Annotated in this window: 52 protein-coding genes and 2 pseudogenes (1 of these 54 cut by a window edge); 14 read left to right on the forward strand and 40 right to left on the reverse strand. The window is 34.6% G+C overall.

Annotated features, from left to right (window positions below):
- From ASE40_RS21110 to ASE40_RS21235, 26 genes are all read right to left on the reverse strand, one after another.
- Positions 1-427 carry the 5' portion of a TMEM175 family protein gene (locus tag ASE40_RS21110; protein ID WP_057119559.1) on the reverse strand. It extends 140 nt beyond the left edge of the window, so the window shows 427 of its 567 coding nt (coding positions 1-427); its start codon is at positions 425-427; the stop codon falls past the left edge of the window.
- Complete coding sequence (locus ASE40_RS21115; RefSeq protein ID WP_057119894.1) at positions 414-641, reverse strand: (4Fe-4S)-binding protein; 228 nt, start codon at positions 639-641, stop codon at positions 414-416. The genes ASE40_RS21110 and ASE40_RS21115 overlap by 14 nt, the downstream gene beginning before the upstream one ends.
- Before the next feature lie 33 nt (positions 642-674).
- Positions 675-1,439 (reverse strand): type I methionyl aminopeptidase, encoded by a 765-nt coding sequence (map, locus tag ASE40_RS21120; RefSeq protein WP_057119562.1) that lies wholly within the window; start codon positions 1,437-1,439, stop codon positions 675-677.
- Between the two features lie 26 nt (positions 1,440-1,465).
- Positions 1,466-1,747: a GNAT family N-acetyltransferase gene (locus tag ASE40_RS21125; RefSeq protein WP_057119564.1), complete on the reverse strand. Its 282-nt coding sequence runs from the start codon at positions 1,745-1,747 to the stop codon at positions 1,466-1,468.
- Between the two features lie 445 nt (positions 1,748-2,192).
- Complete coding sequence (locus ASE40_RS21135; protein ID WP_128415008.1) at positions 2,193-2,384, reverse strand: hypothetical protein; 192 nt, start codon at positions 2,382-2,384, stop codon at positions 2,193-2,195.
- Positions 2,385-2,505: 121 nt separating this feature from the next.
- Entirely contained in the window at positions 2,506-3,093 is a 588-nt protein-coding gene (locus tag ASE40_RS21140) for an alginate export family protein (RefSeq protein ID WP_057119570.1), read from the reverse strand.
- A gap of 44 nt (positions 3,094-3,137) precedes the next feature.
- Positions 3,138-3,662, reverse strand: a complete 525-nt coding sequence (locus ASE40_RS21145) for a YceI family protein (protein ID WP_057119572.1) — start codon at positions 3,660-3,662, stop codon at positions 3,138-3,140.
- A gap of 31 nt (positions 3,663-3,693) precedes the next feature.
- Positions 3,694-5,493 carry an amidohydrolase gene (locus ASE40_RS21150; protein WP_241774400.1) on the reverse strand — a complete coding sequence of 600 codons (1,800 nt, stop codon included), beginning with the start codon at positions 5,491-5,493 and terminating at the stop codon, positions 3,694-3,696.
- A 66-nt stretch (positions 5,494-5,559) separates the two neighbouring features.
- A complete protein-coding gene (locus ASE40_RS21155) occupies positions 5,560-6,246 on the reverse strand; it encodes a hydrolase (protein WP_057119576.1) in 687 nt (228 codons plus the stop codon).
- A 59-nt stretch (positions 6,247-6,305) separates the two neighbouring features.
- Complete coding sequence (locus ASE40_RS21160) at positions 6,306-7,019, reverse strand: pirin family protein (RefSeq protein ID WP_198530135.1); 714 nt, start codon at positions 7,017-7,019, stop codon at positions 6,306-6,308.
- A 596-nt stretch (positions 7,020-7,615) separates the two neighbouring features.
- On the reverse strand, positions 7,616-8,479 hold the full coding sequence (locus tag ASE40_RS21165; RefSeq protein WP_057119580.1) for an SDR family oxidoreductase: 864 nt from the start codon (positions 8,477-8,479) through the stop codon (positions 7,616-7,618).
- A gap of 449 nt (positions 8,480-8,928) precedes the next feature.
- Positions 8,929-9,360, reverse strand: a complete 432-nt coding sequence (locus ASE40_RS21170) for a nuclear transport factor 2 family protein (RefSeq protein WP_057119581.1) — start codon at positions 9,358-9,360, stop codon at positions 8,929-8,931.
- A gap of 359 nt (positions 9,361-9,719) precedes the next feature.
- Positions 9,720-10,253, reverse strand: a complete 534-nt coding sequence (locus tag ASE40_RS21175; RefSeq protein ID WP_057119582.1) for an SDR family oxidoreductase — start codon at positions 10,251-10,253, stop codon at positions 9,720-9,722.
- A gap of 4 nt (positions 10,254-10,257) precedes the next feature.
- A complete protein-coding gene (locus ASE40_RS21180; RefSeq protein WP_057119584.1) occupies positions 10,258-10,557 on the reverse strand; it encodes an NAD(P)H-binding protein in 300 nt (99 codons plus the stop codon).
- An 11-nt stretch (positions 10,558-10,568) separates the two neighbouring features.
- On the reverse strand, positions 10,569-11,198 hold the full coding sequence (locus tag ASE40_RS21185; RefSeq protein ID WP_057119587.1) for an NAD(P)H-dependent oxidoreductase: 630 nt from the start codon (positions 11,196-11,198) through the stop codon (positions 10,569-10,571).
- Between the two features lie 73 nt (positions 11,199-11,271).
- Positions 11,272-11,790, reverse strand: coding sequence for a Crp/Fnr family transcriptional regulator (locus ASE40_RS21190; protein WP_317039123.1), 519 nt, complete (start codon positions 11,788-11,790; stop codon positions 11,272-11,274).
- A gap of 264 nt (positions 11,791-12,054) precedes the next feature.
- Positions 12,055-12,858 carry an SDR family oxidoreductase gene (locus ASE40_RS21195; protein ID WP_057119592.1) on the reverse strand — a complete coding sequence of 268 codons (804 nt, stop codon included), beginning with the start codon at positions 12,856-12,858 and terminating at the stop codon, positions 12,055-12,057.
- Positions 12,859-13,177: 319 nt separating this feature from the next.
- Positions 13,178-13,609 (reverse strand): nuclear transport factor 2 family protein, encoded by a 432-nt coding sequence (locus tag ASE40_RS21200; protein WP_057119595.1) that lies wholly within the window; start codon positions 13,607-13,609, stop codon positions 13,178-13,180.
- A gap of 84 nt (positions 13,610-13,693) precedes the next feature.
- Complete coding sequence (locus ASE40_RS21205; RefSeq protein ID WP_057119597.1) at positions 13,694-14,263, reverse strand: Crp/Fnr family transcriptional regulator; 570 nt, start codon at positions 14,261-14,263, stop codon at positions 13,694-13,696.
- Between the two features lie 205 nt (positions 14,264-14,468).
- A complete protein-coding gene (locus ASE40_RS21210) occupies positions 14,469-15,491 on the reverse strand; it encodes an LLM class flavin-dependent oxidoreductase (protein ID WP_057119599.1) in 1,023 nt (340 codons plus the stop codon).
- A gap of 104 nt (positions 15,492-15,595) precedes the next feature.
- Positions 15,596-15,916 (reverse strand): pirin-like C-terminal cupin domain-containing protein, encoded by a 321-nt coding sequence (locus tag ASE40_RS22430; protein WP_241774402.1) that lies wholly within the window; start codon positions 15,914-15,916, stop codon positions 15,596-15,598.
- Positions 15,917-16,023: 107 nt separating this feature from the next.
- Entirely contained in the window at positions 16,024-16,494 is a 471-nt protein-coding gene (locus ASE40_RS22435; RefSeq protein WP_241774403.1) for a pirin family protein, read from the reverse strand.
- 223 nt (positions 16,495-16,717) lie between these two features.
- The gene (locus ASE40_RS21220; protein ID WP_057119602.1) at positions 16,718-18,082 is read right to left on the reverse strand and encodes an alginate export family protein; all 1,365 of its coding nucleotides are present in this window, start codon (positions 18,080-18,082) and stop codon (positions 16,718-16,720) included.
- 133 nt (positions 18,083-18,215) lie between these two features.
- Complete coding sequence (locus ASE40_RS21225; RefSeq protein ID WP_057119605.1) at positions 18,216-20,018, reverse strand: amidohydrolase; 1,803 nt, start codon at positions 20,016-20,018, stop codon at positions 18,216-18,218.
- A gap of 197 nt (positions 20,019-20,215) precedes the next feature.
- Positions 20,216-20,509 (reverse strand): hypothetical protein, encoded by a 294-nt coding sequence (locus ASE40_RS22160; RefSeq protein WP_198530129.1) that lies wholly within the window; start codon positions 20,507-20,509, stop codon positions 20,216-20,218.
- A gap of 469 nt (positions 20,510-20,978) precedes the next feature.
- Positions 20,979-21,608 carry an NAD(P)H-dependent oxidoreductase gene (locus ASE40_RS21235; RefSeq protein ID WP_057119607.1) on the reverse strand — a complete coding sequence of 210 codons (630 nt, stop codon included), beginning with the start codon at positions 21,606-21,608 and terminating at the stop codon, positions 20,979-20,981.
- Positions 21,609-21,731: 123 nt separating this feature from the next.
- On the opposite strand from ASE40_RS21235, the gene ASE40_RS21240 reads away from it, so the two are divergent.
- Positions 21,732-22,085: a winged helix-turn-helix transcriptional regulator gene (locus tag ASE40_RS21240; RefSeq protein WP_057119609.1), complete on the forward strand. Its 354-nt coding sequence runs from the start codon at positions 21,732-21,734 to the stop codon at positions 22,083-22,085.
- A 134-nt stretch (positions 22,086-22,219) separates the two neighbouring features.
- Here the strand turns inward: ASE40_RS21240 and ASE40_RS21245 are convergent, their stop codons facing one another.
- The 9 genes and pseudogenes from ASE40_RS21245 to ASE40_RS21285 form a co-directional block, all read right to left on the reverse strand.
- On the reverse strand, positions 22,220-23,170 hold the full coding sequence (locus ASE40_RS21245) for a hypothetical protein (RefSeq protein WP_057119611.1): 951 nt from the start codon (positions 23,168-23,170) through the stop codon (positions 22,220-22,222).
- A gap of 98 nt (positions 23,171-23,268) precedes the next feature.
- Positions 23,269-23,838, reverse strand: coding sequence for a Crp/Fnr family transcriptional regulator (locus ASE40_RS21250; protein WP_057119612.1), 570 nt, complete (start codon positions 23,836-23,838; stop codon positions 23,269-23,271).
- 627 nt (positions 23,839-24,465) lie between these two features.
- Positions 24,466-24,780: a MoaF-related domain-containing protein gene (locus ASE40_RS21255; RefSeq protein WP_057119614.1), complete on the reverse strand. Its 315-nt coding sequence runs from the start codon at positions 24,778-24,780 to the stop codon at positions 24,466-24,468.
- The gene (locus ASE40_RS21260) at positions 24,770-25,171 is read right to left on the reverse strand and encodes a nuclear transport factor 2 family protein (RefSeq protein WP_057119617.1); all 402 of its coding nucleotides are present in this window, start codon (positions 25,169-25,171) and stop codon (positions 24,770-24,772) included. The genes ASE40_RS21255 and ASE40_RS21260 overlap by 11 nt, the downstream gene beginning before the upstream one ends.
- A 39-nt stretch (positions 25,172-25,210) precedes the next feature.
- Complete coding sequence (locus tag ASE40_RS21265) at positions 25,211-26,086, reverse strand: pirin family protein (RefSeq protein WP_057119620.1); 876 nt, start codon at positions 26,084-26,086, stop codon at positions 25,211-25,213.
- A 15-nt stretch (positions 26,087-26,101) separates the two neighbouring features.
- Entirely contained in the window at positions 26,102-26,458 is a 357-nt protein-coding gene (locus ASE40_RS21270) for a hypothetical protein (protein WP_057119623.1), read from the reverse strand.
- Between the two features lie 89 nt (positions 26,459-26,547).
- Positions 26,548-27,201, reverse strand: a complete 654-nt coding sequence (locus tag ASE40_RS21275; RefSeq protein ID WP_057119626.1) for a hydrolase — start codon at positions 27,199-27,201, stop codon at positions 26,548-26,550.
- Between the two features lie 107 nt (positions 27,202-27,308).
- Positions 27,309-27,847: pseudogene (locus ASE40_RS21280) on the reverse strand (Crp/Fnr family transcriptional regulator); the annotation flags it as partial.
- Positions 27,848-28,329: 482 nt separating this feature from the next.
- On the reverse strand, positions 28,330-29,505 hold the full coding sequence (locus tag ASE40_RS21285) for an amino acid ABC transporter substrate-binding protein (RefSeq protein ID WP_057119631.1): 1,176 nt from the start codon (positions 29,503-29,505) through the stop codon (positions 28,330-28,332).
- Between the two features lie 253 nt (positions 29,506-29,758).
- Here ASE40_RS21285 and ASE40_RS21290 point away from each other — a divergent pair, with 253 nt between their 5' ends.
- From ASE40_RS21290 to ASE40_RS21350, 13 genes are all read left to right on the forward strand, one after another.
- Complete coding sequence (locus ASE40_RS21290; protein WP_057119633.1) at positions 29,759-31,873, forward strand: sigma 54-interacting transcriptional regulator; 2,115 nt, start codon at positions 29,759-29,761, stop codon at positions 31,871-31,873.
- Positions 31,874-32,860: 987 nt separating this feature from the next.
- On the forward strand, positions 32,861-35,080 hold the full coding sequence (locus tag ASE40_RS21295) for a sensor histidine kinase (protein ID WP_057119636.1): 2,220 nt from the start codon (positions 32,861-32,863) through the stop codon (positions 35,078-35,080).
- Between the two features lie 11 nt (positions 35,081-35,091).
- Complete coding sequence (locus ASE40_RS21300) at positions 35,092-36,462, forward strand: sigma-54-dependent transcriptional regulator (protein ID WP_057119895.1); 1,371 nt, start codon at positions 35,092-35,094, stop codon at positions 36,460-36,462.
- A gap of 347 nt (positions 36,463-36,809) precedes the next feature.
- A complete protein-coding gene (locus ASE40_RS22440; RefSeq protein ID WP_241774404.1) occupies positions 36,810-37,784 on the forward strand; it encodes a sigma 54-interacting transcriptional regulator in 975 nt (324 codons plus the stop codon).
- 864 nt (positions 37,785-38,648) lie between these two features.
- Positions 38,649-39,173 carry a nuclear transport factor 2 family protein gene (locus tag ASE40_RS21310; RefSeq protein WP_057119640.1) on the forward strand — a complete coding sequence of 175 codons (525 nt, stop codon included), beginning with the start codon at positions 38,649-38,651 and terminating at the stop codon, positions 39,171-39,173.
- A gap of 99 nt (positions 39,174-39,272) precedes the next feature.
- A complete protein-coding gene (locus ASE40_RS21315) occupies positions 39,273-39,851 on the forward strand; it encodes a TetR/AcrR family transcriptional regulator (RefSeq protein ID WP_057119642.1) in 579 nt (192 codons plus the stop codon).
- Between the two features lie 60 nt (positions 39,852-39,911).
- Complete coding sequence (locus ASE40_RS21320; protein ID WP_057119897.1) at positions 39,912-40,652, forward strand: SDR family NAD(P)-dependent oxidoreductase; 741 nt, start codon at positions 39,912-39,914, stop codon at positions 40,650-40,652.
- Between the two features lie 95 nt (positions 40,653-40,747).
- Positions 40,748-41,818, forward strand: coding sequence for a Gfo/Idh/MocA family protein (locus ASE40_RS21325; RefSeq protein WP_057119644.1), 1,071 nt, complete (start codon positions 40,748-40,750; stop codon positions 41,816-41,818).
- Positions 41,819-41,912: 94 nt separating this feature from the next.
- Positions 41,913-43,073, forward strand: a complete 1,161-nt coding sequence (locus ASE40_RS21330; protein WP_057119646.1) for an MFS transporter — start codon at positions 41,913-41,915, stop codon at positions 43,071-43,073.
- An 87-nt stretch (positions 43,074-43,160) separates the two neighbouring features.
- The gene (locus ASE40_RS21335) at positions 43,161-43,916 is read left to right on the forward strand and encodes an SDR family NAD(P)-dependent oxidoreductase (protein WP_057119647.1); all 756 of its coding nucleotides are present in this window, start codon (positions 43,161-43,163) and stop codon (positions 43,914-43,916) included.
- A 122-nt stretch (positions 43,917-44,038) separates the two neighbouring features.
- A complete protein-coding gene (locus ASE40_RS21340) occupies positions 44,039-45,034 on the forward strand; it encodes an SDR family NAD(P)-dependent oxidoreductase (protein WP_057119648.1) in 996 nt (331 codons plus the stop codon).
- Positions 45,035-45,062: 28 nt separating this feature from the next.
- On the forward strand, positions 45,063-45,599 hold the full coding sequence (locus tag ASE40_RS21345) for an ester cyclase (protein ID WP_057119652.1): 537 nt from the start codon (positions 45,063-45,065) through the stop codon (positions 45,597-45,599).
- 1,914 nt (positions 45,600-47,513) lie between these two features.
- The gene (locus ASE40_RS21350; RefSeq protein ID WP_057119654.1) at positions 47,514-49,334 is read left to right on the forward strand and encodes an ATP-binding protein; all 1,821 of its coding nucleotides are present in this window, start codon (positions 47,514-47,516) and stop codon (positions 49,332-49,334) included.
- A 481-nt stretch (positions 49,335-49,815) separates the two neighbouring features.
- Here the strand turns inward: ASE40_RS21350 and ASE40_RS22445 are convergent.
- From ASE40_RS22445 to ASE40_RS21375, 5 genes and pseudogenes are all read right to left on the reverse strand, one after another.
- A pseudogene (locus ASE40_RS22445) lies at positions 49,816-49,979 on the reverse strand (YqaE/Pmp3 family membrane protein); the annotation flags it as partial.
- A 549-nt stretch (positions 49,980-50,528) separates the two neighbouring features.
- Positions 50,529-51,428 (reverse strand): ROK family protein, encoded by a 900-nt coding sequence (locus ASE40_RS21360; protein ID WP_057119656.1) that lies wholly within the window; start codon positions 51,426-51,428, stop codon positions 50,529-50,531.
- Between the two features lie 22 nt (positions 51,429-51,450).
- Entirely contained in the window at positions 51,451-52,914 is a 1,464-nt protein-coding gene (locus tag ASE40_RS21365) for a glycoside hydrolase family 125 protein (RefSeq protein WP_057119659.1), read from the reverse strand.
- Between the two features lie 6 nt (positions 52,915-52,920).
- Positions 52,921-55,203, reverse strand: coding sequence for a GH92 family glycosyl hydrolase (locus tag ASE40_RS21370; protein WP_057119661.1), 2,283 nt, complete (start codon positions 55,201-55,203; stop codon positions 52,921-52,923).
- Between the two features lie 128 nt (positions 55,204-55,331).
- On the reverse strand, positions 55,332-57,593 hold the full coding sequence (locus ASE40_RS21375) for a GH92 family glycosyl hydrolase (RefSeq protein ID WP_057119663.1): 2,262 nt from the start codon (positions 57,591-57,593) through the stop codon (positions 55,332-55,334).
- Positions 57,594-57,671 lie beyond the last annotated feature (78 nt).

Raw genomic sequence — 57,671 nt, forward strand, 5'->3', positions numbered from 1 at the left:
TACTAGCATACATCTTTTGAATTGGAGCGTCTATAGTGTAATTTTTTCGTAAAGAATAGATCAAAATTTGCCACGCGTTGCTTGACATAAAAAGAACGAACCCATAAAGAGCTGTCGGCAATTTCTCAAAATGATTTTCACCCATATATCCAGTTGCAAAAGGCAATAGGGACAACCAAAATAAAAGGTACAAATTCGCCCATAATACTTTTCCACTAACCGCAGTAGAAGTTTGCATCAAGTGATGATGATTATTCCAGTAAATACCAATATATATAAAACTTAATATGTATGTGGTAAAGGTCGTAACCAGAGGTTTTAAACTCTCTACGTTATTCCCTTCAGGAACTTTAAGTTCCAGCACCATAATTGTAATGATTATGGCAAGTACTCCATCACTAAAAGCTTCTAATCTATTTGGCTTCATTTACAGTTTCTTTATAACTTAGAGCACCAGATGGGCACGCATTGATTTGACTCTTTAAAGCCTCTAACGAGGCATTTTCTGGTGTAATCCAAGGTTTTGCTTTAGGATTGTAGACCTTTGGTAAAGTTTTTACGCATATTCCTGCATGAGTGCACTTTCTCGGATTCCATAGCACTGTTAACCCGTCTCTTTGGTATTTTTTTGTAGTTTCCATCATTAATTTTATTCGATTGTTATAGCCAGCTATTTAATTCCAAATTTCATTAGAACTTGTTAAAATGATTGGATAGTCATCGGTTACTAGTATTGTATGTTCGTGTTGGGTTACATAACCGCCTTTGTTTCCTACTAAGGTCCAACCATCATTCAATTCTACAGCAACAGTTGAATTTGTCGAAATGAAAGTTTCTATTGCTACTGTGGTGTTTTTTTTAAAACGTTCTCTATTACTCCTAACTCTATAGTTTAAAATATTTTGAGGTTCTTCGTGTAAACTTCTACCCACACCATGACCAGCCAAATTTTTAATGACTTTGAAGCCTGACTTTTTAGCCTCTGTTTCTATTAAATATCCAATTTCAGAAATTTTTACACCTCCTTTGATGTTGCTTATTGCTTTGCGTAAAATGTTTTTAGAAGCATCTACAAGAGGTTGATGATAATGAATGTCTTTTCCAAGCACAAAAGAACCTCCGTTATCTGACCAAAAACCATCTAGTTCAGCAGAAACATCAATATTTATTAAATCACCTTCTTTAAGTATTTTATTTTCAGATGGAATTCCGTGTGCAGCTTCTTCATTTACACTTATACAAGTAAAACCAGGAAATCCGTAGGTTTCGTAGGGTGCTGACTTAGCACCGTAGCTTTGTAAAATTTTGCCACCATATGCATCTAACTCTTTCGTTGATATACCAACTTTAGCGTATTCCCTCATCAATTTCAGCGTAGTTGCGACAACTTCACTGACTTTTTTCATTCCGATTAATTCTGATTCTTTTGTAATTGACATTTTGTTTTTTTTTAAATTAGCTACGACTACTTTAATACATCTTTGATATCGTCTAGTTTTTTGAACATAGAGGCAGCAAAAGGACAAAGTGGAATTATCTTTACATTTTTATCTCTGGCCATTTCGACGATTTTATAGAGCATTTGTTTTCCTACACCTTTACCATTGAACTCCTGCTCAACTTCTGTATGGTCTATAATAATCAATGTGTCTCCTGCGATGGAATAACTCATCATACCTGCACGTTTATTATTCTCTCTTGCGATTGAGAAGCCTTTATTGCTTTCTTCCTTTAATAGTATTTCCATGATTTTTAGTTTTAAAATTTTATTTCAGACGTAAATACAATATGATATAATGTGTCACCTTTATCACTGCTTTCGAGAAAATCCCCAGGAAAAATCACATTAGATTCAAGTTCAAAAAAAACAAACTTATTGAACTGGTAACCGATGATTGTCCATATTTGATGTGCAATAAATCGTTCATTATTTACATCTCGATAATCAAGGGTTAAAGCGGCACCAAACACCATCACCTAATGAATACCACCAAAAAGCAGCATAATCAAATGAAACTTCCCACCTGTTAAAAGCCGCATTGACGTAAGGATGAACGTCGATTAAGTTGGATGGTCAAAATCGTGCCACCCGACCAAAATAAGCACCACGAGGATATAACGCATCGAACGTGTTCATTTTGTTATCCATAGCATCTCTGTCGCTGCTAATAATTTCCGCTTTTACTCCAAAATCAAGGCTCTCTCCAAAGAAATCTGTTTTTTTCTACATTAAAGGAAAGAGTCCAAGCCGAAATATCCTGATGGCCAAACGTTCCAAATTGGTAAGCCATTTCGTTGTTATATTTTAGCCCTTTGAATTTGCCAAAATGCCTAAAACCAATAGATGCCCCGTTCATTTGCGATACCACTATTATAGGTCGCACTGTTTTCTTTTTGATAAAAAACATACACATCCAAATCAGTCTTCTCAGAAAACATAGTGGTCGAGTAAATGCCTGAAAGGGTTTCATCAAAATCTAAATAGATATTATCAAATGTGCCAAACTAGGTTTGTACTGGAATAGCAAAAAAGGTTTTAGCACTGAACTTTTCGTTGTGAAAATTAATTTCTGTAAAATCAAATGAACGATTCACATTTGGGCCTTCACGAAAATCAATCAAACGACCTGATCCCAATCGTAGGTTCTGTCTACCGCCATCAATTCCCCAATATGGTGCCAACTTATATTTAACAAACAACTGATTTATATAAAGTTCATCTTTGTCTACTGGACTTATGTTATCTTTATCTGTTACCAAACTGCTACCCAATTCTGTAAATAACTCAAAAATATCATCTACTTTGAAATGGGCATGTGCTAAAAATCTATTTAAATACGATATATTATCCTGACTTACCTCGCGATCGAACTCGTCATTAATAAACGATTCTGACTGAAATCGCCAACTTCCTCCAAACGATAGCGTTGTATTTTGAAACAGCTCAATTGCTTTTAGATTTTGGTGCAGATTTTTATTTTCGATTAAATCTAACCTCGTTAAATCTTCATTTTGGCGCAACAAACTAAATTTCTGTCCATAAGTAGTGAACTGAAAAACAAACAACAAAAGGATGTAAATTTTAAAATTCATACCAAAACTCTTTTAGACTATTACTAATTGTCGAGAACTTACAATTATTCTTTAATGAACTGTAAATCCGCTGTTAATGTTACGATGTCACTAACTACAATACTTCCCGCTTCGGTAATAGCGCTCCAGATCAAGTTAAAGTCTTTTCTATTAATACTCCCATTAACTTCAAAGCCTGCTTTTGTTTGACCATAAGAGTCTACAGCTATTCCATTGAAGTCTACATCTAATTCTATTTCTTTCGTAATATCCCTAATTGTCAAATCCCCAATAAGTGTACTTCCATCAAAAGATGTTGACTTGAATTTCAATTCAGGATATTTGTCTGCATTGAAAAAATCATCTGACTTTAAATGTGTGTCTCTATCTCTATTTTTTGTAATGATAGATGCCGTTTTTGCAATAAAGCCAAAATCTGCATTAATGAAACCAGCATTGCTGGATTCGATTGTTGCATTGAAATCATCAAAATGACCAGTTACTTTAGAAATCATCATATGTTCTACTTTAAAAGTGATTTCTGAATGTGCCTTATCTATCTTCCAACTTGTTTTTGATGTAGTACTCATTATAACATTTTCGTTAAAGGTTATTATTAATTTATTTGTCTTGAAAGCCACCATAAATTTTTACAGGGGACCATGCTGGTATTGCTTCTGGTAGAGCAGGATTCATGCTTTTATATTCATCAGAAGCAAATACTACTTTACCTCCCACTATTGTAAGTATTGATTTTAAATTATTTATTTCTTTCTCAGGGATTGTAAAGTAATCATCAGATAAGATTGCAAAGTCTGCATACATTCCATTTTCCAAAGTTCCTTTTACGGTCTCCTCGTTTGAAACCCAAGCACTTCCTTTCGTGTATAATTGCAAAGCTTCTTCCCTTGATAGTTGGTTTGATGGTTCGGCTAATTGAAAATCCCCAACCGTTTTACCAGTAATCAACCAATACAATGCTGGCCATGGATTGTAACTTGCTACCCGGGTACCATCGGTTCCTGCTCCAACAGGAAGTCCTGCCTCTATCATCTTACGAACTGGTGGTGCTTGTTTCGCTTTTTCTGATCCGTACCTTTCCACAAAAAACTCCCCAGCATATGCCATTCTTGCCTGAATGGCAATTCCGCCATTTAGTACTTTAATTCGCTTCAGGTCCGTTTCTTTTACCGTTTCTGCATGGTCAAACAACCATCTTTTAGTAGCTAATTTTCCATTTGTTTCATTGTTGACTTCTTCGATAACATCGAGCATATTAGCAATGGTTTCACCATAAGTAGCATGAATTCTAAAAGGCCAACCGTTATCTACGTGAAGACGTATAATTTGTTTTAAGTCTTTTCTCCACGTTGGCCTATTTTCCAAAAGAGGCTGTGGTGCTAAAAAGTTTTCAAAATCACCAGCACTCCATGCTAGGAATTCACCACCGCCTTCGAGTTCATACCCATGCTCCAAATGTATTTCGCCATTGTGCCCAACTTCATTATTTGCAATCCATTCCTGAAATTCGTCATATTCTGCTCCTTTATTTTGTGGAAACAGGTAATACGATAAACGTATTGGCATTGCACCAGCATCGGCTAATATTTTAGTACTGCTAAAATCTTCTGGAAATTTATGCCCTCCACCTCCAGCATCAATACCACTTGTAATACCCAAGCTGTTCAACTCTCTATAATATTGCTTAGTTGAATTCACCATTTCACTCTCTGACAATGGTGGTAAAGCCGCAATTGTTTGGTATAAAATTGTTGGGCTAGGTTCCGCCAAAAGTACTCCTGTCAACTTTCCATCAGGCCCTTTTTCATAACTGCTTCCTTCGGGAGCTAAGGTATTTTCATCAATTTTCATTGCCTTTAAACCCGCTTTATTTAACCAACCTCTGCTATATAAGAACAGAACAAAAGCAGGTACATCACCAGTGGCTTCATTAATTTCTTCGGGTGTAGGAAAACGTTTTTCTTCAAATTGAAAAGGACTCCATCCTCCAATCACTCGAACCCATTGACCTTTTGGAGTTCTCTCTGCTTGTTCCTTTAGCATTGCCAAGGCTGTCTTTAAAGATGTAACACCATCCCAACGTAATTCGGCATTATAAAAGCGTGCAGCCCTAGTTAAGTGTAAATGAGAGTCGTTTAAACCTGGAATCAAAGTTTTACCATTGGCATCTATGATTTTTGTATTTTCATTTTTGAACTTGAGAATTTCTTCATTAGTTCCTGTTGCTAATACTTTTCTATCTTTAATAGCAATAGCTTCTTTAATAGACTTAGCTTTATCCATAATTGCTATTTTAGCATTAGTAACAATTAAGTCTGCAATGACTTCATTCCCTTTATTTTTTTCCTTACAAGAGAACAACGTAATAGAAAATAGAATTAATAATATAAATTGCTTCATAATAAGTTATTTTTAAAATAGGGCTGCGTCCAGTATTATCGCAGGCAGCTTTTTATCATTTTGGAATTAATGTTTAAGCATATCTCGGGCATATTGAACACCAATTCCATACGCTCCGCCATATTTCACTACCAAATCATTTACTGGCTTATAGGTTTCTTGTCTTGCCCAATCTCTTTGTAGTTCTAAAAGATATTGCAATGAGGTAATTGGTTTTGCTCCGGCTTGAACCATACGAGTGATAGATTGGTCGTGAGCTTCTTTTGAGATATCTCCTGAAGCATCAGTAATAACGTAAACGTCATAGCCTTCGCTGATTGCAGACAATACAGGTCCTACAATACATACACTGGTCCAAAGACCACCCATTACTAATTTCTTTTTACCTTTACCCACTATAGCTTTATGTGCATTTACATCTTCCCATGTATTCATTGTTGTACGATCTATATAGGTTTTTTTATCAGGATAAGCCTCCAAAATTTCTGGAAAAACTGGGCCACTGAAAGATTCTTCCGCAACGGTGGTGATGATTGTCGGCACTTTAAATATTTTAGAGGCCCCAACAACTAAACCTACATTTCCTCTTAAAACATCCATTGAAATACTTTTGGTTGCAAATGCCATTTGACCTTCATGGTCAATCATTACCAAGGCATGGTTGGTTGGACTTAATAACTCTGGGCTTGGATTTTGAGCAAATCCTACTGTTGATAAAATCCCTACTACGAGACATAAAATTGCTTTTTTCATTTTAAATTGATTTGTGTCTTATTTGACGTTGTAAATATTTGTTGCTAATTAAGAATTGATTAACTCATAGGAACTTCCATTAAAAGAAGTTCAGTATCCGAGTCTGCTTTAATGTTTAAATGGTTTGTATCCCATACACCTAAGCCATCTCTGCTGTTTAAGCTTTGGTTATTTACAGTAACATCTCCTTTTAGTACAAAAACATAAACGCCATTTCTTTTAGAGTCATTTAAGTGGTAGGTAAGTTCTTTCGCTTTTTCAAGGTTTGTCATATTAAACCAAGCATCTTGATGAATCCAGACACCAGCATCACCCACATTAGGAGATACGATTTGTTGCATTTTATTTTTTCGATCTGCAACATCTAGCGTAATCTGATCATAGCGAGGCGTTACATTTTTTTTGTTGGGAAACACCCATATTTGAAGAAATTTAACCGCTTGGTCTGGGTTATTGTTGTACTCAGAATGCATAATACCAGTACCAGCACTCATCACTTGTATGTCGCCACACTTAATGACCGTTTCATTACCCATATTGTCCTTATGCTTCAAATCACCTTCAAGTGGAATGGAAATAATTTCCATGTCTTTATGAGGGTGGGTGCTAAACCCCATATTTCCAGAAACTATATCATCATTCAAGACCCGCAAAACACCAAAATTCATTCTTTCTGGATTGTGGTAATTGGCAAAACTGAACGTGTGTTTGGAGTGTAACCATCCGTGGTTAGCATCGCCTCTTGTAGTTGCTTTGTGAAGTATTTTGTTCATTGTTTTATTTTCTTTATTAGGTAAATGATTGTATCCGATTTTTTCGTTTTCTTGATTTTCTCGAGGATGTGAACTATTTATCCTGGTAAATGCACTTAATCCAAAAATTGAAAGTGAACCACCCATGATCACTTTTTTTATAAATTCTTTTCGCCTCATTACTATATCCTAATTACATGCCAAAGAATTAAACACGTGATAATCAAGTAATTAATAAAAACTTAGCGAAATATATTTTTCCTTTTTTTTATATTTTTCTAATATTTTAGAATTATTTGCACTAATTTTTTAAAAAAAATACCGTACAACGTAGAAAAGTTCTTTCGCTGTCAGTATTTTGTTATTGACTATTGTCCTAATAAAATAATTAATGGTAGGGATCAAGAAAGTAGTTAAAATCGCAAACAACTTCCTCTTAACCCCATTGATTTTGAAGTGTAAAGTGAAATGCTAAAACAAAAAAGATTTCATCTTTAAAAGTGCCCCCATAATTTATCGAATATAACCCGCCATTATGGAAAAAGTTTACTAATAAACAGCAGATAATGATTGTAGTAATGATAAAGAACCGAACTTATAGGTCAACATAGCGTTGTCTATTTCAAAAGCTCTTCCAATCCGTATGCTTTCAAAATTTGATCATAAGCTAACTGAACCGCATCATTGGCACCTTTAGTAATTTCACCTAACGCAGGGTCAACAACAGTTCTTAATGGCCTCGCTCCTTGTGGTAATTCGATTAGTTTGATTACTGCATCGGCTACTTCTTGAGGATTTGGTTTTATTGTTTCAAACATTTGCCCCATTGCGCTAAACATTTTCTCTGGAAATTTGGCTAGCACTCCATATTCATCAAAAACGGATGCGTCAGAACCAGTTTGAATCTTTTGAGCCATTTCAGTAGGAAATCCACCTGGTTGTATCAGTGCAACATCTATACCTAGAGGTCGTACTTCATAGTGCAAACCTTCACTTAAACCTTCTAAAGCGAATTTGGAGGCACTATACATTGCAAAAAAAGGAGCTGAAAACCTTCCATACCCACTGGTAACATTAATAATCAAGCCTTCCGATTTTTTACGCATGAACGGTAATACTAACTTCATTAACATCCAAGGTGCGATAACATTAACGTCAAACGTTCGTTGTAAATCTGCAGTAGTACCACTTTCAGCCACTCCAAACAGCGTTAAACCTGCATTGTTTACCAAGACGTCAATTGCTCCTTCTTTCGCTATTATAGTATCAATAGCATTTTTCACACTGGCTTCATCGGTTAAGGATACATCTAAAACTGTTATATTTTCTACTAAAGATAAGGCTGCTGCTTTATCGGCATTTTTTCCATTGATGTCTCTCATAGCAGCATAAACTTTATGCCCTAAACCGGCTGCACTATTTGCTGTTAGCCATCCAAAACCACTGTTTGTTCCTGTAATTAAAACGATTTTTTTGCTCATTTTTTTGTTTATTTAATTATTTCACACAAAGGTTTATTTAAAAAACTACATACTATTTACCAAATGGTAAAAAGCATTTTTATTGGTTTTTTACCCTTATTGAACTAAATGATTGATGTGCGATTCCCAGTTAAGAAGCGATATAAAAAAAGTGGGATACAACTGATAATTGTTGGATCTTTTTTTTCAAAAACTCTAAACAATGTAGCGTTGGATATTGAGAGAGGAACGAACCTATCATTTCCAATTCTTAATCAAATGATTTACTGGAAATTTTTTCTATGATGGTTCCCAATCGATTATAGTATTGGAATTTTCCTTCCAACATAAAATTCATTTTCTTAGCGTTTTAGTACAGTCTGACGTTATTTTATAAATATAATAGCCGTGCAAGTGGTGACTTAAACTGCTATTACATTTACACGTTTTCCGTAAACGCTACTTGTTATTTATTCAGAAGCAAAACTTCCACCACTCATTGCTTTTAGAAAAACCTGAGGGTTCCAATATTCGCGATAGTTTACAATCAGTCCATCTCTAAAAGTCACGAAAGTTGCATAACTCATTTCATATGGATTTCCATTTCCAATGACTACTCCTGACGCACTCCATTCAGCAATAACCACATTTTCATCATCAGTTCCGTAGATTTTCATGGTGGGTAATGATTTTACATTTATGAAACTAGGGTAATCTTTTAAATAAGCATAAAGAGCTTCACGACCTTCAAAGCGATTTTGCGAACCTTCCGGGGCAAAAGAAAATTCACCCACAACATCATCGGCACATAATTCGGACCAGCCTAACATGTCCTTAGCTAGAAATCTATCGAAACCATTACGCAATAATTGCGTCACTGGGGTGTTTTGTGAATTTTCCATTGTATTAAATTTTAATGTTACTTTTTATCATTTTGATATTTATTTATACAAATGTTTATTAAAAAAAGAATAAGGCATTTACCAATTGGCAGAATAAGATATTTAACGTCTTTAGGATAAAATCGATACCCTTCTTGTATATGTCTTCAGTACTCTAAAGATATGTTAATTAAGATCATAATTCCCTACTGTTTGATATTTTGCAAGAACTCGAAAAGCCAAGAATCCTAGTTACTCCTATGGGATTTTATCTATTTTTTTATATACATTGTTTCCTGGAGTTCTTAATCTAAATTTCACACTCTTTATAGAAATAGAACCAGTACCTGAACAATTCTATCAATTTTAAATCTTAGAAACTAATTACTCAGCCATTGTTGTAAAGTTGTGCTTGGTTTTCCGAGAAAACGGTGTACCGTATATGCATTCCCTACTTCTCTTGTTTTTTCGAAGAACTCAAAGAGAGGAATGATCTCCTTTAACCGTGTATTACGTGACACAAATGCGATTAATTTCAACAACCAAAAAGGAACATTGGAAATCTTTGAAATTTCTGGATGTTTCACTTTAATATATTTTTCCAATGCTTCATTAATAGTAAAACCTTCTGGGCCATATACATTGAATTCATGGTTAAAACTTTCTGAATTTTGATACCCGTTTACCAATAGTTGGCCAAAATCTTTTGCAGCAATCCATTCGATTTCAATGGGTTGTTCCCCCATAACCTTGACTTTACCATTTTGTATCATTGATTCTAATGACTCCATAAACCAAGTTGGTCTAAAAATCATATAGGGGATACCACTTGCTTTTATAAGCTTTTCTGATTTGTATTTAGCGTCTATGAAGGACAACCAGCTATTTTCTTTGCTTACGGTAGCACCACTCACATAACTAATTAGTTTTATATTGTAACTTCTTTGCCAATTCTACAATTCTTTCAACAGCAGCAAACTCATCTAGTTTCCCCAGCGTGATGTGTATGGCTTGACTATCTTTAATTGCTAATTCTAAGTCCATATCATTAAAGACATCCCCTTTTATGGTCTCCTGATTCGGATATTTATCAGATTGTATGTTGCGTGCAAAGAGTTTAAGTTGAAATCCTGCATTGTCAAATGCCTTTATTGTTTCTTGAGCCACCAAACCGCTAGCACCTAATATGGAGACTTTTTCGATCTTTATTTCTGACATGATTTTTTGATTTAAAGTTTTATAAAAAGTTCGCTTTTTGGTTTTCTAACTTTTTTCATATTTACTAACCAGTCATTTTCACTATCTCGATATCCCAAGGCTAACAAACTTGCACTTTTCAATCCTTTATCTTTGAGATTTAACAATTCATCTAAGGCACTAGCATCAAAACCTTCCATTGGTGTAGCATCTATTTTTTGCTCCGCCGCGGCAATCAAAGCAACACCTAAAACTATGTAGACTTGTTTTGCTGCATGGTTGGCATGCCAATCTTCTGGTAATTTCGAATACCTCCCCCAAAGTCCATTTTTATAATTGTCCATGCACTCTAATGGTAAACCTCTTTCAGATAATGTATAATTAAATACATGTCCTATTTTTTCTAGTGTATAATTTTCCCAATTTGCAAAAACAAAAAGGTGAGAACAATTTGTAATTTGACTTTGTCCCATTGCAATAGGTTGTATTTTAGCCAGTAGTTGTTTATCTGAAATTATAAATACATTAAAGGGTTGTAAACCTGAGGAAGTTGGAGCTAATTGAATAGCATCCAGAATTGCTTCTATTTTTTCGTCAGGAACGGTCTCGCCATTCATTTTTTTTGTGGCGTATCTCCAGTTTAAATTTTCTATTAACGTCATGTTTATTTAAATATTTAAGACAAATGTTACCTTAAAAGGCAACAAATCATTTACCATTTGATAAAAAGTATTTCTAAGAGATGTTCTTTCTTATTCTACTCAAGGATTGTTTTGTCATTCCTAAATACGAAGCGATATATGACAATGGAATACGATTGACAAGCGTTGGATATTTTTCCATAAATTCCAAATAACGTGTAGAAGCGTCTTGTGAAATCAATGGACTGACTCTCTCCAGTTTTTGAGCAAGTGATTTATTGGTGATTTTTTGAATAATAGTATCCCAATCTATTATAGTGTCTGCAATTTCTTTCCAATCTTGATTTGAAAACGTAAGCAGTTTACAATCGGTAGCAGCCTGAATATATTCAGTTGAAGGAACATTTTTTAAATTATAAAGCAAATGACGTTCTTCAATGAAAATTTTAGTAATTTCTTCACCTTTATTGTTGTAGTAGCAAATACGAAGTATGCCTTCAACGATAAAACCGACATGCCTGAGAACTTTTCCTGCCTCAACAAAATAGTCGTCTTTTTTAAGTTCTATTTCTTTCCCTTTACTTGTAATAAGTTCTATTTGCTGCTTGTTCAAGTTGCTGTATTGTAAGATATATTCTATAAAATCGTTCATCACTGCGAGGTTTAAAATAGTTGTTTTATGGATTAGTTAACCTTAGAAAAAAAATACCTTTTTGTAACGCTGCATTTAGGCCTGCTGCCAACGTTTTAGTATAAGCCTATTATTACCTTAATTCTCAATCGGAAGATACATTCGTAAAAATAAGGCGATTCAATTTTAATACAAACGGCATGGTATTTACACATCTTTGGCAAGGCTTCTTGTAAATTAAATTCTCTATTTAAAAAAGCGTTCATTCATTGTTGCCATTACCTTTTCAATCCCCTCTTTTTTCAACCATTCATATTCTGCTGTCGCAAGATTACCTGCTGTATAATGTAATTGTTTCTTGTTGTCTGTAGCTGCTTCATAAGCAACATCAGCAATACTTTCAGGCATATCTCTTTTGGTGCTTGAGTCTGCCTTCATCGTAGTAATGTATTGATTAAATAACTCATGATAATCTTGGTGAGAAACAATTTGGGCATTACTTCCAAAGTTGGTTTGCATATAAGCAGGAACAATCGTTTTAATTTGTATACCCAATCCCTTTAATTCATAACTCATTGCCTCTGTCCACGTTTGCAATGCCGATTTTGTTGCCGCATAAACGGCTACAAATGGATATGGAATATTAGCCGTTGAAGACGTTACGGTAATAATTGTGCCATTTTTCCTTGCTCTTAAATAAGGAAGAAATGACTTTGTAACAAGAATTGTCCCCAAAAAATTGGTGTTGATTTGTTGCTCTAATTGTTCGTCAGTAGTTCCTTCAAACGCTCCCATAAGCCCATATGCTGCATTGTTAAATACCACATCTACAGGACTTATCTTTTCTGCTTCAGCAGCTACATCTGTAATTTGTTTTTTGTTGCTGATGTCTAGCTTCAAAAGATAAATATTTGGCAACTCTATAAGCTCCCTTTCCTTTTCGGGCTGTCTCATTGCAGCGATAACCGTCCAACCTTTTGAAGAAAATAATTTGGCGGTCGCTTTTCCTAATCCTGATGAAGCTCCTGTGATAAAAATTGTTTTGTTCATTTTTCTTGTTTTTTTAAATTGATACCACAAAAATACCTCCCTGAAAAATGCCCTTAGTTACCATTTGGTAAAAAGCATTTTATTAATATTTCTTTTTATGTTACGTAAAGATTGTTATGAAATCCCAGGGAAGCAGCAATGTACAAATTAGGCACAAGATTGAGAAGATTCGGAATTTTTTAAGGAATACTAAATAGCGGGATTTTTTGAATCATCTTAAGTTTACTGATAAGAGTCATTTATAACTGCGATAACAGCTCAAGTGGTTATTCAAATCGCTATCGCGTTTGTAGATTTTTCATATCTAGATAATCAGCTTTTATTCCGAAGCAAAATTTATACCACCCATTGCTTTCATAAAAACCTGTGGATTCCAATAATCGCGATAGTTTACAATCAATCCGTCTCTAAAGGTTACAACAGTTACATAACTCATTTCGTAAGGATTACCGTTAGCAATTACTTCGCCCGAAAGACTCAATTCAGCAATAACGACATTTTTGTCATCTGTTGCATGAATTTTCATGGCTGTTATTGATTTTAAATTTATGAAACTAGGGTAATCTTTCAGAAAACCATAAAAAGCTTCTTTTCCTTCAAAGTGATTTGGCGTACCTTCTGGGGCAAAAGGCAAATCAGCTATCACATCATCGGCTAAAAATTCTGACCAGCCTTTCATGTCCTTAGCGAGGAACTTATCTAAGCTCTTCGTAAATAATTCAGTTGCTGGAGTGTTTTTTAAATTTTTCATTATATATTATTATTTTTAAAATTAATTTCGACAAATGTCTATTTTAAATTATTCACGCCATTTATCATATGGTAAAAAGCCACTTTAATTGATGTTTTCTCTTATTATGGTTAGTGATTCTTCTGTAATTCCAAGGTAAGAAGCTATATAGGAAAGAGGAACACGATTGGCAAGATTCGGATATTTTTCAAGGAATAATAAATAGCGCGTGGTTGTGTCTTCTAAATCTACTGGACTTCTTTTTTCATTCGCGTCTAACAAATATTTTTTAAACATTTTGTTTACAATTGCATCCCAACCAACTATTGTATTTGAGATTTCGTCCCAATCTTTTTTTGAAAAGACAAGCAATTCACAATCCGTAACTGCCTGCAGATATTCGGAAGCTGACACATTTGCCTCAAACTTTTTATACTCGGTAATAAATTGATGTTCATCAATGAAGTAGTCTGTAATTTCTTCTTCTTTATTGTTGTAATAAGAAAAACGAAACATTCCCTCAAGAAGAAAAGCGACCTGCATTGGTATTTTTCCAACTTCTAAAAAATATTCGTCTTTAAGGAGTGTCATCCTTATTGCTTTGCTGGCAATAAAATCCGTTTGTTGTTTGTTCAAGTCGCCAAACTTTAAAATGTAATCAGTAAGTTCTTTCATGGGATAAAAATGGTATTGAATACGAATGGTTCATTTGTCATTTTGTAAAACCTTTGATCTATAATTATTTATTTAAAAAAATAGTCAAATCAATCTCTAGGTAAAACGTTGCTACACTACTAGTCCCATTGAAGGAATTTAAAAGGTATTGTGTTACATTTTAGCAGTTAAGCATAACTGTTTAAGCAGTTGGCTTTAATGTCAGTTATACCGAACGCTTTATAAGTGGAATAACCTTTTTACCGATTAATTCAATGGATTGTAACAATTGCTGGTGCGTCAATCCTGCATTATCCATTTGAAAGGTAAACCGATCTATACCGCCAAGTGCTTCGCTGTGTCGCAATAATTTTTCGGCAACTTGTTCAGGTCCACCCAGTATTAATGCGCCTTTTGGAGCAACTAATGCATTGAATTGTGGTCTAGTTACTGGTGGCCATCCCCGTTCTTTTCCCATTTTTGTCCATAACTCTGCATAGCCTGGATAATAATCATCAATTGCCTGCTCATTCGTTTCAGCCACATAACCTGGTGAATGAAGCCCAACCTTAAGTTGATCTGGTGAAAAACCAGCTTTATTTCCTGCTTCACGATACAGATCTATCAATGGCCGAAAGCGTTCTGTTTCTCCACCAATAATAGCAACCATTAAAGGTAGTCCTAACGAACCTGCTCGCACAAAAGATGCTGGTGTCCCTCCCACTCCCAACCATACAGGTAATCTTTCTTGTAAGCTTCTGGGATAAATAGGTTGGTTATTCATTGCTGGTCTGAACTTGCCTGACCAAGTAATATACTCTTGGTCACGTATTTGGAGCAATAAGTCCAATTTCTCCTTAAAAAGAGCATCATAATCCTTAAGGTCAAATCCAAATAGTGGATAGGCCTCAATAGCGGAACCTCTGCCAACAACCAATTCTGCCCGACCCTTTGAGATCAGATCAAGAGTTGCAAAATCTTGGTAGACCCTTACGGGATCATCCGTACTTAAAACTTTAACAGCACTGCCCAGAATAATTCGTTTGGTTCTTGCGGCAGCTGCTGAAAGGATTACTGCTGGTGCAGAATCCAGAAATTCTTTTTTATGGTGCTCTCCGATACCGAAAACATCCAGACCTGATTCATCTGCTACTACAATCCTATCCAATAACTGCTCCATAGCCTCCGCGCTATTCAGGGCCGAACTACCATACATTGCTGATGCAAAACTATCTATTCCTATTTCCATAACTGTCGTTAATTAAAATTTTATAATATTCTTTTATTTACATTGATTGTTGACCATGCTCTTAAACAAGATGAAATTGGCTCTCTAGCCTGATTCTGCTATTTTCAATCTGATTCGCTTTTAGTCATTTCCTGTTGAGTAAGCTTTGTATTGATTTCACCATATTTTCCGGTATAAAAATCTCTGTAGGCATCAGCTATTTCTTCCCTTGTATTCATTACAAAAGGACCTGCTGCAACCATTGGCTCTTTATATTCTTCACCACCAAAAAGGATAATATCAATGTCTTTTCCCGAGCTGTTTTTGATTTCAATTTCTCCTGCTTTTCTTCCAAATTCCACAAATTCCCCCGCTTGGAATTCAGTATCGTTAAGTAGTACATTTTGGGTTGGCAAGAAAGCGGCAACTTCTATCTTGTCCTTCATAATAATTGAAAACTGTTTGCCTGCTTTCAAATGAATATGGTATAAAAACTGTTCTGAGTAATGGGGTATTGGCGAACTTAATTTTTCATATGTACCAACAATCACTTTTATCCAGCCGCTTTCATTTTCAAATTCCTTTTTAGGTATTTCTTCTGCCTGAACGGCAATATGAGCGGACTTTCTGCTTTATTTTTTGCGGGTAAATTAATCCAGAATTGAAATCCTTCTACAACTTTGCTATTGGCATGAGAATCGTAATTAATATTTTCATCGTGGATAATTCCGCTACCCGCTTTCATCCATTGTGCACCACCAGATCTTATTGTTGCTGTATTTCCTGCACTATCAAAATGCTCGACTTGCCCTTGAAGGATATAGGAAAGTGTCGCAATTCCTCTGTGGGGATGTGCTCCCATACCGTTTTTAGAAATAGTTTCTTTAATTGCTGGTGCTACATAATCCAGAAATACAAACGGACCTACTTTATCAGCATAGTGATTAGGTAGCATTCTATTGATTACTAACGGACCTAGATCAGCTCTATTTCCTTTTGTCCAAAAAGTTGTTTGCTTTTTCATAGTTTAATTTTTAATCAATAATTTCATCTAATGATTTTATTCAAGCATTAATGTTTTAGTCAGAATGCAATTCAATAGCTAACTAAAGACTTTGCAAATCAGTAAACCAATAAGTTTGGTGATTAATTAGTAACTCGATGCTGTCTGCAGATTGAAGAAAACCTTCAAATATGCTCTGCATCTCATTTAATATTTATTTGATTATTCACTCACTCTGGCACTATTAAAATTTAAACCCTACTACCGACCCTACAACAAAACCATTTTGGTGCCCGGGTATTACATCGTTGATAAAACTTCCAGTTTTAAAATATTGTACCCCAATATTGTAGTTCAGAAAACGATTTATATTCCATGAAAAGGTCGTAATATATGCTGTCCCAATGTATCTTTTGTTTGAACCGGACGAAGATAGTCTCAGTGAGCCATCTGCCCTGTAAACACCATCTTCGGTTGATTGTCGCCAGTTAAGCACTACATCGAATTTGATAGAAGTGTTTTGATATGGACTCCACGTTAGGTTTGGATGTATGGAGACTAAGTTTGCTGGTCCTACCTGCGGATTCATCCCAAAATACCCACCATTTGGATACAGAGGATTGGGCGTACCAAGTTTGCCATCATCCTTGTTTTTATCGCCAGAAATATAGTCGTTCTTTAGTCTTACGGTTGGAGATCCTTTTACTTTATCAAACACATATCCAATTTCTGAAGAAATTCCAAAAGCACTGATATCGTCCAAACCAAACAATCCAAATTGATAAATTACTTCAAAATTGTAAACAAATCCAGCACCGTTTCTCGAAAACCGGGTACCGACCGTGTGTCTGGATTCGTCTGCAACACCTTCATCAAACTTGGCATTAGCACGATTGATGCCGAGATAGTAAAAATCCAGATTACCTCTTTTCGGAATGATATAACTGCTGTAAACACCCCAGAGGTTAGCTTTGCGGGTGGACATGTTATCAAAAAGGCCTATATTCACTTTGGTATTTGCCATTACAAATGCGTCGACATTCAGATCCGGCGATTTGTATGCAAGCTTTGCGCCGTCAAAGTAAAGCCGTAAGTTGATACCTTCGCCTACATCGATCAAACGTCCACTTCCATATTGGATTTCCTGTCTGCCTATGCGAAAAGTAAGTGTCTTATTCAATTTATTATAAGGTACGAAATCCACAAAAAGATTTTGGATATTTAATTTATCTTCATCAATACCACGGGGACCATTCTTACGTCCATCCTCCAAACCGCTGCGCACTTGCCCGAAAATCCGAATTCGGTTGCTAACCTGCCAATCGGCATGGAGGAGATAGCGTTGAAGCAGAAAAACGTTTCTATCAAGGCCATTCTCTCCCCAATCTTCATTGACAGTAAAGTCCAATTCTTGCCGTACTTCGCCTCCTATTGAAAGGTAAGTAGGACTATTTTTTGAAAGCGGAATATATTTTATTCTATTGTAAAAAAATTTTGTACTGTCTTTTAACATAGAATAGTTTTCATCATAACGCATCAATTTAAAGCTTTGAGCCAATAGCTGTATGGGTAGAAAAATTAAAAAAAAGTATATCAAAAATTTCTTCATAATTGAATGTTGTAATAACGGATTGGCATACAGAATGAAACAAGAAAACAGTACTTAATAGAAATTTTAGAAGACATCAAAAAAATTAGGTTCATCAAGTTTTAAGTCAACTAATTGATCAAGAAAACGGTTTCTATTCGCTCCAATAATAGCCTCCAAAGTACTTTATTGGGGACCAATAAGGAATAGGTTCAGGTAATTTTGGAACCAAATTGGTGTATTTTTCCGAACCGAATACAACTCTTCCATCGACCACTGTCAGAACTGAGCAAATGCTTTTTATCTGATCTTCAGGGATAGTAAAATAATCTTTGCTCAGTAAAACAAAATCAGCCAGATTACCGGGTGCAATTCGACCTTTTTCAAGTTCTTCATTTTCAAACCAGGCTGCACCTATGGTATATAATCTGAGCGCTTCTTCACGAGTCAATCGGTTGTCTTCAGCCAATACAGTGGTACCAGAAACAGACTTACCGGTTACGGCCCAGCTAATTGCTAGCCATGGATTAGCTGGAGATACCCGGAATGCATCAGTAGTTAAGGACAATGGAATTCCGCTGTTTACCAAAGCTCTCAATCTGGGCGTGTACAAAGCCTTCTCTATGCCATGTGTTTTTACAAAAGCGTCTCCATGAATAGCCATTTTATTATCCAAGGCAATTCCTCCCCCAAGCTTCTTGACTCTTTCGATGTTCTCTGGCGTAATGGTCTCCGCATGCTCTATACTCCAACGCATACCATCTAAAGGAGTTGTTTTGACAACCTTATCGAGAGCATCTAGAAAAGGGGTAAGATTCTCGTTATAAGTAACATGCATGCGAAATGGGATTCTTTTCTCTATTAGCTTCCGAACATCTTCTTCGGCATATTTCATCATCCTTTCTTTTGGAATAATATAGGCAGGCTTATCAAAATTTTCATGGTCATGGATTTCTCCTCTTATAGCCTCACCCATTCCTTCATATTCGTAACCATGCTCCATAGTAGGATGTAAGTTCTGTCCTGGACTGACAGGAGCCATTTTGGTTATTCGCTTAATTTCCGTATCAACAAAGGGCTCATTAGAACTTTGATCCCATCCAAGATCAACAAAAGGAAAACGAATATTTAGTCGATTTTCACTCACGAGGGTTTGTAATGGTTGATGACCTTCAGGATACCCAATGATACTAGTAGCATCAAGGACGGAAGTAAGTCCAAATCGATTCAAATCGTGTATTACATGTACCAAAGAGCTAACCTCTTCTTCTGGAGTTGGCGCAGGTAACATGGCATCCAGTGCCAAAAATGTGAAGGTATATCCGTTTATGACCCCAGTGTATTTGCCTTTTTTATCTTTCTCAAACTCTGCATCAGGCAACTCAGGGAACCCAGGTGTTCCAACACCAAGTACCTTCATTCCTAGTTTGTTTAGATATCCCCTGTTGTAAGCATATTGTACATAAAGAGGCCTGTTTGACACTGCCTTATTCAGTTCGTCTATGGTTGGTTGGCGGTTTTCAGCGAACTGATAAGGTGACCATCCACCGGTAACTTTTACCCATTGTCCTTCTGGTGTTCTTGCTGCCTGCTCTGTTAGCATTTCAAGCGCACGTTTGAGTGTAGGTACTCCGTCCCATCTGACCTTATAATTAAAATTCCTTTCATTCAAAGGGTGAATGTGTGCATCTTCCAAACCAGGAATGAGTCGTCTGCCATCTGCATCAATGATTTTTGTATGGTCATCTTTAAGAGCGAGTATTTCCGCATCGTTGCCTACTGCGTAAATTCTCCCTCCTTTTACCGCTAGTGCCGAAGCTTCGGGTTTTGCACCAGTTTGCGTAGTGATTTTTGCATGATGCACAATCAAATCAGCGCCGACAAATGGGGAATTTGATTGCCCATAAAGCCCGATAGAGAGCATTATTGTCGTAATTAATGTAAATGCTTTTTCCATTTTATTGTTTATTTAAAATAATTTACACAAAGGTTTATTAAAAAAAGAATAAAGCATTTACCAATTGGTAAAAACGACTTTATTTGATATTTTTTCTTATTCTGCTGAACTATTGTTGTGTAAATACCTTGTAAGAAGCAACTGGCAAGGCTCGGAAATTTTTCAAGAAAGAATAAATAACGGGTGATGGCATCTTCTTACACTAAAGGTCTTCTTTTCTCTATCGTTGGTAAGGGACATTTGCTATACATTTTTTCATACATCTTATCCAGACCAATTATCGTATTTGAGATTTCATACCAATCTTTTTTTGAAGAAATAAGCAACTCACAATCTACCACTGCCTGCAAATATTCAAAAGCTGGTACATCTACCTCAAGCTTTTCATAGTCTGCAAAAAATTGATTATCATAAATCAAATAATTTGTAATTTCTTCTCCTTTATCATTGTAACAAGATAGACGGAATACCCCATCAAGAAGGAAAGTCATTTGCATTGGTATTTTTCAAGCTTTAGGAAAATAGGCACCTTTTGGAAGTTTAAGCCTTGTTACTTTGCTGACAATAAAGTTTGTTTACTATTTGTTAAAGTTGCCTAACTTTGGGATGTAAAAGGTAAGCTCTTTAATAGTTTGGAACCGTTTTTTGTCGTGAGTAGTAAATATGTAATTTTAGAAAACATTTTATCTACAGGAGTTAAAATCGTCCAATTCCTTTGTTGTCATACCTAACTTAATTGCTTTCAAGTTATAAGCAAAGGTTTCACTGGCTTTATGCCTATCGATTAGTTTTGATTATAGGGTTATTGACATGCTTTCTATTTTAGTAGATATGCCGTAAAATAAGTATTCAGCACTTAAGTAAATTCGAGGCAATATCCCTTGGAGTAGCTCGAGATTATTATTAGTTATAAAAAAATAAAGCTATCCATATTTAGAAACATAGCTTTATTTTTTTTAATTAGTTTAGGTGGGTTGCAAATTCATCAACGGGTATTCTTACTTTTTTTAATTTGGCATTCCAATCTTTTTCTTCGTCTCGATAACCTAATGCAAGTACTACAACACTGCTAAGATTTTTTTCTTTTAACCCTAAAAGGTTATCAAACTTTTCTGCATCAAAACCTTCCATCGGTGTAGTGTCAATTTTTAATGATGCAGCCGCAATCAATCCCGTTCCTAAGCCAATGTAGGCCTGTTTGGTAGACCAGATAAAATTTTCAGTATCAGTTCTTGCTAAGAGATAGCTACTAACCATATTCTTAAAATCATTTAATTCCGCAATAGGAGTTCCCCTTTCCGTAGCAACAAATTGAATATAGTTGTCAATAATTTTTTGGTCAATTGAAGTAAATGCGGCAAATACCAAAAGATGTGATGATTCAGCTATTTGACTGTTAAAAGATCCTTCACCGAGTTCTTTTTTTAAAGCTGGATTATCAATAACAAATACCCTATAGGTTTGCATCCCAATTGAAGATGCTGAAAGATTAATTGCTTCAAGGAGTTGCTCCAAATCTTCATTAGAGACCTTTTTTTTACTAAATTTCTTTGTGGCATAACGCCAATTCAAATCGTCAATTAATTTCATTTTTAATCTATTTTAATTTATATTATTTTTTTATTTATGCTGCAAAATTACAAATGCGCTATTACTTTTTGTAACTTTGTATCGAAAAGTAATACTTACATTTGAGTAACCAAGTATAGAATTATGGAAAAAGATATAGTACCGATAAAAGAATGTGCAAATAAAATTTTGGCAATTCATGATGTGATGGATTTACTGAATGGAAAATGGAAAATATCCATAATAGCTTGCCTTTGCAGTAAAAAAATGCGATACTCTGAATTGTTAAAGGCAGTTAATGGTATTTCTGGCCGGATGTTGAGTCTTAATCTTAAAGAACTGGAAATGAACCAGCTTATCACTAGAAAAGTACTCGATACCCAACCCGTTAGTATAGAGTATGAAATAACAGAATATGGTTCCACGCTCAAGAATCTGACAAATACTATTGCAGACTGGGGCACTTTACATCGACAGAGAATAATAAATCGTAAATAATGAAATCTTGGCATGTTATTAAGTTTTAGCATTCCCTGTTTTCTTTAAAACTAAAAAAATAGTACTCTGGCCATAATATCGAAAACTAAAACTTGCTTGTTGTGCTAACATCGACACCCATAATTTATCAGTCTTTAGTACTCTAAAACATATATTTTTTTATGATCGTAATCCCATACCGTTTTATATTTTGCCAAAAATCGATAAGCCAGGATTAAAATGTTATCCTCAGTTACTCCTATTGCTTTTTTAAACGGGCTGGTTTCTTCAAGAGTATGAATTCCTATAAAATCTGTAGTTAATTGATTATTTATTTCGACATTATTCAAAACAAATAAATCATCATCATAACCGTCTTTGCCATAGTCTTTCAGGTATTTTTCCTTTACAAGCTTTTCAGTATTTTTATCTGAAAAATCAAGAAGTCCGTAAGAACCCCCAGTATCAAAAAGTCCTACCATTTCTACATCGGCTACTTTTACTTTAATTATCGGAATATTGGGGTTATTCCTAATTTCAAAATTCAGTACCGCTATTACTTTTTCACCACTTAAAAAATCCTTCAAAGATTCCCTCTCCGGAGTGCTTTTATAAAAAGTAAGTTTTCTTTTAGTATAATCTAATTTAAAAATATATCCCTTGAAAAAATTATATCCGATATACCCTATACAATCTGCAGTAATACTATTTTGTAAAAAATCGTAATTAGCACTAGGAATTTGTTTAAGATTTTGAAAATGCAAGCCATTGACTAAGCGTACCTCCTTAATAGTATCATTAATAAAGTTTTTAAATTTTTCGCCACTCGCTACAAACCCTACACCATCCGATTTTTGGGCAGATAGCGAAACAATATTATTGTTGATATCTATTGCTCCTTTGTGCCCTGTATCAAACATAAATTTCCCCTTAACCCCGTTAACTTCCCCAGAAATAAAAGGAAAAGCGTTGACAATAGTCAAGGGAAAAGAAATCATATCTCCTGTTAACTGGAATTTATTTTGAATTTTAAATTCTTCGATATTTTGAGCGCATAAAATGGTAGAAACCATTAGAAATACAACGGTGTAAAATGTTTTAATCATAAATAGTTTCTTTTCTTTATTTTCTCATATTTTTAAAAATTGATACAAATGTTAATGTTAAAACTAACAAATCTTTTACCATTTGATAAAAACCGATTTTATTTGATATTTTTTCTTATTCTGCTGAATGATTGTTGTGTTATTCCCAAGAACGAAGCTATATAAGAAAGAGGAATACGATTGGCAAGATTTGGAAATTTTTCAAGAAACAATAAATACCGTGTTGTAGCATCTTCTGAAACCAAAGGACTTCTTTTTTCTATCGTCTCCAACAGACATTTCCGATACATTTTGTCGGCTATCTTATCCCAACCAATGATGGTATTTGAAATTTCATACCAATCTTTTTTGGAAAAAATAAGCAACTCACAATCAACTACCGCTTGCAAATATTCAGAAGCCGGTGCATTTGCCTCAAACTTTTCGTAATCTGCAATAAATTGATTACCGTCAATGAAATAATTTGTAATTTCTTCCCCTTTATCATTATAATAACATAAACGGAATATGCCATCAATGAGAAATGCTACCTCCATTGGTACTTTTCCAGCTTCTGAAAAATAGGCGTCTTTTGGAAGTTTAAACCTCGTTGATTTACTTACAATAAAATCCAATTGTTGTTTGTTCAAGTCACCAAATGTTAATATAAAATCAGTAAGCTCTTTCATAGGTCAACACTATTATTTAATGTGAATATTTCATTTATCGATTTGTAAAATGTTTTATGAATTAAGTATTTTAAAAAACACGCAGTAATGCTGTACTAACTAATAGAGATAAAAAAGGCGATTAATTCAGAGAATTATCACAATTACCTGTTTCGTTTGTAACTTTTTAAGGCACAAGATTTTTACCTATTCTGAAACATTATAACAAAACATAAACCAATTTTATGCCACACTACTAAAATACTGTTTTACAGGTGTTTAATTTTTTATTGCTACTCCTGATAATTCTTATTTTTAATAAATTTCCTTAATATTAGAAATTTTAAATAATTTAGGACGACATTTAATTTTTTACTATCAATTATCACAGTAAATCAATTAAACATAAAGGATTAATTTATAGACAATCTTATCAAATCCCGCAAAACTTAAGAAGAATTTAATGTTTGATAAAAAAAATCCACTCAAGTCGTAAAGTACGATTTCAATAGTACTCGTTGAAAGAATGATTTCTACAATTCCAAACTTATGTTGTAGCCAATATTAAATTATAAAAAAAGGGTTAACTTAAAAAAGTAACCCTTTAGCTTAAAATTTTTACTTGGTAAGTGATCTAATTTTTAAATTTCACAGAGGTTGAATTGTACCCTTCATTGTATGAAAACTGCCATCTGGTAAAGTTGCATTGCTATAAATAATTCCATTTTCGTGGTCTTCAACATGGGTGACTGTTGCACCAGAAGCTTCTTTCCACGCTACCATATATACGTATGGACGAATTTCAGCGATTACAGTTTGCACGCTTTCCGAATTACCTTTTTTCTGAAGTGTACCTCCATCTAAAATCTTAAAAACCATAGTGTTATCTGATTCAAAATAAAGCTCTGTTTTTAAAACACCTACATCCATTAAAAATCTATTCCCTATTAATTTATTTTCCATTTTCTGATAGATTAAAAGAAGTCATTGAATTACCATTTGCAGATTTTGATTCAGGCGTTTCTTCTTGAACAACATCCCAATGTTCTGCTATTTTTCCATCTTGAAGCCTGAAAATATCGACTACAATAACTGGCACTGGTCCCCAACCATGAACAAGACTGTGTGTAATCACAATATTATTCTCTTCCACAATTATACCTGGTTTCCAATTAAAACTTGTATCTAAAAAAGGTAAAAGTTTTCTAAGACCCTCATGACCATTAATCATAGATGGGTTATGCTGTTGATAGGATTCATGCCAATAGCGTTCGATGGCTGTACTGTCTTTCTCATGAAATAATTCATTCATTGCTTTCAATACTATTTCTTTATTCTTCAATTTGTTTTCCATTTTTTTTTATTTTTTTTTATTTTTTTTTATTTTTTAAAATTATGCTTTTCCTTTTCGATCCTTTATTTTGCCATATTTACCAGCATAAAAATCGCTGTAAGCACCAGCAATTTCAGCTGGGCTGTTCATTACAAATGGTCCTTCAGCAACTATTGGTTCTGTATAGGGTTCACCTCCAAATAGAATAATGTCATTGGCCTCATACCATTTGTTTTCAATAACTATTTCTCCAGCGTTTCTGTCAAATTCTACAAAGTCCCCTGCCTGAAATTCGGAATCATTAAGTATTGTACTCTTAGTCGTCAAGAATGCTGCAACCTCTATTTTCTCATCAATAGAAATACTGAATTCTTTACCTGCTTCAACTTGAATGTGATATAAAAATTGCTTTGAATAATTTGGTATAATTGATTTCAAATCTTCATAACTACCAGCAATTACCTTTATCCAACCACTATCATTTGGTAGTTGTTTTTGGGGAACTTCATCACTTTGAATAGCTAAATATTCTGGCTTTTCAGCTTTATTTTTCGAAGGAAGATTGATCCAAAATTGAAAAGCATGTGTACGATTACTATCTGTTTGAGAATCTATATTTAATGTCTCATCATGGATAATTCCATTTCCTGCTTTCATCCATTGAACTCCTCCGGAATAAACTTTTGCATAATTTCCTGCACTATCAAAATGCTCGTCTTCACCTTCTATAATATAGCTTAATGTTGCTATTCCTCGATGTGGATGCGCTCCAGTTCCGCTTTTTAGAGAAGACAAATGAACTTTTGGAGCGATATGGTCTAAAAACACAAATGGACCAACTGCATCAGCATATCTATTTGCTAATATTCTATAAATTGTCAGGTCACCAATATCTGCACGTACCCCCTTAGTTGAAAAGCTGGTTTTCTTTTTCATCTTTAAAATTTTAATTTATTCAAGAAATACATACAAAGATTTAATTTTACCATTTTCAAAAATAGCAATATCCATTCCTGTGGAGACAATTGACTCCTTATTTTCACCCATTCCCCAAATTAATCTGCCCATATTATTATTTATGATAATTGGTTTCAGTTTGAAAAATTTAAAAGATTTCGGCATGTTACTTTGAATAGTATTTACACTTTCATTAATAGCCATTTGACCACTTATTTGATGTCCAACATGATATAAACTACAGTTAGTAGTATAGATATTTTGAATTGCTTTTATCCGTTGATCAGCATCTCTTTGGCTCCATATATTAACTAAATTTTCTTCCATAAGACGAATTAAATCTTTTTCCATAATTTATTAATTAAGTTAGAATTCAAAGCAACACTTTAATGAAAATCAAAATGTTGCTTTAATTAAAAATTCAATTATAGATCATTTTACTAATGTGCTGGAGGTGGTGTCGCTAAAAGCTGTAATTCCCACGCTAAAGCAATACCGCTAGCACCTCCATGCTCTAAAATAACTTCAGATAATTTAGTGGCTGTTTCCATACGAGCCCAATCGCGTTGCCATTCTGCAGAAACTGCCATCCAATTGATAGGAACTATACCTACCTGAACCATACGGCGCACTGCCATATCATGTGCTTCTTTACTTACACTACCACATGCATCTGTTACAACAAATACCTCGTAACCTTCACCTAATGCCTGTATTGCAGGCATAGCTACGCATACCTCTGTCCATAAACCAGCTAAAATTAATTGCTTACGACCACTTTCTTTAACAATATCTGTTACTTTTGGATCTTCCCACGTATTTATAAAAGTTCTATTAATAGGTTTTTGCTCAGGAAATACATCTTGAATACTTTTGAAAAGATATCCTCCACGTTCTTCAATAACTGTAGTAAGAATAGTTGGTACATTAAAGGCTTTTGCTGCCTTTGCAAGACCTACAGTATTATTAATAATCATTGTAGGTTCATGACTGTTCAAATTAGCCATTTGGTAAGGTTGGTGGTCAATAAGTACCACAATGCTGTCTTCAGGACGAAGTAATCCTTCAAGTCCAATTTTAGGAGATTTTTCCATTGCTTTTTGATTTAAAATTAATAAGTCAAAATTATGTGCTATGGAATGATTAAATCGTAGCTAAATAGCAAAAAAAAACATAGACATTTGTCTATGTTTTTTTTTTNTTGGTTACTCCAAGATAGGAAGCAATTATATGCTGAGGAAAACGCTTTACAAATTCCGGATGGTTCATTATAAAATCTTCATACCTTTTTTCAGCACAAAAACTTATGGAAGATGTGATTCTTTTTTGAGTAGCTATATTGTTTTTTTCATCCATTTTTAACATCATTTCTTTAAATGCATTGGATTCACAAACGAGCTTTAACATTATTTCTTTTGTAATAAGTAGTACTTCACAATCTTCCCATGCATCGATATTATATATAGAAGGGGTAAGCATCACAAAACTTTCTCGATCCCCAGCCCACCAATTTTCTATATATAAATTTACTATACATTCCTTTCCTTTATCGTCTACATAATATTTTCGCATAGCACCTTTTACTATAAAGCAAAAATATTTACATACTTCTCCTTGAACCAAGAAGTATTGTTTTTTTCGTATTTTTTTATAGACGAAATGACTGCCAATATTCTCAAACTCAGTTTCGGATATTGGAGTAGCAATGTATCTATTAATATAATTAAATAATGATTCCACAGAGTTAAAGTAATTATTTACAAATTTATTGATTTAATTGAGATAGTTTTCTATGATTTTGACAAATTTTAGGACTAGAAAGGAACAATTTTAAATGTAATATCTTTCTTTTTACCAATTTTCACAGATGCTAACAAGCTAATTATTAAAAACTCATATCTTAGTGCTAAGTTTAAAATTCAAATATTTCAAAACCCTTTTTCAAAGACTTAATTTTAACTTCTAAAAAAAAAACTTAGAGCAATTAACTATTATATTTCAGTAGCAAATACATCAAATGGTAACCTCATGTTTTTAGTTTGATCACCTACTCCTTTTCTGCATCTCTTTCATTTAAAAAAGTGATTAACATCCTTTTGAGTCTTTTTTCTTTTAATAATAAATTGGTATTCTATTAAGAGTTTATAATAATTTTTAAAGAGTGCACATTTATAATTAATTAAAAACATTTTTTAATGTTCATAAACTTTGATTTATATTAGTTAAAGATCAGAAAAGGGATAAATAAACTTTCCAGATACATATTTTTTAGGAGACACCACAACTTGGGATGCACTATCTTTGAATGTTTCAATATTGTTGTTTTTAATATTTTGAAATTGAACGTGAACCACACGACCTTCATCCCATTCACCATTTTCCCCGAAACGAACCCTCCCCATTACAGTTTCAAAATGATTCTTTCTGCAGTAATCGGATAACTTATCGTCATCTAGGCTTCCAGTCCCTTCAACTGCTTGTTCAAGTACTTGCATTTGAGCATAAGCAAGTGGCGCAACATAATATCCCAGTGCATCAACGTTTTCTTTTACTGCTATTTGTTGATATGTTGCAAGCATATCGGAAACACCTGTAAAATTCATTTCAGGAACAGGTGCCCAGTATTCATAGTTGACAAAACCATTTAGAAAAGCTCCCAGTTCGGTCTTGACCAATGCGCTTTGTGGACCAATCATTGCTCCACCAACCATTTTTGGCCGATAAGTACTATTTTTGATAGCTTTTATAAGACCGATAGAATCTTTCAAATAAGAACATATAAATAAAATATCAGCTCCAATTTTTTCAATTTCATCAATGATTGAAGAGAAATCTGTAGTTGATAATGGATAAGTTTGTTGATGTACTATTTGGAGTCCATAAGTCGCTGCGTTCTCAATGGCTCCAATTATTGGATTTTTTGAAAACTCAGCTTCAGCTGATAGTAGGGCTACAGTATTTGGTTTAGGATTTTGTGATGCAGCAAGTTCGAAAAAACCATCAGTAAGCCCAGAGTTAGGACTTGGACCTGTTGGAATCATAGCAAAATAATTTGGATAATGTAATTTAGTATTAACACCCAATCCCATAAGTCCAATTAAAAATCGATTTCTCTCCATTATCACTGGCATAGAAGCTACGATAGTATTTGTACCATAACCACCTATTACTAGGTCAACCTGTTTTTCATCTAATAAATTTTTATAGATAGAGGCGACTTCTTTTGGGTCTCCTTTATCATCAATGCAAATTAGCTCTACTTGACGACCGAGAAGCCCCCCTTTTCTATTAACTTCCTGTACCCAAATATGATGAGTTAATCTTGCTACTTTTGTATTTTCGGCAACAGGCCCTGAAAGAGATAGACTATAACCTATTCGAATTTTAGAATTACCCATATAGTATTATTTGTTTTGATTAATACGACTTAAAAATAATGTGCCTCTAATTCAGCGCTGTTTAATTTAAAGATTTACTCTACTACATTTTCGACACATACATTTACTATCCATTTTTGTACCAAATACATAAACAAATGACAAACAGCATTTTAAGAACAAAATAACTGTTATTTTATTTCTTAATATTAATAGAATTCTAATATTTAAGAAATATTATTATACTTTTGTAACATTATTTAATTTTCATAAAATGGAAAAGAGTGATCAATTAGGCATAATGGGTAGACTGATAGAGCAGTTACCTTTTGAGATGGTTTGGGTAGACATTAATGGCAAATTAATTTATGCTAATGAAAAATTTCGCAAAACGATCGGATACAGTAAAAAAGAATGCGAAAACCTATCAATCCCAGATATAAATGTTACCGTCACACCTGAAAGCTGGAAGAATCATTGGGATGAAGTTCATGAAACGGGAGCTGTTCGTTTTATTGCAACTCATAAAACTAAGCTAGGCAAATTTTATGATGTAGAAGTTTTTGCACAGTCTTTTTCTTATAATGAAAAAAAATTTATTTGTGCCATTGCAAATGACATTTTAGAATCAAGTTTTTATAAAAAGTTAATTGAAAATACCCAAAAGATTGCAAATTTGGGAGGCTGGGAATTGAACTTACAAGATGGTTCTATTTTAGCCACTACTGATGCTTTAAATATCTTTGAAACTAATGACTCACAAGAGTTAACTCCCCCGAAAATAATTCATAAATTTAAAGATGGTGAAAAGCTAAAGTCCTTGCTTGGAAAAGTAATAAGGAATGGCCATTCTTTCGATGAAATATTTGAGACCAAGAATTCACCGCCGAAATATATCAGAGCTATAGCAAAACCTATTTTGAAGGGTGATAAAATTTATAAAGTATTGGGTATTTATCAAGATGTTACCGAGCTAAAACAAAAAGAAAGTAATTTATCACTTTACAAGGCCATTATTGACAATGTGCAAGATTTAATTTATGTCTACAACATAAAAGGAGACATTTTGTACTATAGTAAATCTTTGATTGATAAACTAGGATTTAGTAAAAAAGAATTGGATCAGATGAGCATGTTCGACTTGGATACACAAGTTGCACCAGACTTTTACGACGCTCATTTTGAAAATATTATACAAACGGGATATCAACGATTTGACTGGTCTATTGAAAGAAAAAATGAGCCTGAATTCCCTGTGGAAATAATTTCTAATCATCTAATATATAAAGAAGAAAATTACGTATGTTCTGTTGTACGAGATATTACCGATAAAAAAAAGGTCGACTTCAAATTGCATGAGGCTTTGGAGGAAATCAAACTTTTAAAAGATCGTCTTGAAGATGAAAATGAATACCTGCAGGAAGAAATAAGTAAAGAAATCAATTTCGGTAACATAATATGTAAAAGTGAGGCCTATAAAAAAATACTTATCGAAGTAGACAAAGTGGCTCCCACAGATTCTACGGTACTAATTACAGGTGAATCAGGAACTGGAAAGGAATTATTAGCTCGTGCTGTACACCTCAATAGCGCAAGAAAGAACCGCCCACTAATAAAAATTAATTGCGCCACCTTGCCAAAAGAACTTATAGAGAGCGAATTGTTTGGTCATAAGAAAGGTGCTTTTACAGGGGCAGTCACTGATAAGCTTGGAAAATTTACATTAGCAGACGGCGGAACAATTTTTCTTGATGAAATAGGAGAACTACCAGTGGAGCTTCAATCGAAACTTTTAAGAGTATTGCAGGAAGGTGAATATGATGAACTAGGAGGAACTAAAACAATAAAAGTAAATGTTCGAGTTATTGCTGCAACGAATAGAGATTTGAAGGAAATGATGCGTGAAGGTAAGTTTAGAGAAGATCTTTACTATCGATTGAATGTATTTCCTATTCACAATATTCCATTGCGGGCTAGAAAAGAGGACATTCCTATCCTGGCTCAATATTTTTTAGAAAAATTTTCAGTTACAGCCGGTAAGAATTTTAAGCGGTTAGCCAAAGAAACTATTGAAGCCTTGATCAATTATAATTTTCCAGGTAATATTAGGGAATTGGAAAATTTAATTGAACGTGCCGTTATTGTTGAGAATGGGTCAACTTTGGGACCAGGTAGTTGGCTACCTAAGCGAGAAATCACTGCGGCTACTGAAGACTTTAAATCTTTTGAAGAATACCAAAAGGATTATATTGTAGCGGTACTTGACCATACAAACTGGCGCGTAAGCGGACAAAATGGTGCGGCAAAAATTCTTGACATGAAAGATAAAACGCTATTTGCCAAAATGAAAAGATTAGGTATTGAGAAAGAGATCAGATTAAAGTCGTAAGGATTTCAACAAACAATAAAAAGCTGAAAAAATTTTTTCAGACTATAAAATCCAGTTTTCAATACTTCATTTATCTTCATATTCATAAATTTACGATATATCGTAAGTAAATGCGATTAAAAAAATCATAAGTAAATAAATATTAACAACATATGAAAACGGTATAGAAATAGCAATAGATACATAAATAAAAATAGCCAAAAGTAGTACATATTAATCTAGCAAATCATTATGAAAGAAACTGTTTGAGTAAAAGTCACATCGCATTTCAAGCGTCGAGCTCATTAGAAGAATTATAAACCTCTGAATTTTTAGTTTGGAAAACTACTCGAAATAATAGAGTATTAGAGAAGCGAACAAATCTTGCTAGACCTTTTTTCGTATTGGCATAAAGGACTAAGGCATTGATTTATAGCTATCCCATCAATTAATATCTTTTATTTTCTATTTAGTCAGGAACTTAAAAGTAATTCAATCATAATGATCTAGAAATACAAGAACGTAAAAATAATTATCTTTATCGTTTTTATTATTGCCATTTCATGCGTAGAGTAACTATAAAAAAATTAAAAAAAGTTTTGCAGCGGACAAAAGCCTTGCTTCTACTGACTTTAGATATTGACGGTTATTTTTTTAACAGAACTATCAATGAATAGAGTAAAGTTGTGTAATGACTGCCAATTTTACTCTTTACCTTAAGAATTCTTAAAGCAAAGTGTTCGGCATAGCTTACCACATTCCTGAAATGCTTCTAACAAATAGTAGACAAGACCGCATAGGATATTAAGTTTATCTTATAACTATTTTTTTTTTAGTCGTTTAAATCTTAAAATGTCATTGCAAGCTGAAGCTACTATTTTTACAGATTTTTATAAACCAGTGGATTTTGTAATAAGAATTATGAACTAAAAGCGCGACCTGTTGACACACTAGTACTGCTATTATGTTGCCACAAATCTAAAAAACAATAATTAATTTCAGTTTGTAATGGTATATAGAATTTTGCTTATACTCATTTTAGTGCTTCCTATAAAATCCGTCTGCCAGCAAACGGATAAGGCCAAAATGCAAATGCTCTTAAAAAAACTTAAAACAGGAGAAGATAATGAGCAAAAAGCCAAAAACCTGCTAAAAGCGGTGCAATACTATCTGGACAAAAATAATGGTAGCAAAACAGATATTGACAGTGCAGCCCTACTTAATACAAAGTCGATTGATATTAGTAGGAAATATGACCTTCGAAACAATATCGCCCAAAGTATGTTACTTGCCGGCGAGATTGCAATAAAAAGAGGAAATACAGCAAAAGGAAATGAGCTTTTTAATAAGACCCTAAACTATGCTCAAAAATATAATCTAAAAAAAGAAGAAGCAGCCATTTACACCTCTTTTGCACATACTTCTGTAGAAGCTGACAACCTTAATAAGATTAAATTTCTTTCCCATGCTGCTTCCCTATACAAAGAGACAGATGACTATAAAAATGAAGCTAAAATATACTATGAATTATCTGTACTATTTAACAGTATCAATAATTCTGCCGCATCCATAAAATATGCCTATAAAAGTATTGAAATCAAAAAAAGATTGCTAAGTAATGACCTCTATCAGGAATATACGATGCTTGCAATAGGTTACAGAGTTCAAGGCAGTTATGAAAAAGCACTATCCTATGCCCTAAATGCTGAGAAAACTGCCGAAATCATGAAAGCGAATGGATTATGGAAAAGTCTTATCTATGACCTTATAGGCACCATTTACTCAGAACTTAAATTTTACGACAAATCAACTGTATATTATAAAAAAGCAATAGCCATATCACAAGAAAATAATGATAGAGAGGGCGTAACTGCTATAACAATAAATACTGCCAGGAGCCTCTACAAAAGAGGAAAAATCACCGAGGCACTTGAAATACTTGACAATGGTTTCAATTACTATCATACCAATGATTGTGAAGTTGGCTATACTTCCTTATACATACTAATATATTGTAAATTAAAAGAGTACCATAAAGCCAAACCTTATTATGAAAAATTATTAAAATGTAGAAATACCCTTGAAAAAAAAGATAATATTCAACAAGAAAAAATGTACTATGCTTTAATTAATTATTTAATTAAAACAGGTCACGCGAATGAAACCTATATGTACATTGATAAACTAAAGGAATTAGCAAAAAAAAACAACGACATTTTCAACCTAGCACAATTGGAACTAACACATTTTGAATCTGATTCAGCCACAGGTAATTATCTCGGTGCTATCAAGCATCTCAAAAATCAGCAAAAGCTTAACGATTCACTCTTTAATATTAACAATTCTAAGCAGTTTTCTGATTTACAGCTTAAATATGAAACAGAAAAGAAAGATAAGAATATCAAGTTCCTAAAACAACAAAGCGAGCTGCAAAATACAAAACTTAAAAACGAAGTGGTTATACGCTATATTTTTATAGCGAGCCTTGCGGTGACTTTCATCATTTTAGCCCTACTATATAACAGGTATTGTATTAAAAGAAAAAATAACACTGTACTAGAGGCGCAGCAAGAAGAGATTAACATCAAGAACAAAAAGCTGAGCAATCTGTTGAAAGAAAAAGAATGGTTGCTTAAAGAGATTCACCACAGGGTCAAAAATAACCTGCAGATTGTGATAAGCCTTTTAAATACACAGTCAGCCTATCTTGAAAATGAGGATGCATTACAGGCTATTCAAAAAAGCCAAAACAGAATGCAAGCAATGTCTCTAATTCATCAAAAATTATATCAGACAGACAACCTTTCGAGTATCAATATGTCATGGTATATTCAGGAACTCACCTGTTATCTCAAGGAAAGTTTCGATAATGACAATAGAGTTCGATTTGAGCTCGATACCCAATCTCTAGAATTGGATGTCGCACAGGCTGTTCCTCTTGGGCTTATCCTCAATGAGGCCGTAAGTAATGCCATAAAATATGCCTTCCCAGAGAGAAAAGGAATCATCAACATCAAATTTATAGAAACTCAACAAAACACTTTCCTACTTCAAATCAAAGATAATGGTATAGGCCTACCCGATGGATTTCAGCTGACGGAAATGAATTCTCTGGGTATGGATCTGATCACAGGGCTGACAGAACAACTGGACGGAACATTTGACATTACCACCGATAATGGTGTTGCCATTACGATAATATTTATTAAAAGAATAGCTGATCTTTAAGAGAATTGATGATGAACACAAAAGAAAAAATCCTTATCGTAGAAGACGAGTTCATAGTTGCCAATAACCTGAAAATACTTTTAAAAAAGGACAATTATAATGTGGTTGGAATAGCATCTTCTGTCGCACAGGCAAGAACCATGATAGATACTAAAAAGCCAGATTGGGTTCTGCTGGATATTATATTAAAAGGCAATGAAACAGGTATAGATTTAGCAGAAGAACTTGTAGAAGCTAAAATACCTTTCCTTTTTATTTCTGCAAATACCAACCAAAGCGTTATGGCGGCTGTCAAGAAAACGCAACCATATGGGTTTATGATAAAGCCTTTCAGGGAAAAAGACCTATTAGTGATGCTCGATATTGCAAGATACAAATATAGTATTGAAAAATCGCAAGAGTTGCAAGCTAAACAAACAGCATCAAATATTTCAAACTTTGATGAGATTGTCGGGCAAACACCAATATTCAAAGATGTTTTAAATAAAGTAAAGCTTGTTGCTGCTGGTACTACATCGGTACTGATAACTGGAGAAAGCGGTACTGGTAAAGAAGGTATTGCTCATGCCATACATAACAACTCCCTTCGAAAAAACAAATCGCTAGTCGTGGTGAACTGCGCCGCTTTACCATTATCATTAGTAGAGTCAGAACTGTTCGGATACGAAAAAGGAGCTTTCACAGGAGCTAATGCCATGCGAGCAGGAAAATTTGAGCAGGCACACGGTGGGACACTATTTCTTGATGAAATTGGCGAACTGCCACTCGATGCACAGGTAAAACTGCTACGCGTGCTACAGGAAAAGGAAATCGAACGTATTGGCGGTAGCCATACCATTAAAGTTGATGTACGCATCATAGCCGCTACAAACCGCATCCTTGAAAAAGAAGTGGCTGAAGGTCGCTTCCGCCTCGATCTCTATTACAGGCTCAATGTATTCCCTATTGAGCTTCCTACTTTAAAAAAAAGAAAAGAAGACATCTTAATGCTTGCCAATCATTTTCTTCTTAAATTTAATGAGTCGAGTAATAATAAGAAAATTACAGGTTTTAGCAGCACGGCACAGCAGCAGCTGCTGCACTACAGTTGGCCGGGTAATATCCGTGAACTTGAACATCTTATACAACGTAGTGCTCTTTTAGCTGAAGGATTATACATAGATGCTATAGAGTTACCGACAAACTCCAGCACTATTTTAGAAGATGCTTCAGGCGAACTGCAATCACTTGAAGAGATGGAACGCAAACACATTATGCAGGCGTTACAAGCAAGTGGTGGGAAGGTTTTTGGTTCGGGAGGCGCCGCAGAAATTCTTAAAATACCTCCTACTACACTGTTTTCAAAAATAAAGAAACTTGGAATTCAACAAGAGTATTACTAATAATCTGAAACCATAATAGCACCAACGGAAAAATGCTTGTATGTATAAAAATGGGACCTTAACATCTATGGCTACAGGCCTTACAGATCGATATTAGTACATACGCTAATTTTGTAAAGTACAATACGCACATAGTACAACTGCTTCGCCTTTAAGTAATAAGAAAGTTTTAAAACATTTTTAGAATTATCATCTACTACTTGGGGAATAGCAAGCAGTGAGTAACTAATAATTTATACAAAACGCTTATTTTCAAAGTATAAACAGTTTACTTGTATGTCCCAAAGTCCAGATATAATTAGATTATTGAAAGGATCATCCAACGCGAACAGGAACACCCCCTATTGTTGTCATTATGTGAAAGTTTTGCCGCTGTCGAAAACAGGGATGCTCTCGACAAGGTGGTACAAAGTGTAATACTACCAAAACTCGGTTGCCACTACTTCTCGATATTCCTTTATCAGGAATCAAAAGAAGGTTTCATTTCTTTTTATAATAGTGACAGCAATGTATTTTTGAAGTTCAAAGACGAAATTATAAAAAATGCTTTTTTGAAAGAGGTATTAAATTCACCTGAACCCTTACTTATTCCCAAAGGCAAAATCCAAAAAGCAAGCCTCCAAACTGTATTCGCTGAAGGTTATAAAAAGGCTGTAAAGAAAACCCTATTTTACAGCATCTCTTTAAAGCGTTTTCAGGCAGTGCTGTGCATTGGATATCGTAGGAATGATAAACCACAACGGGAAGATTTAAGACTTGTAAGACAACTTTACAGTCAGCTTAACATAACCCTTACCAATATATTTTTAATGGAGAAGCGCGTTCCGCTTCATAGCCAAAACAATCAGATATGTCAAGACGAAAAAATCTCAATACTAAACCATAGTATCCGCATCATAGGGAGCAGTCAATTAATACAACAGCTACGCAGGCTTATAAGTGTAGCCAGTGAAAGTGATACTGGCGTCCTTATATTAGGCGAAAGCGGCACTGGTAAAGAGCTTGCTGTAAAGGGCATACATGAAAAATCGAATAGAAAAAATAAAAAAATGGTAAAGGTAAACTGTGCTACGATTCCTGAAAATTTATTGGAAAGCGAATTGTTTGGCCACGAAAAAGGCAGTTTTACAGGCCTGGAGATGCATAGCTGGCCCGGTAAAGTTCGTGAACTTGAACATGCCATAGAGCGAACGGTACTTTTATCCAACGATAAAAGAATTGAGGAGATAACAGTTTTATCGTATAAGAATAAAGTACCTACTGCACAGATCATAATACAGTTATCAAATCATGGCGTGAGTTTGAAAAAGATTATCTTGTGAGAGTACTGAAATTTTGCAAAGGAAAAATATCAGGAGATGCTGGCGCCGCTGCTCTGCTTCAGCTTCCTTCCACAACCCTAATTCAAGATTAGAAAGGCTCTGAATAAAAAAAGGCATTATCTTTCTTAGAAAAATAACTGCCTCATTTTCAAGATTGTAATCCGTCAATCATTCAGCGCATTTTTTTCAGCAAAGGTCAAGGATTGTAAAAACTCGGTACTCAGACGGTGCAATTTTACCTACAACTCAAATGTTTTGTATCTCAAAACTGAATATCCTAATGTAAGTTAATGGTAATCCGTTTATGCGCTTCCATATCGATTTCAATTAATTGTCCAAGCAAAGCTAAACCTTTGACTTCAATCCATGTTCCTGTAGGAAACTGTGTTTTGTAAATTGAATTGCGATATCCTGAAACTTTGATGAAGTCGGTATACTGGTTGCTTATAGGTTTTCAACAATGACATCATCGAAAGTATAGCCGTACTTTCTTACTACTTTTTCCAGATCGGCATAGGAATCTTTGATTTGCAGTTATATATTTCCGTCAGCTGTCAAAGTGCCGTTATCGTCCACACTAACGGTTCTCGATATTTTGAAGTCGTTTCCAATTTTAACAATGTGAGAATAGCCAAATTGCCTTTCAACTTTTATATGCTAATCGTCCTATACTAAGTAGTATTCAAAATAATTAAAATTTCATTTGGAACGATCGGTTTAATTGTATACATTTGCATCATTAAATACGGACAAGAGAATTTGATATTAACAAAAACTTTCAACTTCGGAAGATTTTTTTTGTTGGTGCACATGTCCTTCTTGACCATAATTAAATTTTAATTGACTTAAATTATCTATTAAAAAATGAAAACAGCAATTTTTATTTTAGGCATGGGGTTGTTAATGTCAACTTCCGTTATGAATGCTCAAACAGGCCAAACGCAAGTAACAGCAACTTCAGCATCAAAAGTCGGAGAAGATCCGATTGAAACGATAAATCGCTGGTTCTCTAGATTCCAAGCTGGAGCATCTGCTGAAGAACTGGCAAGTTTCTGGGCTGAAGATGCAGTGATGTGGATTCCTGGCGACACAAAAAACATACCATGGATTGGTAAAAGGGTCGGACGTGCTGACATAGCTGCACACTATAAGGTATTATGGAAAAATATCAAGTCTGAAAGCCTAGTGATCACCGATATGCTATCAAAAGGCAACAGAGTAGTGGTTCTTGGTCATCTAAAGTCACGTTATTTAGGGAACAATAAACTTATAGACTCAGATTTTAGCATGAACATCATTGTGGAAAATGGCCAAATCAAAAGCTACTATTTCTTAGAAGATTCTTTTGATGTTGCAGAAAAAGTAAAAGGTACTAAGCCCAAATTGTAATAAAATCATAGATTAATAAAAAATCTTAATTTTAAATCGTCATAAACTAACCTAGTTTTAGCAGAACGAAGGTTTTAAATTTTTTATATTTGCACTATTATGTCAAGACAGAAAGAATTTGATTACGATGAAAAGTTGATTACAGCACGAGACCTTTTTTGGAAAAAAGGGTACAATGCTACTTCTATGAATGATTTGGTAGATGCGCTCAAAATCAACAGGAGTAGTTTGTATCTTACATATGGCAATAAGCACGATCTTTTTATTAAATGTTTGAACAGCTACAATAAGCTGAAAGGGAAAGAATATAGAGAGGCAGCAGGCAGTAACGAAGACCCCTTGACGGCAGTTAAAAATATGGTACTTGCAGTACTTGATGTAATCCTGAATGATGATAAAACGTGTTTGGTTGTAAATTCAACTTTTGAACTAGCAAGAATAGATGAGGAAGTAAAAAGAATTTTACACCGGCAAACTGTATGGAATTTGGAAATCATGGAGGAGCTATTGCATAAAGCAAAAGAAAACGGTACACTACCAATTGATAAAGACCCAAAGGCTTGGGCTCATTTTATCATGATCAGTATTACTTCTATTTGGTACACTCAACAACTATTTTCTGATCCTAAACTCACTAGGCAAATGGCCGATATTTTATTAGAAACCATTACAAAGTAGTTTTTTTTACCTATAAATGGAACGATTGGTTTAATATAAATTAAAATAATTATGAGAACAATGAATAATTTAAAAAAGAAAACAGCCTTAGTTACAGGCGGTGGAAAAGGTATTGGAGCAGCAATTGTTAGAGGGCTGGCCAACGAAGGTTATCACGTAATATTTACCTACAGTTCTTCGGAGGAAAAAGCAAAAGCATTAGCTTCTCAGCTGGAACAGGAAGGAAAAAGCGTAAGTGCTATTCATTTAAATGTTGCAGATACCAAGCAGTCAAAATTAGAAATCGAAAAAATAGGAAAACAATACGGTACCATTGACATTCTTGTAAATAATGCTGGAGTATTTCTATACAAGAATTTTTCAGAATTATCGATTGAAGATTTCAACTGGATTATGGACATCAATTTCAAGGGTGTCTTTTCAACCATACTTTTCGCCTTGCCTTATCTACCAAAAGGAGGACGCATAATTACTACGGGAAGTAACCTGGCCGATAACGCTTTTGGCAAGGACATGACCCTATATACTGCAAGTAAATCAGCATTGCAGGGATTAACCAAAGGACTAGCAAGAGATCTAGGAGAAAAAGAAATTACGGTTAACCTTGTTCAGCCCGGCCCTACTGATACCGATATGAACCCCGCGAATGCACCATCTGGCGATTTTATACGCAGCAGGATGGCTATTCAAAAGCACGGTGAAACAAAGGATATTGCGGCTTTGGTTACGTTTTTGGCATCAGAAGAAGCCAAGTACATTACCGGTTCTATTATAACCATAGATGGTGGAATGAATGCCTGATTTTTTTTGGCAATAAATGAAACGATTGATTTAAGTCGGATAGGTTTGACTAAAGCATTTCACGCAGGGAGTAAACAAATTGAAAAACAACGATTATGACTTACCATAAGATAAGAGTGGGTTTTATAGGCCTAAACCCAAATTTCGGTTGGGCTGCCACAGCACATCTTCCAGCACTAAAATCTCTGTCGGGAGACTTCCAGATTATTGGGGTTGCCAACAACAGTTATGAAAGTGCTAAGAAAACTGCTGAGGCCTTGAACTTAAAATATGCGTTTAAAGATTACCAAGAATTGCTAGCATCACCCGAAGTTGACTTGGTTGTAATAACTATTAAAGTACCAGATCATCATAAAGTGGTAAAAGCAGCATTGCTTGCAGGAAAAAATGTGTATTGCGAATGGCCTTTGGCAAATGGGCTGGATGAAGCAAAAGAGTTGAAAGCATTAGCAAACGAAGCAAATGTAGTTGCTGCAATAGGAACACAGATGCGGTATGCCCCTGAAATAACCTATCTAAAAAAATTGATTGAAGATGGATACATAGGAAAAGTGCTCTCTACCACACTGATAGGTAGCGGAGGAAATTGGGGCAGCGAAGCTATTTCAGAACACTATTATCTGTTTGACAAAACAAATGGTGCTTCTATGCTGGAGATTCCTGTAGTTCATACTTTGGTAGGAGTTACCGAAGTGTTAGGGGAAATTGACAGCATATCAGCAAATACGTTTAGCAATTTTTCTGAAGTAAGAATTCAAGAGACAGGCGAGTTCAAAGCAAAGACTACTGAAGATCAGATTATGTTGCACGGCAGGTTAAAGAGTGGTGCAGCATTGGTAGTCCATTATCGCGGAGGTGTCTCAAAAGCCACTAATTTACTTTGGGAAATCAACGGAACTGAGGGAGACATACAAGTGACAGGAGATAGCGGTTACGGAGAGCTCGCACAGCTTTCTATATCGGCGGCTAAAGCAACTGACAGCGATGGAATGAAACGATTAGAACTACCTCAAACATTATTTGAAAGATGGCCGGCATTCGCAGGGTCCAGAAACATCGCACATCTGTATCTGTTAATTGCTGAAGACATCAGGACAGGATCTCGTAGAGCTCCAAGTTTTAGTGATGGTCTAGCTTGGCACAATTGGATCGATAAGATCTTATAGTATAACCAACAGTCCACTATGACGACAAAGTATCAGATCATTTTACGATAACAATACATTTTTTTATTACAATTTGGAACGAAAGGTTTAATTAATGAACATGATAAACAAGAAGGCTGCGTATATAGGTTGCCTGGGTTTAATAGGTATCCTAAGCACTGAGTTTGGTATTGTAGGTATACTTCCACAAATTGCAGATCATTACACTATAAAAATAGACGATGCAGGCTATCTGCTGAGTGCTTTCGCACTGGTTATCGCTTTAACAGGACCTTTAATCGTGTTAAAAACAGCACATTTTGACAGAAGGAGTTTGATGTTACTAGCTATTCTCTTATTTGTGCTTAGCAATTTCCTATCGGCATTAGCACCACCTTATGGGTTCCTTTTGGTACTCCGAATTTTGCCCGCATTCCTACAGCCAGTATTTGTATCCATAGCAGTATCCATTGCCATAGAAGGTGTAACTGAGAAAATGCAGCATCGATTAATGAGTATCGTAATTGGTGGTATTGCAATAGCCCAAGTAACCGTAATACCATTTTCAACTTATATAGCTGGAATTTACGGATGGCAGTGGTCATATGTAATTCAGGGAATCATCAGCCTGATTACAATGGTTAGTATCTATGCAATACTTCCGGCTATACCTGCAAAGGACAGGAAGGTTTTTAAAGGACAGGCAGGTGATGTTTTGAAGCGTAAGAATTTTATGCTCAGCATTATTGCAAATTGCCTGATTATAGCTGCCTGGTTTAGCACTTACAGCTATTTTGCAGAGTACCTTTCTAAAGTTAAAAGCTTGAATGAAAAGGAAATCAGCTATATGCTTCTTTTATTCGGAGTGATGGGCGTCGTATCCAACTACGTTGCAGGGAGGTTGCTAGGAAAAAGTTTGGTTAAAACTACTGTTTTTTTTCTTTTAGGAACCATATTACTGCCTTTTCTCTTAACCTACAGCGACTCGTCATTACGGTCAGTAGCATTTATTGTTGGCTTTTGGGGTATCATGTACGGTCCTTGTTTTCTGACTGCACTTTCATATGTTATTTCCGCTGCTCCGGATGCCAAAGAATTTGCAAACAGCTTACAGTTATCTACCGGAAACCTGGGCGTAGCATTGGGTGCAGGCGTTAGCGGCTGGTTTATAGGAAAACAGGGAGGTGCAATTGCTCCATGGATAGGAGCTGCTTTTGGAGTACTTGCATTAGTATTTATTACCTGGAGATCTTTTGAAGAACGTATAAAAAAATAAAGATACGATGAAGAGTACTGGCATTGAAAAGGATTTTTACCATAATAAACGACAAGCCGTAATTATTAATTTAAAAAATCAAGAAGCATGAACAAACTAAAAAACAAAGTAGCTGTAGTTACAGGAGCTTCAAAAGGAATTGGAGCAGCTATAGCCGAGCATTTTGCAGCAGAAGGTGCAAAGGTTGTCATAAATTACGCATCAAGTAAAGAAGACGCAGAGAAGGTAGTAAGTAATATTATCAGCAAAGGGGGCTTGGCTATCGCAGTTCAGGGAGATATATCGAAAGAAGCAGATGTTGCCCGATTGTTTGAGGAAACTAAAAATGCTTTTGGCTCATTGGATATTTTGGTAAACAATGCTGGTGTGTATATCTATGAGCCTATTGAGCAAATTTCGGTAGCTACATTCCGCAGGTCTTTTGACATCAATGTTTTAGGTTCTATCCTCACTACACAGAGAGCATTGGAATTATTTGGAGATAAAGGTGGAAATATCATTAATATCAGTTCAGAAGTTAGTAAAGCTCCTCTGCCTACCGGTTCAATATATTCTGCCACAAAAACTGCACTAGATGCCATAACGGTTGCACTGTCAAAAGAATTTTCAGGACGTAACATTCGTATAAACTCTATACTTCCTGGTGTTGTAGAAACCGAAGGCTCACGCAGCGCTGGTTTCATTGGTAGTGAGGCAGAAACCGAGCTAGTTTCCAAAACGCCATTGGGTCGTACCGGTCAACCTAATGACATAGCAAAGGTAGCTGTATTTCTTGCTTCGGATGATGCCGGATGGATTACAGGAGAAAGAATATCTGTATCAGGAGGGATTTATGGATTGTAAATGCAGGAGATTATAAATTATCGTCAGAAATAGAGCCCCGTGGGTATTCTCTTCAAATAAAAGTTATATCAGTTAAACAAAAATTCAAAAAATAAAAAAATAACAATTTAAAAATTAAAAAAATGGAACAAAATAATTATGATGGAGCATTGCAAAACGCAACTGGCTCAGGGTTTAAGGCAACATCTACAACCCTTGATGTAATTAAAGGAATAGACCTTACTGGAAAAAATGTGATTATAACCGGTGGCAACACAGGTATTGGTTTGGAAACTGTAATAACGCTTGCGAATGCAGGTGCAACTGTAATTGTACCAACAAGAAACAGGGCCAAAGCAGCAAAAAATCTACAAGGGATTGACAACGTAGAAATCGAAGAAATGGATTTAATGAATCATTCTTCTATTGACAGATTTGCTGAAAAGTTTTTGGCTTCAGGCAGAGTATTACATCTGCTTATTAATAATGCAGGGATTATGTTTGTTCCGTTACGCAGGGATGCTCGTGGTATTGAGTCGCAATTGGCGACCAATTATCTGGCAACATTTCAATTAACTGCAAAACTATGGCCGGCATTGAAAAAAGCCAACGGAGCTAGAGTGATCAACATATCTTCCCAGGGACATCAATTTGGATCCTTTAATTTTGATGACCCGAATTATGAAAACCGTGAGTATGAAACTTTATCGGCTTATGGGCAGTCAAAAACGGCAGTTAATTTATTCTCACTTGAATTTGATAATCTTGCCAAAGCATTTGGTGTAAGAGCTTATTCGCTGCACCCCGGTAATATTTGGGGAACGGAATTGCTTAGAGAAGCTCCAATGGAAATTTTACAGCAATTTGGATTTTACGATGATAAAGGAGAGCCCGTGCAAGCAGTTGTGGAGTCATTAAAAACAATTCCACAAGGTGCAGCAACCACTGTCTGGGCAGCAACAAGCCAGTCATTAAATACTATTGGCGGTGTCTATTTGGAAGATGCAGACATTGCAGCATTAGCGTTGGGACAAGAAATGTCGGCTGGCGTAAAACCGTATTCGCTAGATGAAAGCAATGCCAAAAATCTCTGGAAATGGACGGAAGAAATTACAGGTATTGAGTTTGAAGTGAAATAATTTTAAACAGAACATTAAAATTTATAAAATGAAAAATAAAATGAATAAACTAGAAACGTTTGCGAATTACAATTTAAAATTGATATTAGCATTGGCTTTGCTTTCAACGAGCACAATGGCAGTGGCACAAAGTACTAAAGTTATCTCGACCACTTCAAAAACGGTAACTTCAGATAATAATAAGTTAAGGGACTTCTACCGCAGCTACATTGCAGCGGCAAACGCTCGTGATTACGATGCTATTGCCAATGTAGTTGCGGAAGATGTGAGACTCAATGGCAAAATGGTAAGCCGTGCCGATATTATTGCCCAGTTCAAAATATTAATAGAGGCCATACCTGACTTCAAATGGGACCTTCAACAGCTTGTTGTGGATGGCGGAGAAATTGGTGCACGATTACGTGACTCAGGAACTCCCGGGGCAAAAACATTTTTTGGTGAAAATCCGAAAGGCAAAACAGTAGAATTTACAGAGTTTGGATCCTATAAAATTAAAGACGGGCTTTTTGTCGAAATGTGGTTTTTGATAGATGTGACGGCCATTGCCGAGCAACTTAAAAAATAAGTTACTGTCCTGATTTCATGTAGCAATTTTAGATTGAGGCATTAGGTAGTAGCCTTTAAAATAAGACAAAGTCTGATTGATTGCGGACTTCGTCTTTTAATTGATTTATGTAACAAGCATTAAAAATTAAGTCATTTTTTAAGAATTAGAAACTCAGTATTGATAAGGAATACAGAAGAAGGGTTCGAATATATATTAATTCTATTTTTTTATTTTCGTTATTTTTTTTTCGTTAACAGGTTCGAACCCTTTTCCAACTACTAGTAAAAATTAAAAGCCGAGAAATCTGGATTCCTCGGCTTTTTTTTTATGGTTCGAAAAATTTTATTTCAATTTCTTAAAATTTTAAGCTCCTGTATTTGCAAAAAATGATTCGAGTCCCGTTAGGTTTAATGTAAATAGAAAAGTCTGAAAAGCATGAAATATTGTACGGTTTCGACCATAGAAGCACTTCAAACCAATTTAATTTGTAAGCTTGATTTGTATAACTTTCTATAAAACGGTGACAGCACATTTTACAGTAGTACTGCTGTTGATAATTTTTAGTCCTTCCATTTTTAACAACCTTTTTCTCGTTACATTTTGGACAATTTACATCATCACTAACTTTGGAACACCATGTCGAATTTTTATTCATTTTAGCAGATTTAAGGCAATAATAAAACAAAAAAGATGAGCATCACTGCTCATCTTAAAATTATTTATTTCTAAAACTTGTTCAATTTCAAAAGGTTAGAAATCTAAAATCTTATATCACTAACTTTGAAACACTACCAAGTTTTCTATTTTATTTAATCTCATGTCGAGTTTAAAAAAATTATCGAAAATTTCATAGGTCTTAGCTTTTTTCATTTAAATAATTTATTCATCCTAAATTGCTTTATACTCCAAATGTTTGGGTTCCGGAATCAAAAATAATGGTCGTAAGTTATTAACCTCATAAAACCGATTTGATTTTAAACAATGCTAAAATACTTTTAGGCATCGATATTATATGTGTCTTTTGTCACACTTACCATATTTTACTTCATTAATTATTAAACATTTACAAAAACTCAAATAATTAAAAGTAATTCTTGCTCTATTCTTTTAAGTACATATTAGCGGAATTATTTTTTTCCAATTATAGAGTCTCAATTAACCTTGTTCACTATATCTGGCTGTTCATTCTGAATGAACAGCCAGATATAGTGAACACATTACATTAAATAAGAAAATAACTAAAGAAGTTGAACCGAAAAAGATCTTTTTTTGGGTAGCTGTATTTGTTCACGAATACGAAGTGAAAATATTCACATGAACATAATTACATAGATAACTTCAATTTTTTGTAAATTATATACCTTATAAATGCAAAAATTTGTAGATAGCACTTCATTAAGTTGTATTAACTTTAAAAATCTGTAGCTCAGCCATTATTCTAAACAAAAAAATCAATTATGCATCACATCTTCTATACACTATAAAGATAGCTGGATTGTATTTTATATCTTAAAGCATATAATTTTGCTGTAACTGTTTGTTTTATATCTAAAAGCATATAATTATATCGTTCACAATTGGGTTACCAAAGAACATATAAGAATGAATTCCATTCAATTTCATTTTTTATAAAAAAGCGAAAACATTAAGACGTGACTCAAGTACAAGTATAACTTTAATTTTATAAGATAAACTGACCATGGTTAGATATCCAATGCAAATCTGGTTTTAAAAATGTTTGGACAAATCTTAAGACCTAAATCAGCCAATAATTAAACATTAGCAATCTTAAATTATAAAGTTGTTCTTCACAATCAAATCTTTTATGACCTAAGATCAGTAATTTTTTTAAAGTTAAATTTAAAAAGACCTTTAAAAATTGAATTGACAAAAAGTTGATTATTTTTGCTTTATACTTGCTAAAATTATTTCATGGAGCTTATTAAAGATATTTTAGAACATTTAAATATTACTGACGAATGTACAACAATTGAAGCCAAAAGAGGGAGCGAAATTGACACATCTATAATGGAAACTATTTGTGCTTTCTCCAACGAGCCGGGCTTAGGAGGAGGATTAATAGTTTTAGGAGTGGTTAAAGACGAAAGCAGCTTATTTCAAAATTATATAGTTGAAGGAATTACAAATCCAGACAAATTACAATTAGATATAGCTTCTCAAACAGCGACATTATTTAATCAGCCTGTTAGACCAGAAATTGAAATAGAGAAAATGCCCAATGGAAAGTTAGTCCTAAAAATGTTTGTAAAAGAATTACCTGATGGACAAAAACCTCTTTATTTCAAAAAAAAGGGCTTGCCTCAAGGCGCTTACAGAAGAATTGGTTCAAGTGACCAGCGATGCACCGAAGATGATCTATTTATATTCTATAATAAAGAAGATAGTTTAGATAGTATTATTGTAAAAGATACTAGTCTTGATGATGTCAGTGAAGAAGCCATTTCTTTATACAAAAGTTTAAGGTCAAAAGTAAATGAATATGCTGAGGAGTTAAACTATTCTGATTTTGATTTATTAAGATCTTTAGGATGTGTAAAAAAAGATAAGGACGAATGGAAACTAACCTATACAGGACTACTTGTTTTTGGAAAACGTCCTGCCCTAAGAAGATTACTACCGATGGTACGTATAGATTACATTAGAGTACCAGGTAATGAATGGGTTGAAGATCCTGAAAACAGGTTTACAACAATAGATATGAGAGGTCCGCTTATTGAACTGGTTCAAAGAGTATTTAGTGCAATTGCTGATGATCTCCCTAAAGGATTTCTTTTAGGGGATGGAGAGTTGCAGGCTTCTGCTATTGGTCTGCCTTCTAAAGTTCTGCGTGAAGCACTTGTGAATGCTTTTATACATAGAACTTATAGAGAAAATCAGCCGATACAAATTATTCGCTACGGCAATAGACTAGAAATTAAAAATCCAGGTTTTTCATTAAAGCCGGAAGAGCAGCTAGGTGAACCAGGTTCTAAAAACAGAAATCCGTTTATTGCATCCATTTTTCACGAAACCAATCTTGCAGAAACAAAAGGGAGTGGTATAAGGACAATGAGAATTTTAATGGAAAAATCCTCCCTAGCACCGCCGACATTTGAAAGTGACCACACCGCAAATTTATTTACCACTCGCCTTTTACTGCATCATTTTCTTAATGAAAGTGACCTTCAATGGCTAAATACTTTTGCTGAATATGAGTTAAATACTGAGCAGAAAAAAGGATTGATTTTCATTAGAGAAGCTGGTGCCATTGATAATTCAACATATCGACAATTAAATGCATGTGATGTATTAAAAGCAAGTAATGAATTAAGAAGTCTCCGAGACAAAGGTCTTATTGAACAAAAAGGAAAAGGAAGATCTACATATTATACTACTGGTGGAGTTCTTAACACAGATGATGATGTTCCTAACACAGAACCTAATGATCTTAACACAGAAGCTAATGATCTTACAACAGAACCCTACGATCTAACACAGGAGCTACCTTCTGATATAAGAGAACAAATATCCAACCTAGGAGTTAGAGAAAATGATCAAAATAAAATAAAAGATATAGTTTATAAAATATGCAGTTTTAAAAGCTATTCTGCAAAACAGATAGCTCTAATACTTAATAGAAATGAAAATTACATTTATCGAAACTATATCCTGCCGATGAAAGATGAAGGCAGATTACAGCATACAATAATAGATATGCCAAATCATCCCGACCAGGCTTACAAAGCTGTTTAATATAAATGTAATTCTTTCATTAATGTAAAATATAAATATTTTACATATTTAAATTAAGTTCAAACATTTCCAACTGCCTTTTAATTGATATATAAAATTTTCTAAAATGTTACTTATAATATAAAAAAGTCTATTTTTGTCATATTAAAAAAAACAGAACTATAACCTGCTAAAAAACAAGACATTACGACGTAAAAAAGCGTGTTTTAAAGTTTGTGGCATAATCGTGGCGCGACAGAAAAAAAAATATTAGAAATGCAGTATAAAAGCGGGCTACGGGCATAAGGTTCGAATCCCTCTTTCTCCGCTGAAATTTAAACCCTTAACTTTGTTAAGGGTTTTCTTTTTAATATAACATCCTTAAAAAAGCATTTTAAATTTTCAATGCTCATCAATACATACATGTTTTAAGTGGAGCTCTCCTATCCTAAAAATGGTTTGTTCGAAAAACTTTAGAAACGAAAAAAAAAAAAAAAAAAANCGTCTATCCGCTCTAGAATTCTGAAGCGATATAACAGCCCATATGGCAGCAGGCAACCAGCCAATTAAAGTAAGCTGTAAAATTAAACAAAGTAAAGCCGTCAAAATTTTACCTCTTAATAGAAAGGAGATACACGGGAAAAATATTGCTATAAGTGTCATCATTTTATATGGTTTGATTATATGTCGTAAATCTTGTAATTTGTTACTTAGTATCTCACCGTAATGTAAAATTATCTGAATCTCAGAAAAAACAAAATATTTATCAAAACAACACAATACTCTAATCACTCTTTCTACGTTTCTAATTCAGTTATAAATCTTTAGCTTAATCAATGATTTTACTTTTTTTTATGGGTAAATTATTTTCTTTGCAAATAGTTCCAAAAAAATTTTCACAATTCAAAAAACACCTTATCTTTGCACTCGCAATCAGAAAATGGTAGCAGCATACTGGAGAAATGGCAGAGCGGTCGAATGCGGCAGTCTTGAAAACTGTTGACTGTAACAGGTCCGGNCAGATGAAGTTTCAGAAGAAACTCAAAAAGTTAAATCCTTTAAATCTTACGATTTAAAGGATTTTTTTATTGTTTTTAATAGAAAATATGCTGTTTCCACAGAACTGATAAAACTTTTACAAAGGCAAACTAAGAAGCTTTAAAACAACTGTAAAACAAAAACGGATAAGTTTTATTTACCTCATCCGTTTTTATTTTAATCACAAAGAAAACTGACTGCTCCTAATAAGGCTGCAACTTCATTGTCATTTGAAATGGAAATTTGAATTTCGGAACCAGATTTCTGAATTGTTTTGTTAAATGAAGACAAAAACAAATCGCTTGCATTGGCAATTTTTCCCCCAATAATAATATGATCTGCTGTAAAGTTGGCAATCCATGGAATTGCGACTGTTGCTAAGTCCTCTCCCATTCTTTCAAATACCTGAATTGCCTGCTGATCTCCATTTTTCGCTAGATTGTAAAGTTCTAAACCATTATTAAGATCGCTACCGGTTAAAGATTTGTAATGGGATAAAAGACCTCTAACTGAAACATAATCTTCTGCAATTCCATCTTTATAAGATAGATTGTATATTTCGCCATCAGTGGGAACAGAATTACCTGAACTTATTGATGTTCCTTTGTCAATAAAACAAGCTCCTAATCCTGTTCCTAATGTTACAGCCATTACTTTTTTAGAAAGATTTTCCTGTTGTTTAAAAACTTCTCCTTTTCCAAAACAAACAGCGTCATTTTCAAAAAGAATTGGAAAATCTGCAGGAAAATCAAGAGTTTCCAAAAGCAATTCTCGAATGTTTAATCCGTAAAAATGTTCATATTTAGATTGATCTTTAATCCAGCAAATGCCATTTTTATAATCAAATGGTCCAGGCATGCAAATTGCAATTCCTGCAATATCTTTAATCTTAGAATTTTCTATTGCGGTGCTGATTACTTTTTTCCAGATACTCATAACCTGATCTGCTGGCATATTTGAATCAAAAGATTCTTTACAAAGCGAAAAATCAAGAACTTTCATTTCTGCTTTATCAATAACCGCAGCTGTAATGTGCGTTCCTCCTATATCCAGCCCAATGGCGTATGATGTATTCATTTTTAATTATTTAGCTTTAGTACTAGATATTTTTGTCTTTTAAAATTTGAGGATAATGAATACTGGTATGTACAATCATTTCGCCAAATAATGTATTTGCCCAAGCAAACCATTTACGGGTAAATTTGTTTACATCGTCTTTATGAAATGATTCGTGCATAAATCCAGTATCGGCGTTTGTTTTTATTAAATTGCTGATGCAGTTTTTTATTTCTTTTTCATCTACACTTGTAATTGCTCTTAAAACAATACTCATAGGCCAAATCGTATCTACTCCTGTGTGCGGACCACCAATACCTTCTCCTGCTTTTCCTTTATAAAAAAACGGATTATTCTCAGACAGTACTACTTTTCTTGTATTCAGATATAAAGGGTCATTTGGAGCAATAGCACCTAAATACGGCAATGATAATAATGACGGTACATTGGCATCGTCCATCATGTGGAAACTGCCGTATCCGTTTACTTCAAAAGCTATAATTTTTCCGAATTTTGGATGGTTGATGATTCCGTGTTCATTAAGACCTTTCTGAACCTCATCTCTTAATTTTGTGGCTTTCTCAACCAAATCATTATCCTTTAAGGCTGGAAGAGAGAAAATTTCAATCAGATATCCTAAGATTTCGATTGCAAACATATTACTCGGAATCAGATAACCGAATAAAGTAGAATCGTCACTTGGTCTAAAAGTTGAAACTATTAATCCGCAAGGTTTGACAGGATAACCATAACCTCCTAACGGAACACCGTCTGTTGCCCAAGCCGTCTGACGCTGAAAACTATAAGGTCCGCCTTTGCCATCCATTCGCTGCTGTTCTTTAAAAGTTTGCAGAACCAAAAGCATCGCTTCTTTCCATTTTGCATCAAACAAACTGATGTCTCCTGTTGCTTTCCAATATCCATGCGCTAATCGAACGGGATAACACAAACTGTCAATTTCCCATTTTCTTTCATGAATTCCAGGCTGCATTTTAGTAAGATCATTTTTCCACTCGCTTTCTTTGGTAAAATCTTTATAAAAGGCATTTGCGTACGGATCCAACAGAATGCATTTCGCTTGACGATTAATTACTCCTTTTACCAGTTCTGCCAGTTTTGGATCTTCTTTTACAAACGGAATATACGGCCAAATCTGCGCTGTACTGTCTCTTAACCACATGGCATCAATATCTCCTGTAATTACGTAGGTATCTGGCTTTCCATCAATAATTTCAAAATCGACAGTGGTATCTAAAGTGTTTGGAAAACAGTTTTCAAATATCCACGCCAGTTCTGGATTGGCAATTTGTTTTTTAATGCGTACGATAGCGGCTTCAATTGCTTTACTCGTAAATTTTCTTTCGGCAACAGGAGGCCTTTTTGAAACAAAATCTTTTAGTGGAAACTGAAAAGTATCTGAATTAAATCCGAAAGCTTCTGTCTGAAGTGCCAGTAATCCTGCTGAAAAAATGCCTGCGTTTTTTATAAATTTTCTACGTGACTGCATATATTTTTATTTTGAAGTTGAATAAGAATATGGGAATGCTTCTTTTGTTGTACCTCTTTTAAAATTAGGAGAATTGGTCATATCAAAATTTAATTCTCCTCCTTCCAACACATCAAAGTGATTGATGTAATTTTTAGAATGAAGAACATTATCCCATTTTAATTCGTTTACATATTTGTTAGTTTCTGAATTATTAGGCGCATTGATAATAAGCTGTTTTCCGTTTTCTAACTGTAAAGTTGTTTTCTTAAACAAAGGCGCTCCCAAAACATATTCTTCTGTTCCTGGACAAACCGGATAGAATCCCATGGCTGAGAAAATATACCAAGCAGAAGTTTGCCCGTTATCTTCATCTCCGCAATAACCATCTGGAGTAGGCTTGTACAAACGATTCATGACTTCTCTTGACCAGTATTGTGTTTTCCAAGGCTCTCCTGCATAATTGTACAAATAAATCATGTGCTGAATTGGCTGGTTTCCGTGAGCGTATTGTCCCATATTCATAATTTGCATTTCGCGGATTTCATGAATAACGGCTCCATAATAACTGTCATCAAAAACGGGAGGCATTGTAAATACTGCATCTAATTTCGCTGTAAAATTCTTCTCTCCTCCCATTAAATCAATCAAACCTTGAATGTCATGAAAAACACTCCAACTGTAGTGCCAGCTGTTTCCTTCAGTAAAGGCATCTCCCCATTTAAACGGATTAAAATTAGGAGGGAAACTTCCGTCTTTATTTCGTCCGCTCATTAATCCAATTTCTGAATTATACAGTTTTTTATAATTCAGCATTCGTTTTTCAAAAAGGCTGATTTCCTTTTTCGGGCGATTTAATGCTTTTGCCAATTTCCAAATCGTAAAATCATCATAGGCATATTCAAGTGTTCTAGCCGCATTTTCATTAATCTTCACGTCATACGGAACATACCCAAGAGTATTGTAATATTGAACTCCTTTTCTGCCCACAGCATCCATTGGCCCTTCATTATTGGCTCCGTGCAGCAAAGCTTCGTATAAAGTATTGATATCATAGCCGCGTAATCCTTTCATGTAAGCATCAGAAACTACAGAAGCAGAATTATTTCCTACCATTACATTTCTAAAACCTGGGCTTGACCATTCTGGCAGAAATCCGCCTTCTTTATAATCGTTTATTAATCCTTCCTGCATTTCTTTGTTTATAGAAGGATAAACGAGATTTAGCAGAGGATATAAAGCACGGAAAGTGTCCCAAAATCCTGTTCCCGCATACATATAGCCTTGCAACACTTTTCCGTTGTATGGACTGTAGTGCACAATTTTTCCGTCTTTATCAATTTCATATTGTTTTTGAGGAAAACAAACTGTACGGTATAAACAAGAATAAAAAGTCTTTAACTGATCGGTATTATTATCTTCTACAGCAATTTTCCCTAGAACTTTATTCCATTCGGCCTTAGATTGCGAAACTGTTTCTTCAAAAGTCGATGTACCTAATTCGTTTTTTATGTTCAATTCTGCCTGTTCTGGACTTATAAAAGAAGATGCTATTCTAACATTTACTTTTTCTCCTTTTTTAGTTTTAAATCCGATAACTGCTCCTACATGATTTCCTTCAGCTTCCAATTTATCGCTCAAAATTTTATCAATCCAAGTTGAATTAGTTAGAAACTTTTTATCAAATTCTAATACAAAATAGTTCTTGAAATTTTGAGGAACTCCACCGCTGTTTCGTGTTGTATAACCTATTATTTTATTCTCTGACGGAATTATTTTGATATAAGACCCCTTATCAAATGCATCGATCACAATAGAAGATTTTTCATTTTCGGGAAATGTAATCTGAAAATGTGCTGCTCTTTCTGTTGTTGTAATTTCGGTCGTAACGTCATGATCGGCCAAATAAACGCTGTAATAATACGGTTTTGAAACCTCAGCTTTATGGCTAAACCAGCTTGCTCTTTCGTCTTCGGCGAAAGCCAATTTACCCGTAACTGGCATAATCGAAAACTGACCGTAATCGTTCATCCAAGGCGAAGGCTGATGCGTCTGCTTAAATCCTCTAATTTTTTCTGCCGTATACGTATAAGCCCATCCATCGCCCATTTTGCCAGTTTGAGGAGTCCAGAAATTCATTCCCCACGGCCTGCAGATGGCGGGATATGTATTTCCGTTCGAAAGATTATGTAATGATTGTGTTCCCATTAACGGGTTTACATATTCTACAGGATCTAAGGCTTTTACCTGCGCGTTTAAAAAAAGACAGGATTGTAATATTCCTAAAAAAATTAAACTCTTTATTTTCATTTTTTTTTGCTTTATGCTTTAAGCCATAAGCTTTAAGCTTTTAATCTTCGTCTAAATACCTGCAAGGTTTTGAAAATCTCGCAGGAGCGTTGCTGAAAAATCTAAAATCTAAAATCAGAAATCTTAAATTATTGAGGCCTATCTTCTTTCTTAACCCCAAAAGTTGATGACGGTTTACTTCCCATTAATAATTTCAATTCTCCTCCTTTTACGATCATCTCTTGTGTGATATATGATTTTGTATATGGTTTTCCGTTATATTCTGCTTTTTGGATATAGATATTTGATACGCTGTTATTAACCGCATTTATTGTAAATGAAATGCCTTTTTTATGATGAATTACAGCACTGTTTACTAACGGACTTCCCAGAACATAAATTCCGTTTGCAGGATTAACCGAATAGAATCCCATAGAAGATAAAATATACCAAGCCGACATTTGTCCTAAATCTTCGTTCCCGCATAATCCGTCTGGTTTTGTTGAGTATAATTTATCATCGATTTCTCGAATTAATTTCGCTGTTTTCCAAGGCTGTCCGACATACGAATACAAATACGGAATATGATGATTTGGCTCGTTTCCGTGAGCGTACTGACCTATTAAACCGCTGATATCTGGCGAAACATCTTCTCCTTCTACCTTATCTGTCAGCAGGAAAAGTGAATCTAGTTTTGCAATAAATTTATCTTCACTGCCAAATAAATCAATTAAACCGTACGGATCTTGCGGAACCAGCCAAGTGTACTGCCACGCATTTCCTTCAACGTAATCGTCTTTTCGATGTGCGGAAGAAAGCGGATTAAACGGTGTCCTCCAATTTCCATTGGTCAATTTACCGCGCATAAAAGTGGTTTCTTTATCAAAATACAGTTTGTATAAATTGGCTCTTTTGGTAAAATAATTATAATCGTCTGTTTTATTTAAAGCTTTTGCCATCAAAGCAATACAGTAATCATCGATAGCATATTCTAAAGCATTTCCAACAGATTCCAGCATTTTATCGGCAGGAATATATTCTATTCTCTGAACATAATCCATTCCGTCACGCGTTTGCATTGCTGTTTTTTTAATGGCGTCGTAAGCTAAATTGACATCGTAATCTCGATATCCTTTTAAATAAGCATCGACGATAACGGCAATAGAATGATTTCCATTCATTGTATTGGTTTCGTTACCCATTAAATGCCAGACTGGCAATCTGCCCTGCTGGTGATAAATCGCTAAAAATGACTTTACAATATCATTGATTTTTTCAGGTTGCGTAATGGTGTATAATGGATGGAGTCCACGGTAAGTATCCCAAAGTGAAAAAGTGGTATAGTTGGTAAAATTGGCTTTTTCATATACTTTTTTGTCTGTTCCTCTATAATCTCCGTTGGCATCGTTAAAAATAGAAGGGGCAAACATGGTGTGGTACAATGAAGTATAAAAAACTTTCATTGTTTTCTCGTCTCCTTTTATCTGAATTTTATTAAGTTCCTTGTTCCATTTTGAATCTGCCAGTTTTACGACAGCTTCAAAATCCCAATCAGGAATTTCCGCTTTTATATTGGCAGATGCATTTTCGGCACTTACTGGAGAAATTCCGACTTTTACCAGAATCTGTTTGTTTTTTAAAGTTTTAAAATCTAAAACCGCTTTTATTTTTAAGCCTTCTCCTTCCGTTCCTTTTATCACAGCTGTACTGTCATAAACCATCATATTGGTGATTGGCTCAGAAAATTCCATTGCAAAATAAATACGCTGGTCTGAAGCCCAGCCTGCAGAATAGCGATATCCTTCAATTTTGGTTTCGCTTATTTTTTTAATGAAAGTTTTTACGGGTCTGTCCCAGCCAATTCCGTCAGCCAGATCAATTAAAATATGTGAATCGTTTGTGTTTTCGAAAGTATATTTATGAAAACCAATTCTTTCGCTGGCTGTTAATTCAGCCTTGACTTTATATTTATCCAATAAAACGCTGTAATATCCAGGTTTTACGACTTCATTTTTATGAGAGAAATACGAGCCGTAACCGTTTACCATATATTCTTTTGTTCCTTTTGTCAAACTGACTTTTCCACTTACAGGAAGCACCAAAATATCATTTAAATCGCCAATTCCAGTTCCGCTTAAATGCGTGTGTGTGAAACCCAAAATGGTATTACTGGCATAATTGTAACCGCTGCACCAGTCCCATCCTTCAAAAATATTTACTGGACCTAACTGCACCGCTCCAAAAGGAACATTTGCACCTACAAATACGTGACCATGACCCGCCGAACCAATAAGCGGATCTACATATTGTGTATAATTTATATCGCTTTGTTTTCCTTTTTTTTGCTGTGAAATTGCCGGATTAGCAAAAAATAAATTTAATGCCAAGACACCACTTAATAGTATTCTCATATTTTATCTTTTAATTCTGTGTGTTAGACGCAGCGCAGTGCGTCTCTACGAAACCCATGTCCCTTTGTATCTCTGAGT

Source organism: Flavobacterium sp. Root935, assembly GCF_001429295.1.
GTDB lineage: Bacteria > Bacteroidota > Bacteroidia > Flavobacteriales > Flavobacteriaceae > Flavobacterium.

Bases quoted from the DNA above. Each gene is read 5' to 3' on its own strand.
- ASE40_RS21370 (WP_057119661.1), bottom strand. From the start codon at position 55,203: ATGAAAATAAAGAGTTTAATTTTTTTAGGAATATTACAATCCTGTCTT.
- ASE40_RS21345 (WP_057119652.1), top strand. From the start codon at position 45,063: ATGAAAAATAAAATGAATAAACTAGAAACGTTTGCGAATTACAATTTA.
- map (WP_057119562.1), bottom strand. From the start codon at position 1,439: ATGTCAATTACAAAAGAATCAGAATTAATCGGAATGAAAAAAGTCAGT.
- ASE40_RS21360 (WP_057119656.1), bottom strand. From the start codon at position 51,428: ATGAATACATCATACGCCATTGGGCTGGATATAGGAGGAACGCACATT.
- ASE40_RS22435 (WP_241774403.1), bottom strand. From the start codon at position 16,494: ATGAAAAAGCAAACAACTTTTTGGACAAAAGGAAATAGAGCTGATCTA.
- ASE40_RS21285 (WP_057119631.1), bottom strand. From the start codon at position 29,505: ATGGGTAATTCTAAAATTCGAATAGGTTATAGTCTATCTCTTTCAGGG.
- ASE40_RS21325 (WP_057119644.1), top strand. From the start codon at position 40,748: ATGACTTACCATAAGATAAGAGTGGGTTTTATAGGCCTAAACCCAAAT.
- ASE40_RS21255 (WP_057119614.1), bottom strand. From the start codon at position 24,780: ATGGAAAATAAATTAATAGGGAATAGATTTTTAATGGATGTAGGTGTT.
- ASE40_RS21350 (WP_057119654.1), top strand. From the start codon at position 47,514: ATGGAGCTTATTAAAGATATTTTAGAACATTTAAATATTACTGACGAA.
- ASE40_RS21250 (WP_057119612.1), bottom strand. From the start codon at position 23,838: ATGAAAGAGCTTACTGATTTTATATTAACATTTGGTGACTTGAACAAA.
- ASE40_RS21315 (WP_057119642.1), top strand. From the start codon at position 39,273: ATGTCAAGACAGAAAGAATTTGATTACGATGAAAAGTTGATTACAGCA.
- ASE40_RS21180 (WP_057119584.1), bottom strand. From the start codon at position 10,557: ATGTCAGAAATAAAGATCGAAAAAGTCTCCATATTAGGTGCTAGCGGT.
- ASE40_RS21375 (WP_057119663.1), bottom strand. From the start codon at position 57,593: ATGAGAATACTATTAAGTGGTGTCTTGGCATTAAATTTATTTTTTGCT.
- ASE40_RS21245 (WP_057119611.1), bottom strand. From the start codon at position 23,170: ATGATTAAAACATTTTACACCGTTGTATTTCTAATGGTTTCTACCATT.
- ASE40_RS21275 (WP_057119626.1), bottom strand. From the start codon at position 27,201: ATGGAAAAATCTCCTAAAATTGGACTTGAAGGATTACTTCGTCCTGAA.
- ASE40_RS21365 (WP_057119659.1), bottom strand. From the start codon at position 52,914: ATGCAGTCACGTAGAAAATTTATAAAAAACGCAGGCATTTTTTCAGCA.
- ASE40_RS21165 (WP_057119580.1), bottom strand. From the start codon at position 8,479: ATGAGCAAAAAAATCGTTTTAATTACAGGAACAAACAGTGGTTTTGGA.
- ASE40_RS21290 (WP_057119633.1), top strand. From the start codon at position 29,759: ATGGAAAAGAGTGATCAATTAGGCATAATGGGTAGACTGATAGAGCAG.
- ASE40_RS21270 (WP_057119623.1), bottom strand. From the start codon at position 26,458: ATGGAAAAAGATTTAATTCGTCTTATGGAAGAAAATTTAGTTAATATA.
- ASE40_RS21145 (WP_057119572.1), bottom strand. From the start codon at position 3,662: ATGAGTACTACATCAAAAACAAGTTGGAAGATAGATAAGGCACATTCA.
- ASE40_RS21205 (WP_057119597.1), bottom strand. From the start codon at position 14,263: ATGAAAGAACTTACTGATTACATTTTAAAGTTTGGCGACTTGAACAAA.
- ASE40_RS21330 (WP_057119646.1), top strand. From the start codon at position 41,913: ATGAACATGATAAACAAGAAGGCTGCGTATATAGGTTGCCTGGGTTTA.
- ASE40_RS22430 (WP_241774402.1), bottom strand. From the start codon at position 15,916: ATGAAGGACAAGATAGAAGTTGCCGCTTTCTTGCCAACCCAAAATGTA.
- ASE40_RS21200 (WP_057119595.1), bottom strand. From the start codon at position 13,609: ATGAAAAATTTAAAAAACACTCCAGCAACTGAATTATTTACGAAGAGC.
- ASE40_RS21195 (WP_057119592.1), bottom strand. From the start codon at position 12,858: ATGAACAAAACAATTTTTATCACAGGAGCTTCATCAGGATTAGGAAAA.
- ASE40_RS21160 (WP_198530135.1), bottom strand. From the start codon at position 7,019: ATGAACAAAATACTTCACAAAGCAACTACAAGAGGCGATGCTAACCAC.
- ASE40_RS21240 (WP_057119609.1), top strand. From the start codon at position 21,732: ATGGAAAAAGATATAGTACCGATAAAAGAATGTGCAAATAAAATTTTG.
- ASE40_RS21300 (WP_057119895.1), top strand. From the start codon at position 35,092: ATGAACACAAAAGAAAAAATCCTTATCGTAGAAGACGAGTTCATAGTT.
- ASE40_RS21335 (WP_057119647.1), top strand. From the start codon at position 43,161: ATGAACAAACTAAAAAACAAAGTAGCTGTAGTTACAGGAGCTTCAAAA.
- ASE40_RS21265 (WP_057119620.1), bottom strand. From the start codon at position 26,086: ATGAAAAAGAAAACCAGCTTTTCAACTAAGGGGGTACGTGCAGATATT.
- ASE40_RS21310 (WP_057119640.1), top strand. From the start codon at position 38,649: ATGAAAACAGCAATTTTTATTTTAGGCATGGGGTTGTTAATGTCAACT.
- ASE40_RS21340 (WP_057119648.1), top strand. From the start codon at position 44,039: ATGGAACAAAATAATTATGATGGAGCATTGCAAAACGCAACTGGCTCA.
- ASE40_RS21170 (WP_057119581.1), bottom strand. From the start codon at position 9,360: ATGGAAAATTCACAAAACACCCCAGTGACGCAATTATTGCGTAATGGT.
- ASE40_RS21320 (WP_057119897.1), top strand. From the start codon at position 39,912: ATGAATAATTTAAAAAAGAAAACAGCCTTAGTTACAGGCGGTGGAAAA.
- ASE40_RS21260 (WP_057119617.1), bottom strand. From the start codon at position 25,171: ATGGAAAACAAATTGAAGAATAAAGAAATAGTATTGAAAGCAATGAAT.
- ASE40_RS21225 (WP_057119605.1), bottom strand. From the start codon at position 20,018: ATGGAAAAAGCATTTACATTAATTACGACAATAATGCTCTCTATCGGG.
- ASE40_RS21125 (WP_057119564.1), bottom strand. From the start codon at position 1,747: ATGGAAATACTATTAAAGGAAGAAAGCAATAAAGGCTTCTCAATCGCA.
- ASE40_RS21150 (WP_241774400.1), bottom strand. From the start codon at position 5,493: ATGAAGCAATTTATATTATTAATTCTATTTTCTATTACGTTGTTCTCT.
- ASE40_RS21185 (WP_057119587.1), bottom strand. From the start codon at position 11,198: ATGACGTTAATAGAAAATTTAAACTGGAGATACGCCACAAAAAAAATG.
- ASE40_RS21140 (WP_057119570.1), bottom strand. From the start codon at position 3,093: ATGAATTTTAAAATTTACATCCTTTTGTTGTTTGTTTTTCAGTTCACT.
- ASE40_RS21210 (WP_057119599.1), bottom strand. From the start codon at position 15,491: ATGGAAATAGGAATAGATAGTTTTGCATCAGCAATGTATGGTAGTTCG.
- ASE40_RS22160 (WP_198530129.1), bottom strand. From the start codon at position 20,509: ATGACTTTCCTTCTTGATGGGGTATTCCGTCTATCTTGTTACAATGAT.
- ASE40_RS21155 (WP_057119576.1), bottom strand. From the start codon at position 6,246: ATGAAAAAAGCAATTTTATGTCTCGTAGTAGGGATTTTATCAACAGTA.
- ASE40_RS21235 (WP_057119607.1), bottom strand. From the start codon at position 21,608: ATGAAATTAATTGACGATTTGAATTGGCGTTATGCCACAAAGAAATTT.
- ASE40_RS21220 (WP_057119602.1), bottom strand. From the start codon at position 18,082: ATGAAGAAATTTTTGATATACTTTTTTTTAATTTTTCTACCCATACAG.
- ASE40_RS21295 (WP_057119636.1), top strand. From the start codon at position 32,861: ATGGTATATAGAATTTTGCTTATACTCATTTTAGTGCTTCCTATAAAA.
- ASE40_RS21115 (WP_057119894.1), bottom strand. From the start codon at position 641: ATGGAAACTACAAAAAAATACCAAAGAGACGGGTTAACAGTGCTATGG.